The organism is Streptomyces yokosukanensis (genome assembly GCF_001514035.1).
In the GTDB taxonomy this organism is placed as follows: Bacteria; Actinomycetota; Actinomycetes; order Streptomycetales; family Streptomycetaceae; genus Streptomyces; species Streptomyces yokosukanensis.
Window position 1 is genome coordinate 457140 of sequence record NZ_KQ948207.1, and the last position, 55991, is coordinate 513130.

Genomic DNA, 55991 nt, shown 5'->3' on the forward strand with positions numbered 1-55991 from the left:
TGGGGGCCGACCGTCCCCGAACTGGTCGAGGCGCTGCCGGCCGGGCAGAAGATCATCGACCGCAGTACGGTCAACGCCTGGCACGACGACCGGGTCCGTGAGGCCGTCGAGGCCACCGGCCGCCCCAAGCTGATCTTTGCCGGAGTGTCACTGGAGGTGTGCGCGGCCCTGCCCGCGATCTCCGCGACGGCCGCCGGGCACGACGCGTACGTCGCCGTGGACGCGTCCGGCACCTTCAGCCGTGCCAAGCGTGAGGCCGGACTGCTGCGCATGCAGCAGGCGGGCGTCATCGTCAGCGACTACGCCACTCTCATGGTCGAGGCCCTGGCCGACAACGCCGCTGCCGAGTCCGGCGCCCTCTACGCCGCCCTCGACATGCCCTTCGCCGTCCTGGTCGGCCAGATCTCCGCGGCCTACGGCGGCTAGCCAGGACCCGGGCCTGCCCGCGGATCTTGCCGGGCCTCAGGCGGTCGCGGCCGACGGCGCGCCGAGCCCGGTGAGGAGGGCGGTCAGGATGCGGGCGAGGCGGGGTTCCACCTCGACGATGGCGTGGCCGAGCCGCGGGTCGCTCGTGTAGAGCTCGCGCAGGCGCGCACCGGGGGTGGCCATCTGCCACAGCGCCCCGGCCATGCCGGTGGCCGTGGAGATCGTGTCGAGGATCTGCTGCTCGGTCAGGTGGAGCAGCCGGGTCAGCTCCGCGCCGATCAGCTCGACCTCGCCCAGGGTCGTGAGCTTGAAGGAGCGCACCGACTCCATCGACACGTTCCGCTCCAGGTTCAGGGGCGCCTGTGCGAGCAGATCGCAGAACAGGGGACGCGTCGCGAGCGTGCCGGCGAGGACGGCAGCGATCTCGGCGGGGGTGGCCCGCTCTCTGCGGCGCAGATCGCCGCGCAGGTCGGAGGACCACTGCCGCCAGCCCTCCGCCGTCAGTTCGAGGAAGATCTGCTCGCGTGTCTCGAAGTAGCGCAGCAGGGCGGACTTGTGCATGTCCACGGCGGTGGCGATGTCGGTGAGGGTGACGTCGCGAATGCCATGCCGGCGGCCGAGTGTGCGGGCGGCTTCCAGGATCGCGTCTTGGCGTGCCTGTTTGGCCTCGGCGCTGCGCGCACGCCGGAAGGCGGGCTCATTCATGCAGGACATCATAGAAACCCGTAAGGGAACAGTGTTGCGTTATTAAGAGAACGGTGTTGTACTAACGGTATGAGTCGACAGGATTCCAAGGTTTGGTTCATCACCGGTTCGTCGCGCGGCTTCGGCCGTGCTCTGGTCGCCGCCGCCCTTGAGGCGGGGGACCGTGTCGTGGCCACCGCCCGCCGCCCCGAGGCGGTCGCGGAGGCCTTCGGCGAGTACGGGGACCGCGTCCTCCCTCTCGCCCTGGACGTCACGAGTCCGGATGCCGCCCGTACGGCGGTCGAGGCGGCCGTGGCGCACTTCGGGCGCATCGACGTGCTCGTGAACAACGCGGGGTACGCGAATGTCTCGCCCGTCGAGACGGCGGACGACGACGACTTCCGTGCCCAGTTCGAGACGAACTTCTGGGGCGTCTACCACGTCACGAAGGCCGCGCTGCCCGTCCTGCGCGTGCAGGGCGCGGGGACCGTGGTGCAGTTCTCCTCCGTCGGCGGCCGGGTCGGCGGATCGCCGGGCATCGCCTCCTACCAGGCGGCCAAGTTCGCGGTCGACGGGTTCAGCCGCGTCCTGGCGGCGGAGACCGCACCGTTCGGTGTACGGGTCATGGTCGTGGAACCGAGCGGCTTCGCCACGGACTGGGCCGGTGCCTCCATGACGGTCCACGACATCCCGGACGCGTACGACGAGACCGTCGGCGCGATGAACCGGCGCGTGCGGCAGAGCACGGCCGGTGCGGCGGGCGATCCACGCCGGGCGGCCGAGATCATCGTAGGGACCGTGCGACGCGACCAGATCCCCGGCCACCTGCTGCTGGGCGTGAACGCGGTGACCATGGCGCAGGACTACTCCCGTCGCCAGCTCGCGGAGGCGACCGCGTGGGAGAAGGTGAGCCGCTCGGCCGATTTCGACGAGCCCTACCCCGTGCAACTCCCGCCCGAAGAGCGTCCCTGACGTCCGCCCGGCGCTGAGGGCCATGTGAGAGCCGCACAGCGAGGCTCACCCGGATGCCCCTTCGGCACGGGGGTGCTTCGAGCGGCCCCGAGCCGCTTCACGGGTGCGCTCTGGCCTGGACGAGGGCGGGCCTGCTGACGCGCGGTCGTCCCACTGCCCCGTGCTCCGAGGGCACCGCCTGGGGTGCACGTGCGCGGAAGGGGCCATACGGTCGGACGCACGGACCAGCAGGCCCCCCAAGGCCGCCGGGAGGACGACGCAGGCCCGTTCGACGGGGGACGACACTGCGAGGCTGCCGGGCCAGTCAGGGAGACAGGCATGAGTCGAGCCAGGCGCAGGCTTCGCGGTACCGCTCACATACGGGCGACATCGGAGCAGGACAGCGCGTCCCGAAGCTCCCGCAAGAGCAGGTACGTCGCCGGGTTCCCGCGCATCATGCGCCCCGACGAGCCCGAAGGGCCCGGGGCGCCGGCGGAATGTGTGGAGCCGGTGGAGCCCGGGGTACCCGTGGAGCCCATGTACTCCGAGAGGTCGGTGGAGCCCGTGTACTCCGAGGGGCTGACGGCACCCGGGACCCGCTCCGAGGAGTGCACGGCGCCCCCCACTGCACCCGCACCCGGCGCCGTGCGTCGACCGGTGTCGACCGGCGAGCCTGTCGCGCCCGGTCCGTGGACGATGCGGCTGCGCATATCCGGCACCGATCCCTGGTCGGTGATGGTGGCGAGCTTCCTGCTCCTGACCGGGCTCGGCGTGGTCGCGCTGGCCACCGCGGCCGTCGCCTGGCTCATGGTGGAGGGCATAGCGCCGGGGGTGTTGCCGGATCTGACCACCGTCGTGGCCGTCGCCGTCGCCGTCGTCACTCTGGAAGTCGTCCTGGGCACATGCCTGGCAACGCTGAGCACGCTCCTCTACAACATCTCGGCGCAGTACAACGGTGGTGTCGAGGTGGCCGTGACCGACGATCTCGGGCCCACCCCGGCCGCCGTCCAGGCCCTGCTGTTCATGGCCCGTGCCCGTGCCCGCACCCGCCGTTACCTGCGCAGGGGTCGCCGCAACGCCAACAGGCTTTTCTGGCACAGTGGTTGTGCACGAGACGATCAAGTGGAGGAGCGCCCGTGGCGGCCGAGTTGAACGAGCAGGTGCGCAAGCGGCTTCATGACCCGAACTTCTGGTACGTGGCCACGGTGACGCCGGACGGCGCGCCGCATGTCACGCCGATGTGGGTGGGGTTGGAGGACGACCTGATCGTCCTCAACACCTCGGTCGGCCGGATCAAGGAGGAGAACCTCCGCAGCGACGCCCGTGTCCACCTGTCGCACGCCGACGCCGACAACCCCTACGACCGCGTGCAGATCTCCGGCCGGGCGATGCGTTTCGTCAAGGGCGAGGAGGCCGAGCGCGGCATGGACCGGCTGACCCGCAAGTACCTCGGCCTGGACCGGTACCCGTGGCTGATCGAGGGCGAGCAGCGGGTGCACATCTTCATCGAGCCGGAGCGAGTGCGCCACATCGTGGGCGTCGAACCGTTCCGGCCGGGGATCATCCCCTCCTGAGCCAAGGGGGGGGCTCACCTCGGAATCACCGGTGGGAGGACTGTCGTAATGGGCCGATGGCCTGGTCCCATGGCGGAGGGTGGGAACCAGCCGGAAACGGGGCACTGGTACGAGCTGCACGAGGTGGACGACGGAGTCGTACGGATCACCGAGCCGCATGCCGCCAAGCGAACGGGCCGCGCACACGGCTGCCGCCGAAGTCCTGGCGAAGGGCGTTCCGGCGAGTCTGTACGGAGCCGAACTGTACGAGAAGCTCGGCATCGACGCCGCGGGAGAGCCCGTACCGGATCTGCTGATCGATGCGCTGCCGCACCCCGCGTACGACCCGAGGGCCTACCACCTGGCCCCCGTTGCGGTCACCCATCCGCTTCGGGGAGGAGACACCATCACAGCGGGGGGCCGGACGCTGACCGTCCTCCATCTGCCGGGGCACACATCCGTATGCAACTCCTTGCCGACCTCGCCGACCTCGACGTGTCCGTGGTCCACCCGGGCCACGGCCGCAGCTTCGGCCCCGACCGGCTGGGCGAGCTGGCGCAGGGGTACCTGCACGGAACCGAGGCACATGCGCTCGGCGGGAAGTGCGCCCCATGAGCCCGTCCAACACCCCTCACAACCAGCCTGTTTCGTATCACTGAATGGCGGGGGGACTACGTGCCCGCCCAGGGCACTTGGCGGAACACGCGCCGCGGCGGGCCGGGGCCGGGGGGGAGGAGCAGGGGACGGGGTACGTCGTACGCCGTCATCCGCTGTTGTCGCCCGGGACCGCCAGCGTGCGCGTGAGGAGATAGTCGACGATGTCGGCCGGGCGGTGCCGGCGTCGTAGGGCCGCGCGTTGGCGGACCGCTCCGGTGCCCTGGAGGCTGAGCCGGGACAGCAGGGAGTCGACCAGAGCGGCGTCGCCGTGCCGGGTCAGAGCGGGATGGATCCAGGCCAGCAGGCTGTGCATGCGACGCGAAGACGGGGTGAGCCGGCGGGAGACCGGGTCGAGGACCGTGCCCGTGAGTCCCTCGCGGGCCGAATGCCATGACGCCGCGCGCAGCAGATGAGGGTCAGGCTGGGGGGCGGGCCGGCCCTCGCGGACCTCGGTGAGGGCGGTGGCGGCGGCCGCGCGGACCAGGGCGGCGATCAGCAGGGTGTCGTCGACGGTCAGACCCGCGTCGGTGACCCGCACTTCCAGGGTGGGCACGTGGTGGGAGGGCCGGATGTCCCAGTAGATCCCACCGGCATCGAGGACCACGCCGGTGCCGACCAGGGTGGCGACGAGGTCGTCGTAGTGTCCGGCGGACTCGAAGTACGGCGGGGGCCCGGCCGCCGGCCAGCGCGCCCAGCACACGGTGCGCCAGCTGGCGTGGCCGGTGTCGCGCCCGCCCCACAACGGCGAGTTCGCCGCCACGGCTATCAGTACCGCGATCCAGGCCCGTAGATGGTTGCTGACCTGGACGGCCTCCTCGCGGTTGGCCATGCCGACGTGGACGTGACAGGCACAGCACACCTGCTCCTCGTCCAGCGCGCCGAAGGCCCGCGCACTGCGTTCGTACCGCTCGCCGGGCATGAACGGCGGAGCGCCTGTGGGGGTGAGGACGGGGGTGCCGCTGGACACCAGTCCGGCCCCGTGCGCGGCGGCCGATCGGGACAGGAACAGCCGGTTGGCATGGAGCTGTTCGGCGAGCGCGCCGAGATCTCGGTGCGGTGCGGTGCGTGTCTCGACCTGGTAGCAGGTCAGCTCCGGGGCGACGCGGTCGTCGAGCTTGACCTCGGCGCTCGCGATGACCGGCGCGGCCACCGGCATCAGCAGGCGGGTGTGTGGATCGACGAGGAGGAACTCCTCTTCCACTCCCACCGTCAACAACGGCCCGCTCACTCTCGGCACAGGCCCGCTGCCGGCTTTGGGCGCGGGGGTGCTGTCGCTGCGGAACATTCGGCTCTCCACAGACAGGTTTCTTCACCGGCAGACCGCCAGGCTCCCGTCGCCGGGGGGAAACCGCCCCGAACGGACCGGTAGATGGCCGAAGAGCCACGCTCTGTGGCGCGTGGTGCGGCGTAGACGCGTGCCGGCGTCCCGCGCCTGCCGGGTGGAGGCGCCGTCCGGCTCGTCCGGAGGGACTGACTCCCGCGGCGGGATGGGTTCCGTACGGGGCTTGATCACTTGCGAGTAGGGTCGGGCCATGACTGGCGACTGGCGGACGGACCGGATCGGTGCTGCGCGGCGAGGCGAGAATCCGACCGTGCTGCGGCGACTCGAGTCCGGCTTCGCGGTGATCGGTGACGTTCAGTTCCTGCCGGGATACTCGGTTCTCCTCGCGGACGAACCGGGAGTTGAACGGCTGTCGGACCTTCCGAGGGCGAAGCGGCTGGCGTTTCTGTCCGACATGGACCACCTCGGAGAGGCGGTTGAGCGGGCCTGTCGAGACCTGGACGCCGATTTCCGCCGGGTCAACCTGGAGATCCTCGGAAACACGGACCCGTTCCTGCACGCCCATGTGTGGCCGCGGTACGAGTGGGAGCCGGCCGAGTCGGTGGGCAAGCCTGTATGGCTGTATCCGCCAGAGCGGTGGCGTGACGAGCGGTTCAGGCTCGGTCCACAGCATGACGTGCTGCGGGATGCGATCTCCGGGGAACTGGACCGGCTGCGTGCGACGGCCTGATGCGAGGGGCTGTCGTTCGAGGGTCTACCGATTCATCGCCGGGCGCACCGGCGCGCGCCACCCGCCGCACGTCATTTCCGGCGGGTGTCCGCGGCGGCGAACAGCGCGCAGGCCAGGACGATCAGGAGGAAGCTCACGACGGCTGCGTAGCCGTCGAAGAACGACACCCGCTGCACGAGACCCACATGCCAGTGGGTGAACTCCTGCACCAGGCCCAGCACACCTTGCACCAGAGCGACGAACCCGACTGCTTCCAACACCTTCCTCATGCATGCGATCCTCGCTTCCGGCGAGCGCGTGGACCATCGGCCGCTCGGTGAGACCTCACCGCCGAAAGTCCGTGGCTCCGTCGAGGCGGGGCGTCGAAAGTTGATGCCGCCGCAACTTTGGTCGACCGAGTGCCCACAGTCCGGTGAGGGGTGCCCGGCTGGACGGCGGCGTGCTGTACGTCCGTGGGTGAGGGCGCTGACGGCGAGGCCGGCCGCGAAGCCCGTGAGCGGGGCTCTGCCGTGGTCAAGGAGTGGCGCGCAGGAGGACGAGGGATCCGTGGTAGGTCGGTCGGCTGCGGAGGTGGCCGAAGGCCTCGTCCCAGCTGCCCGAGCCCAGGGCGCGGCGCAGGGAGGCGTCGAATGCCTGGCGGGCGCGGTCGTCGATGAAGCTCCACGCCGAGCAGGCCTGGCGGGCCGCGGGGTCGAGGAGGAGTTCGGGGCGGCCGTAGTAGGCCTCGTTGAAGCCGTCGGTGCAGTCCAGGGGGATGGGGACGGGCTGGACGGTGGTGGTGCCGCCGAGCGCGGCGGTGAGCCGGTGCAGGGGCGGGTGGTGGCGGGCCTCGGTGTCGAGGACGTCGGGCGCGTACTCGTAGAGCCAGAAGTCGCGTACGCGCGCGGGATCGCAGGTCAGTACCACGACGGGGCCTCGGGTGACGCGGCGCATCTCGCGCAGTCCTGCTTCGACATCGGACCACTGGTGGACGCTGAAGAGGGTCATCGAGGCGTCGAACTGCCCGTCGGCGAAGGGGAGGTCCTCGGCGACGGCGTCGATGGCGGTGGCGAGCTGGGCCGGGCGCCGGGCGCGCATGGCCAGGGAGGGCTCGACCGCGGTGATCGTGTGCGCCGCGGTCTCGTAGGAGCCGGCGCCCGCGCCCACGTTGAGGACGGTGCGGGCATCGCCGAGGGCTTGGGCGATGACATGGGCGATGCGCACATCGGGGCGTCGGTGCGGGACGTGTCCGGGGCCGCTGGTGGGGTGGTCGACGTCGCCGGCGCTGCCGTCGTAGGTGCGCATGACCATGGGGGACCTCGCCTTGTGGGCCTGGGCCGGGGCGGTGGCATCCGCGTCCGGAACAACGCTTCCATCATGCATCTGCGAGGGAGGATCTGATAGATGGCTGGTGAATGCTTGTCTGATCGGCCAATGTGGGTGGCATGTGCGACATCGTGTGTTTGGAGGTTGTGCTGGTCGGGGCCGGGTCGGCGTGGGCGGGTTGGAGGCGGCCGCGCGAGCGGATTCCAGCTCCGGTTGTCTACGGCGATGGGGCGTCGTGCCTGTGCGAGACCCCTCGGTGTGCTCGTGTGAGCCTCTGTACGCGCCCCCGCTCTGGCGAGAAAACTACCTTCGCGGCGGGAGGTGGCCAAAGCATTACCTACCGCTTTCGCTCCACGTCTTCAGGAAGGCAGGTCGGTTGCCGTGCTGTTGCGTCTGCCCACATCGGTGCCCGAAGCGCAGGAATGCTTGGCGGAGGGGGCGGTCCCCATCGGCGGGGCGACGCTCCTGTGGGCCACATGGCAGCGGGACGGCTTTCCCGAACTGGCGATGTCGCTGCGCGAGTTGCCCGAAGCCAATGTGCTCGGGCGGGAGGCGGTGGGCGGTGCAGTGCTCCTGCACCGCGTCGACGACCGGGTGCCGGACGTGCTGCGCCTGGCTGCCGCCGGGGTGGGTACGGGGGCCGTACGCCGGACCGCCACGGTCGGCGGCAACGTCGTCGGCAGCACGCTGCGCTGCCTGCTGCCCGCGGCGCTCGCCCTGGATGCGCGGGCGACGGTGCTGGAATCCGACGGGGTCCACGAGACGGACCTGGCCGAACTGGTGGCCAAGCGCCCCGTCCTGATCAGTCTGCGCTGGCGTGAACCGATAGCCTGCGCGTACCGCAAACTGCCCGGCGAGGCAGGCGGTCCACCGCCCCTGGTCGTCGCCTCCGCGGTCCACGCCGACGAGGGCGGTCGACGGCTGCGGGTGGCCGTGCGCGACGGGTATGACGTGGTCAGCGCCGACGCCGCGTACGACCCCGGCACCGACGCCCAGGAGACGCTGGACGCGCTGCGTGCCACGGCCGTCGGTGACCTGCCGAGCGCCGCATGGGACGTCGTCCGCTCGCAGACCGCCGCCCTGTCGGCCGATGCCGGGGCGGACTGACGCAGGGGTTCGGCGGCGGTGCGGACCTCGCAGAAGAGCCGCTTCGGACCGGCCGGCCGAGGGTCCGTCAACTGCGAGGGCGTACCGTCGCGGGCCGGTGCGTCAGGGAACGTGCGATGCGGAATCCGACATCGTCGACTCGGAAGGTGGGGTGACTACGGCGCCTCACGGAGGCCCGGCAGCTCCAGTGCTCGTCGAACCAGCCTCCGCCGCGCAGTGCGCGGTAGGTGCCGTAGACCTCGGCGTCGTAGATGTCCCAGCACCACTCCCACACGTTGCCGAGCATGTCGTGAAGACCCCAGGGATTGGGCCGCTTGGCTCCCACCTCACGGATGCTTTCCGCCGAGTTGCCCCGGTACCAGGCGATCTCGTCGAGGGCGCCGTAGCGCGGCCCTGACGTACCGGCTCGGCAGGCGTGCTCCCACTCCGCTTCGGTCGGCAGCCGGTACCCGTCGGCCGTTGCGTCCCATTCGATCCCTCCGCCTCCTTCGCCCCCTCCGATCCCTTCGATGTCGTCGTCGCCGGGCTGCAGGCGATAGGCGGGCGTGTACCCCTCCTGCTGGGACAAGGCGTTGCAGAACCGGACCGCGTCCCACCAGGAGACACCCTCGACGGGCAGCTGGTCCCCCCGGGCGGTGCCGGGATGCTCGCCGGTGACCTGTGCGTACAGCAACTGAGTGACGGGGTGCGTCGCGAGCCGGCAGGGCGCCAGATCGACCACCCAACTCCGCTGTGTCCGTCGGTCCGACAGCGTGACCTGCCCCGCCGGGACTGTGATCATCTCGGTACTCGCACGTGAGTCCATGAGCAGGCGATCTTACCGTCGCTTCGCTCGATGATGTGGGCGGGCTTCATTCCGGCACCTTGCAGGCTGCGACTAGCGGGACCCCCGCTTGATGACGCGACGTGCATCGAGGATGAGACTTCCGGGTGGCACACGTGGCTGTGCCACGGTCGTGCCGCCCGCCGAGCGGCGGCCGAGGACGGGCTCGGCCAGGAGCCTCGCCGTCCCGCAGAGGGTCTGGCCGTGCCGGGCGAAGAGGTCGTCGCGCGACGCGAAGTGTCCGAGGTCCGCCACCACGCTGGCAGAGAGATCGCATGTGGTGCCGGCGGCGGCCGAGCAGACCGTCGCGCCGTCCCAGTCGATCGCCGTCCTGGACAGCGCGTCGAAGAGTGTCTCCGGGCCGGCGTTGGTGAAGCCGCCGCCATGGTCTTCGCCCAACTCGGCCAGAGTGCCGAAGAGTTCCGAGACCGGCAGCCAGGGGGCGGTGGGGTGTCCGGTCTCCGACAGGCCTTCCAGGCGGAACTCCGGCCATGCGAGTACGACGTGGTGCGGGACGATGCGACGCAGCCGGGGGAAGCGTGGGTACCAGAACGCGCCGTCCACCGACAGGCCGCGCACCCGGGTGGCCACGCCGGACGCCCGTGCGACGGACTCCAGCACCGCCAGGCGCTGGCTGCAGGAGCCACGGCCGCGGCGAAGCACCTCTGACACGGGCCGCTCGTCCTGCACCGAGTACACCGGCCGCACCGCCGCGGCGATCCATCGGTGGGCCCGACGCAGCACTGTCAGCCGGTGGGCGGGATCTGAGGTGCCCCTCGGCTCGGCCTCGACGTCGAGCTGTCGGAGCAGTGCGCGAACACGGGGATGCCGCCAGTCGAGGATGCGCGTCGGGTTCGTGCCGCCTGCCGCCGTTTCCCCGCCGGCCGTGCCCGCGCGGCCACGGCCTCGCGGCATCAGGAGCGAGCTCGTCATCGCCGTCGTCCTCTCGTCGGGCGCCGCAGGGCGCAAGACGTATCGTGACAGAGAATTTGAACGCGTTCAATATTGGGGTGCCGGACCGCAGCCGGACCGGCGAGTGGTTCCGGCGGCGCCGCACGATCAACCGGAGCGGCGGAGTTCTCCGTGTACGACACGGTTGGCGGCCGTCTTCTGCAGCAGGCCGTAGGCGAGGACCGGCAGGAGCAGGTGCGGTTTGTCGGGCAGCATGGTGGTGATCAGGACCGCGCTCGCGCTGCTGTTGTTCATGCCGCAGGCCAGGGTGAGGGACGACGCCGCCGGGGCGTCCAGTCTCAGCAGGAGCGTGGCGCAGCGGCCGGCCGCGAAGGACAGCAGGCAGACGAACGCCGCCACGGCCAGCGCGGCCGCGAGCAGCAGGGGATGGGGCCGGGCGAGGAAGGAGCCCAGGGCACCGCTGGCGTTGACGTAGGTCAGGACGAGCGAGCCGGACAGGGCCACCGGTACGACGACCGTGAGCACACGGCTCCGCCACGGCGCCGGCAGTGCCATGTGGCACAGGATGCCGGCGGCGCACGGCAGGACGACCCCGACCAGAGTGAGCCCGCCGTGGACGGTGTGCATGGCCCGGGCGAGCGTGTTCGCGTAGCCGTCGCTGAGGAGTGGTACCAGGGAGTCGACGACGAGCGGAACGGTGAGGGGGCTGAGGAGGGTGGAGGCCAGGACGAGCCCCACCATGGTCGGTTGGTCGCCGCCGCCCTTGCCGGTCCATACGGTGGCTCCGGCGGCGACGGGCATCGCCACGATGAGGATCATCGCGGTGACCAGGCCGCTGCCGCCGTCGCTGTCAGGGGTCCCGTGCAGGATGAACGCGACGGCGGGGATGACCAGGAGCGGGATCGTCAGGTGCAGCACGAGGCCGGCCACGAGCGCGGTCGGCTTTCGCAGCAGGGACCCCAGCGCTCTCAAGGGCACCTGGAGCCCCGCGGAGAAGAGCACCAGTGCGAGCAGGAGGGGCGCGGCGGCCACCTGCACACGGACGGTGTCGCCCATGCGCAGCGCGTGCGGCTGCCGCAGCCACAGTCCGAGGCCCGGCAGCAGCACGGCGGCGGCGTAGGAAAGGCCGACCGCGCGGCCGAGTCGGCGTCGCAGCCAGCCGGCGGGCTGGTCAGTCGGTGGGTGGGCGGCGGTTCGAGTGTTCAAGGCGGCGTTCTTCCGTCACAGGGGCAAGGGCGGGAAGAAGCGCCGGTATGCGCACGAGCATGCAGCTGATCATGCCGCCATGGTGCTTCGGCGGAGGGCGCGGTGCGTGCGATTCCGCGCGGTGGTCAGGATGCGTTCAGGTGGCGGACGAGTCCGCCCCGCGTGTTTCGGCCACGAGGGACGGGCGGACGGTGCGTGCGCGCTCCTTGCTCTTGAAGGCGGAAGCCACGAACACGATCGAGGTGATGTGGTCCGGGATGCGCGCGAACTCGACCGTCACCGTCTCGTCGTCACCGTCCCCGCGGCCGGTCTGGTTGGCCCCGCTGTGCACCAACGAGCCGTTTTCCATGGGGTCCAGAGAGTCCAGGCCGGCCAGACGCACCGGGTCCGAACCCTGCATGGCGATGGCGATCAGGTCCAGGTCGGTGCCGGCCCTGCGGCGCAGCACACCCATGACGCCGCCGCCGGCGCCCCCCGGTGGGGTCCCAGGACACGCCGATCGACAGGTGGGTCACTCCGTCCAGATCCGCCGGCCGTCTTCCTCGGTGGGCGTGATCATGCGTGCATGATCCTCTTGCTGAAACGACTGTGGCAGAGAGAGTGTGCCGGGAGCTTCCACGGCGCGGCCCGGCGGGGCACGGCTCTCTCACTTGCCCCAGATCTTCCGGTACGCCTCCCGGTAGCCCGAGGGGTCCCAGGCCGTGGCCCCTGCGCTGTTCGCCGCCGTGGAGATGTGCACGGGCGCGACATAACCGCTGGCCGGACGGCCGGCGAAGGCGCGGTTGAACTCGTCGAGGATCTGCCAGCCCTGCTGCGACAGCGGTTCGGGGACGGTGGCCGCCTGGTACTGCCCGCTGTTGATGCGCTGGAAGGCGGACGGGTCGCCGTCGCCGGCGCCGATGTTGAAGGGCGGGCCGGAGCCCTTCTGCCCCGCCGCGCGGAAGGCGGGGGCGGCGTCGGCGAAGTACAGGTCGTTGATCGCGACGGAGTACGTCCAACGGCTGCTGAAGCGGGAGAGGAGGGAGGAGACCTCCCTGGGGGTACGGCTGCTCGCGTCCGGGATCGGGATGTTCTCGTAGGCCAGCTGCCGTACGCCCGGACAGGCGGCCAGCCCCTTCCGGATCAGCTCGGACTTGTGCCTGGCGAAGGGGATCGAGGCGTCGGTGAACAGGACGACCCCGGCGTTGCCGTGGGCGTGCGAGACCACCCAGTGCGCGCTGATCGCGGCGACGTCGTCGACATGGGTGGTGATGTTGGTGAACAGCGCGGGTTTCGCGCTGGGACCGGGCGCTGCCACCGCGTGCCAGCCGATGAGCGGGATGCCCGCCGCGGTGGCCCGCGAGACCTGCTGGGAGGTCGCGCCGGGGTCGAAGCCGCCGATGACGATGCCCGAGGGCTTGAGGGCCACCGCCGCGCTCAGCGCCGCCTGGATGCCGGCGGGGGTGCCCTGGCCGTCGATCACCCGCACGTTCCAGCCGATGACCCTCGCGGCCTCCCTCATGCCCTTCGCGACTCCCGCGACTCCGGGGTTGGTCATGGTCTGGGCGACATAGACGATCGTCTTGCCGGAGACCGCTGGGGGGCCGCTGGTCGGACCGTTCCAGGGGACGTCGGTCTTCTCCGCCCGGGTGACGGCGGCCCGGGCCCTGGCCTCGGCCGAGGGGCAGCCGCTCGGGCCCGTGGGGGAGACCGCGGGGCCGTTCGACACTCCGCGCTCGCAGCCTGTGAGGAAGGTGGCCGCGGTCAGCAGGGCTACGGCGACGGATCGCGCCTCGGCCATGCCGGGGACGGCCTTGCGGTTGCGGTGCACGGGAACTCCTCGCGGAGGGATGAGGGGGCGCGGCCGGCGGGGGAGCCAGAGGCTGGTGGCGTGGGTCAGGGAGTGGTGCCCCGGGTGCCGCCGTCCCGTGCCGAGGACGGTGGCTGCGGGGGTGGGCCGGTCTCGTCGGGCGACGCGGTGGCGCCGGTGCGCAGGCGGCGGGCGGAGTATCCGGCCAGGCCGACGGCGAGGACGAGGGTGCCGCCGTAGAAGAGGGGGATCGTCCAGAAGTCGGCTCCCATCTGGCCGATGCCGGTGAGGCCGACGGCGAGCACGGCGACGGCGACGAGTGTGCCGAGGGCGTTGGGGCGGCCGGGTCTGATCGCGGTGGAGCCGAGGAGGGCGCCGACGAAGGCCGGCAGCAGATAGTCGAGCCCGAGGCTGGGATTGCCGATCTGCTGCTGGGCCGCGAGCAGCACACCGGCGAAGCCGACGATCAGTCCCGACGCGGTGAACGCGTAGACGGTGTACTTGCGGGTCGGGATGCCGACCAGTTCGGCGGCGCGCGGGTTCGAGCCGACGACGTAGAGGTACCGGCCGAGCGGCAGCCGCTCCAGCACCAGCCAGAGAACGATGGCGAGAGCGAGTACGTAGAAGGCGGGTACCGGAAGGCCGAGGAACCTGGAGTCGTAGAGATCGGTGAACGCGGCGGGGAGGCCCTGCGGGCCGGGGACGATCCGGCCGCCGCCGGTGACCCAGCCGGTCACGGCGTACAAGATGCTGCCGGTGCCGAGGGTGGCGATGAAGGAGTCGATGTGGCCGAACTCGACGACGACACCGTTGAGGACGCCCACGACCGCCCCTGCGGCGATCACCACGAGGCAGGCCCACGGCCAGGACCACCCCTGGTCGACGATGAGATGGAGCACCATGACGTGTGCCAGGCCGAGGCCGTAGCCGATGGAGAGGTCGAACGCGCCGGTCACGATGGGGACGGTGGCGGCGAGCGCGAGGACGGCGGGGATCGACTGGTTGGAAAGGATCGAGTCGACCGTGTCCCGCGTGGGAAACGTACGCGGCAGGGCGAGGGAGAAGACCAGGAAGAGCAGGGCGGTGAGGGCCAGAAGGCCGTAGGCGCTGATCAGGTGCCCGGCGGGGCTCCGCCGGTGTGGCCGGGAGGGGGACGCGGGGGAGGGCGGGGCGGTCATGAGGCCGTCGCGGTCGCGGAGGGCGGCAGGGCCGAGGCCGCCCGGGTGAGTCCGGCGACCGTGAGGGCCGGACCACTCAGCTCGGCCGTCACGGTTCCGCGGACGAGCACCAGCGCGCGCCGGCAGACGCCCGCCACCTCTTCGAAGTCGGTGGAGACGAGCAGCACCGCGAGGCCGGCGGCCAGCGCCTCGTCGAGCAGGCGGTAGACGGCGGCCTTGGCGCCGACGTCGACGCTCGCGGTCGGCTCCTCCAGGATCAGCAGGCGCAGGCCCGGCCGGAGCCATCGGCCGATCATGACCTTCTGCTGGTTCCCGCCGGACAGCGTGCCGATGGGCGCCTCGGTGTCGCGGGGACGCACCGAGAACCGTTCGATCAGGCCCGCCGCCTCGGCGCGTTCGCGTCGCGGAGCGATCCAGTGCAGCACCGTCAGCCCCGCGGCGCGCGGGTTGGCCAGCAGGTTCTCCCGTACGGTCAGCTCGGCTGCGCACCCCTCCCGCTGTCTGTCGCCGGGCACGAAGCCCACACCGAGGCGGACGGCGTCGGCGACGGTGCGGGGGCGATACGGCAGGCCGCCGAGGAGGACGCGGCCGTCGAGGAGGGGCCGGGTACCGGCGAGGGCCCGGCCCAGGTCCATGTGCCCGGCGCCCGAGAGGCCGACCAGGCCCAGTACCTCCCCGGCCCTGAGTTCCAGGCCGACCGGCCCCGCGCCGGCGGTTCGTACGCCGTCCAGGGTCAGGACGGGCGGACCGTCGGCGGGAACCGTGCCGGGGCGGTAGCGGGCCAGTTCCCTGCCGACGATGTCACGCACCAGACGGGCGGGACTGCGCTCCGCCGGAGTGCCGCGGCTGACGAGACGGCCGTCGCGCAGGACGGCGAAGGCGTCGGCGACCTCGTACACCTCGTCCAGCCGGTGGGTGACGTAGAGGAGGCCGTGCCCCTGGTCGCGCAGGGCGTGCAGGACGTGGAAGAGCCGGGCGCAGTCCGCGGCGGGCAGGCGAGCGGTCGGCTCGTCGAGGACGATGAGCTTCGCCCGAGCGGACAGGGCCCGGGCGATGGCGACCAGCGAGCGCTCGGCGGGGGAGAGGCGGGCGATCGGCGTGGCGGGGTCGAGGTGTCCGGCGACGGTCCGCAGGGCCTCGGTGCAGTGGTCCTGGGTGCGCCGCCAGGAGATCAGTCCGGCGCGGCGGTGGTAACCGGTGCTCAGGGCGATGTTCTCGGCGACCGTCATCCATTCCACGAGACCGAGATCCTGGTGGATGAAGGACATGGCGCGTGAGGCGGCATGACTGCCGAGGGGGTGCCCGTCCACCGTGATCCGTCCGGCGTCGGCGTGGTGGACGCCGGCGAGCACTTTGATGAGGGTGGACTTTCCGGCTCCGTTGGGGCCGAGGAGGGCGAGGACGTTGCCCGCGCGGATGTCGAGGTCGATCCCGTCCAGGGCCAGGGTCCCGCCGAACCGCTTGGCGAGCCCGCGGATGCGGACCAGGGGTTCCGCACAGGTGTCGGGAGCGTCGTGCACGGACATCTCCGAGGGTCGGCCTGGCGAGTTCTTCCCGACTGTCGCCACCGATCCTAGTGCGGCAGTTCATCTCATTTCGGATATTTGCCGCACCCTGTGCCACCAACGGGTCAGCGGCGCCGTCTGTGTCAGATACCGCATTCGGCCCAGATGACCTTGCCCTGAGGCAGGTAGCGGGTGCCCCAGCTCTGTGCCAGCTGGGCGACGAGGAACAGGCCCCTGCCGCCTTCCTCGGTGCTGGCCGCCCGGCGCAGGTGCGGGGCGGTGTTGCTGGTGTCGGAGACCTCGCAGATCAGATTGCGGTCGTGGAGCAGCCGCACGCGGATGGGGCCGGAGCCGTGGCGGATGGCGTTGGTGACCAGTTCGCTGAGCATCAGCTCGGCGGCGAACGCGGCCTCGTCGAGTCCCCAGTCGGCCAGCTGCCGCATGGCGCGGGCGCGTACGTCGCTGACCAGGGCCGGGTCGGGCTGCAGGTCCCAGCTGGCGATGCGGTCGGGATCCAGGGCATGGGTGCGGGCGACGAGCAGGGCGATGTCGTCGCCCGGGTGGGCGGGCGCCACGCTGTTCAGGACCACTTGGCAGGTCTCCTCGGGCGTGCGCTCCGGGTGGGCGAGGGCGCGGCGCAACTGGTCCAGGACCCTGTCGACGTCGCGGTCGCGGTCCTCGATCAGTCCATCGGTGTAGAGGACCAGCTGACTGCCCTCGGGGAGGTCGACCTCGACGGCTTCGAAGGGCAGGCCCCCGAGGCCGAGCGGAGGCCCGGCGGGCAGCTCGGGGAAGGACACCGTGCCGTCGGGGCGGACCAGCGCGGGGGGCGGATGCCCGGCGCGGGCCATGGTGCACCGCTGCGTGGTCGGGTCGTAGACGGCGTACAGGCAGGTCGCGCCGATGATGTCCGCCGCGTCGGTGGTCGGGTCCTCCCGGTCCAGGCGCCCCACCAGGTTGTCGAGGTGGGTGAGGACTTCGTCCGGGGGGAAGTCGAGTTCGGCGAAGCTGCGTGCGGCGGTGCGCAGTCGGCCCATGGTGGCGGCGGAGAGCATGCCGTGGCCGACGACGTCCCCGACCATGAGGCCGATCCGGGTACCGGAGAGCGGGATGACGTCGTACCAGTCCCCGCCCACGTCGGACTCGGCGGGCAGATAGCGATGGGCGACCTCGACGGTGTCCTGGTCGGGCAGGCCGCGCGGGAGCAGGCTGCGCTGCAGGGCGAGGACCATGGAGCGTTCGTGTGTGTAGCGCCGGGCGTTGTCGATGGACAGGGCGGCCCGGCTGGCCAGTTCCTGGGCCAGCGAACGGTCGTCGTCGCCGAAGGGCGCGGGGTCCTGCCCGCGGTAGAAGGCGGCGACGCCCAGGACAACGCCACGGGCCACCAGTGGAACCGCGATGAGGGAGTGGACGTGGGCCAGCAGCTCCCCGGAGTGCTCGGGGTCGTGGGCGAGCCAGCCCGCGGCGATCTTCAGGTCCGGTTCCAGTACCGCCTCCCCACTGGTCAGGGAGCGCAGCTGGGGTGTGGTCGGGCCGTAGTCGACCTGCTTGCCGACCGGATGGAAGGGGCAGTCGTCGCGGATGCCGTGGACCACCGTACGGCGCAGGTCGCCATGCGGGTCGGCGGACTCCTCCCCGCGCAGTACGGCCTCGGGCAGGTCGATCGTGACGTAGTCGGCGAGTTGCGGCACCGCCGTCTGGGCCAGTTCCTGGGCGGTGCGGCGCACGTCCAGGGTGGTGCCTATGCGCGTACTGGCCTCGGACAGCAGCTCCAGGCGGCGCCGCGCGGCGAGGGCGTACTGCCCCACCTGCGGTTCCCCCACGAGCAGCAGCTGTCGCGACGGAGGCACCGGTACCGGGTGATCGTCTTCCGCCCCGACAGCTGTGCCGCCTCGGCCGCCCGTGACGATCAGGCCGGGCGCGGCGACGGCGTCGGCGTCGGCGGGTGGACCCCCGCGAGAGGCGGCGGGCCCGGCGAGCCGGTCCGGCACTTCGTCGATCCGCCGCGAGACGGTGAGGGGATCGCGTGGCGCGGGGCCGGGCAGGACGGCCTCGACGGCCAGGCCCTCCACCCCGGTGGCACTCGTCATCGGGCGGCTGAGCAGGGTGACGCACCGGCCGTCGGACAAGGGGACGTAGACGGCGGCCCGCTGCGCGCAGGAGATCAGCTCGGTGGCCTTCTCCATGAGGATCGCCCGGTCACCGGAATGCGGCCCGAGAGCCAGTTCGTCCAGGCCGATGGTGTGCTCCCGGCCTACGGCGGCCTGGGCCTCGGCCTCCAGATAGACCCGCAGCAGAGCGCGCTCGCGCGCGGAACTGTGCCTCAGCAGCCGCCGCTCGATGGCCCGCGCCGCCTGGCCGATCACGGTGGCCAGCGCGGGGTCGTCGAAGCTGCGGGGATAGCCGAGGCACAGGACTCCCTCGATCCGGCCGCTGAGCGGATCCCGCACCGGAAGCGCACGGCAGGCGCTGCCCTGGGAGCGCTCGGCGAAGTGCTCGGCGCCGTAGACCCGGATGAGCCGGCGCTCCGCCAGCGCGAGCCCGATGCCGTTCGTGCCGGCGAACTGCTCGGCGAACACGAACCCCGGCAGGCGCTGGATCGCCGGGAGGCTGCGGGCCAGGGACGCCTCTCCGAAACGACGCAGAAGGACCGTTCCGCTCGCATCGGCGACGCAGATGTTCATCTGGCTGCCGGCGAACTCGTACTGCAGCCGGTCGAGCACCGGTACGGCCGCGCGGATGATCCGTGCCTCCGTGTCGACGTCGTCCCGGAAGGGGAGGTCGAACCCGTCCGGCGAGAGCCCGAGGGTCCGGCAGCGCTGCCACGACGTCGAGATGGAGGTGCGTACGCCCGCTTCGACCGGCCCGCCCTCCAGGAAACGCTCACGCGAGCGGACGGGCCCTGTGCCGCCTGCCGCAGGCCCCGTCGCCCTCGGCGCCCCGTTGAACCGAACCACGGTTGCTTCGCCTCACCACTCGCGATCGTCTGCCTTCAGAAAAAAGCTGACATAGTCGAGAATACGGACATTGGGGGTTTCGGTCACGGCGCGATGGATTGTGCATGTGCATGACCGGTTGCGGGTGGTGTCGGTCGTGCGCGGCTGTCACAGGACCGCCACCGGATTGACGGGTGAGCCCGTCCCGCCCGGGACCTTCAGCGGCGCCACGACCAGCAGGAACTCAGAACGCCCGGCCTCCGCGGTGGCGGCGGAGAGGGCTTCGAGATCGAGGTTGTCCAGCAGCGGCACCCCCATCGCGGCCACGGCCAGGACATGGACCGGCGAGTGCACGCCCTCCACGGGCGAGGGCCGTACATCGCTGTCGCCGTCACCGCCCAGCAGGACGACGCCACGCTCGGCCAGCAGCGGTACGGCGTCCACATGAAAGCCCGCGCTCGCCGTGTCGGGGTCCCAGGCCCCCAGCTCCGCGCGGCGGCGCACGTGCCCGGACCGCAGCAGCACCGCGTCACCCTCGCCGATCACGACACCGAGCGCCCTCTCGGCGGCGGTGATGTCCGCCGCGCGCACCGCCTGGCCCGGCTCCAGCCAGCTGATCCCGAGGACGGCCGGGAGATCGAGGAGCACACCCCTCGTGACCAGGGGCCCGAGCGCCGACACCGCTCCGAAGCGGGCGCCCGCGGAGCCGACGACGTCGACGGCCGTCCGACCGTCGTAGAGCTGCCCCCGGTAGGCGATGTGACACAGGGCGTCCAGGTGCGTGATGCCCTTGCCGTGGAAGTCGGCGGCGATGAAGTCCTTGTACGTGGAGGGTTCCGGACTCTCCGCGTCACCGAGATCGGTCATGTGGTGCAGAGCGGGCTTGCGGTTGTCCGGGCCGGGCCGGGTGTTCCAGGGCAGCGCCAACGGGACGACCGTCCCGGACCGCACCACGGCCGCGGCCCGCCGCACGTGGTCCGCGGTCACCCGGTTCCAGGCGCCGCGGTCGGCCGGGGTCCAGCGACCCCATGTGCGGACCGCCTCGAAGAGCGCGTCGAACTCCCGCCGGGAGACGGCGGGCCCGTTGCCGGCGACGGCCGATCCGGGGTCGGGGGCATCGGCGGACTTCGAGGTCATCTGCACTCACCGTTCTCCCGGCGTGCGGCGGAGGCGCCCGGCGCTCGTGATCGGTTCCACCTTTGCACAGTGACGGCGCCGGGGAACGGATCAGCTCACTATGCTGCGCAGTGCGCGCCCCGCGCCATGAATGCCTAGGTTCCCGGCGCCTCGGCGGCCGGGTGGTCAGGGAGTTCCATGGACCATACGGACTACTACGATCTCGGCACCCACGGCCGCCCCGTGACGACGTCCTCCCCCGAGGCGCAACTGTGGTTCGACCGCGGACTGAACTGGACGTACGCCTTCAACCACGAAGAAGCCGTCACCTGTTTCGAAGCCGCCGCCGCGGCCGACCCCGACTGCGCCATGGCGCACTGGGGCATCGCCTACGCGCTCGGCCCCAACTACAACAAGCCGTGGGACTTCTTCGACACGCAGGACCTCGCACGCACCGTCGAACGCACCCACGCCGCGGTGGAACTCGCCCACGACAAGGCGGAGGCCGGCGCCACGCCCGTCGAACGAGCCCTCATCGCCGCGCTGCGTGCCCGCTATCCGCAGACGGAGGCGGCCGAGGACTGCTCCGTGTGGAACGCGCCGTACGCCGACAGCATGCGCGCCGTCTACGAACTCGCGTCCGGCGACCCCGACATCGCCACCCTGTACGCCGACGCGCTGATGAACCTCACCCCCTGGCAGCTGTGGAACCTGCGGACCGGCGAGCCCGCCGACGGCGCCCGCACACGCGAGGCCCAGGCCGTCCTCGACCGGGCCGTCGCGACCGATGCCGGGGCGGGCCACCCCGGCATCCTGCACATGTACATCCACCTGATGGAGATGTCCCCGACACCCGAGGCCGCGCTTCCCGCCGCCGACCGGCTGCGCGGCCTGGTGCCCGACGCCGGCCATCTGCAGCACATGCCCTCGCACATCGAGGTGCTCTGCGGCGACTACCGTCGAGTGGTGTCGGACAACAGCGACGCGATCGTCGCCGACGAGAAGTTCCACGCACGGGCCGGGGCGATGAACTTCTACACCCTGTACCGGTCGCACAACCACCATTTCAAGATCTACGGCGCGATGTTCCTCGGCCGGTCCCGGACCGCTCTGCAGGCCGCCGCCCGGTTGGAGGAGTCCATCCCGGAGGAACTGCTGCGCGTTCAGAGCCCGCCCATGGCCGACTGGCTGGAAGGGTTCCTCGCCATGCGGGTCCACGTGCTGATCCGCTTCGGCCGCTGGAGCGACATCCTGCGGCTGCCCATGCCCGCCGACCCGGAGCTGTACAGCGTGACCACGGCGATGCTGCGCTACGCCCGCGGAGTCGCCCTCTCCGCGACCGGCCGGGTCGCCGAGGCCGAGGCCGAACGCCGGCTGTTCCGCGAGGCGTTGGCCCGGGTGCCGCCCACACGCATGCTGTTCAACAACACCTGTGCCGACATCCTGGCGATCGCGTCGGCGATGCTCGACGGCGAACTCGAGTACCGCAAGGGCGCTTACGACGCCGCCTTCGCCGCGCTCGAGCGGTCGATCGACCTGGACGACAACCTCCCCTACGACGAGCCCTGGGGGTGGATGCAGCCCACGCGGCACGCCTACGGTGCCCTGCTCCTGGAGCGCGGACGGGTCGCGGAGGCCGAGGCGGTCTACCGGGCCGACCTCGGACTCGACGACAGCCTTCCGCGCGCCTTGCAGCATCCCGGCAACGTCTGGGCCCTGCACGGCTTCCACGAGTGTCTGGTCCGGCTGGGCAAGGCGGGAGAGGCGCGGATCGTGGCCCAGCAGCTGAGGATCGCCGCCGCGATGGCGGACGTGCCCGTCGAGGCGTCCTGCTTCTGCCGCCTCGACGCCGTCTCGGGCAACGTCGGCACAGGTGGTTGCTGCGGCTCGGAGCGATGAGCCGTCCGCACCCGGCGTCGCGTTGCCCGTGGCCCGGCGCCACGGTGCCCGTGATCGGCGGCCCGGCGGAGGAGGGCACGGCCCGTCCGGCGCGCGCAGCCGTGCCCCGGGTGACAGGATGTGCCGGGTGTCCGTCATTGCCAAGCTGCAGATCAAGCCCGGTCAGAACGTCGCCGTCCTCGGCAAGCCCGACGACGTCCACCTGGAGATCGAGGCCGCGGGCGACGCGGCCTCGGCCGACGCGGTACTCGCCTTCGTGACCACGTCCCACGACCTTCTCGGGGCGGGTGCGCAGGCGGCGCTCGCCGCCGCGCGGCGCGATGCCCTCGCCTGGGTGGCCTACCCGAAAGGCGGAAAGCTCGGCACGGATCTGAACCGCGACACCCTGGCCGCCGCGCTGTCCGAGCGCGGCGTGCGCCCCGTGCGGCAGATCGCCGTCGACGACACCTGGTCGGCGCTCCGGTTCCGCCCCGGCGACTGATCCCCGGCAGCACCACCGGTCTCCTCGTGGTCGAAGCCGGCCGGGCGGCCGTCCACCGCCCGGCCGGGGCACCGCTCCGCTCGGGTTCAGCGCAGGTCGACGACCGTGCGCAGCTTGCCGCTGGTCGGGGTGCGCTCGAAGGTCTCCCTCCGCACGCTCTGCACGGCAAGGGACAGCAAGCCCTCCTCCAGCGCTGAGGCCAGCTCCGGGACCTCGGCGGTGAGCGTGCTGCGGGTGAGGCCGGGGTCGGGGGCGTACTGCTCGTCGAGCCGGACCGTCAGCTCCTCCCGCTCGGGGCCGGACGCCACCGACAGCTGCACCTCGCCGTGATAGGCGAGCCGCTCCGCCAACGCCCGTACGATCCGCCGGTAGTTGAGGAAGTACGTGCCCACGCGCACCACATCGCCGTAGCGCCCGAGCAGCTCCAGCCGAGGCACGGTGCTGCCGCAGGCGCATGTGCCCTCCACGGCACGTCCCAGATCGCCGATCTCGTAGCGCTCCAGGCGCTGACCGGCCCGGGCCCGGGAGGTGAAGACCAGCCGTCCCGGTTCCCCCGGGGCCACCGGCCGGTCCTCGCGCGGGTCCAGGATCTCCAGCGTGTGCAGCTCGGTCAGCACATGGTGGACCGAGCCGTCGCAGGACACGCACTGGTAGCCCAGAGGCCCGAGGTCGGTGCTGCCGTAGGCCGCGGAGCGGATCACCTCCACCCCGAAGTCGTCGGTGAGGACCCTGCGTTGTTCTGCGGTGAAGTGCTCGCCGCCGTAGAACACCTTGCGGATGCCGCCGTAGGCACGCAGCCGGTCGGCCTCGGCGTGGAGCAGCTGCCACAGGTAGGACGGCATGCCGAAGAGCGTGTCGGCTCGGTGGGCGACCAGCGCCTCGGCGACCATGGCGTGGTCGGGGCCCGCGGCGATCGGGAACTGGGTGGCGTTCAGCCGCTCCAGGATGGAGAAGAAGCTGATGAAGCTTCCGTACATGCCGCCGCTGTAGAAGAGATTGGCCGCCCGGTCCCGTGCCGGGTCGAAGCCGGCCGCGAGCAGCCCGTCCGCCGAGGCCCGCATCTGGTTGTCGTAGTCGTCGCAGGTGAACACCGACAGGGCGGGTGTGCCCGTGGAGCCTCCGCTGCGGAAGTGCAGGTGGGCGTGGCGCGGGTCCAGGCCGGCGAGTGCCCGCTGCACGCCCTCCTTGCCGAGCAGCGGCGCGTCGGGCGCGGGCGGCAGCACCGGCGACGCCACCAGGTCGTCCAGACACGGCACCGTACGGAAGTCCGGGTCGGTGGCGCGTACGCTCACCCTGCGGCTGTAGCGCTGCAACGCGTAGACGCCGTCGTGCGGTTCGCCCTCGTAGCTCTCCAGCATGGAGCCGACCGCGGTGACGCGGGTGACGCCCGCGGCGAACATCGCGCGGGAGAGCGCGGCCACGTCCGCGCGGTCGCCGCCGATCGCGGCGGTCTGCAGATAGCGCCGCATGGGGCGCAGGGTCGCGGTGATCGCGTGCCGGGGAAGCGGTTTGACCCAGACGCTGCGGTGCAGCGGCGAGGCGTCCAGCGCGGAGCGTGTGTCGGCCAGGACGCGCCAGGAGCCGTCCTCGGCGGCGAACACGCGGGTGAGGCCCAGGTGCTGTTCGAGCCGGGCGAGCTGCTGCACGGTGGTGATCTCCGCCTGCTCGGCGGGGCTCGGCGCGGGCGGCGTGTGCTCGGCGGACACCTTCGCCAGCCGTTCGGCGAACCGGCCCGCGAACGCGAAGAGTTCCTCGGCGTCGTCGGTGACGTCGGTGTCGAGATACACCACCTGCGGGCTGGAACACGCCTGCTGTTCGAATCGGCAGACGTCTTCGGCGAGCGCGTCGAGCACGCCGTCCTCGGACGCGGCCTGCCCGGTCAGATAGGCGAAGGAGATCCGGTGGCCCCATTCGACCACCCGGCAACCGGGCTGGGCCAGTTCGCCCGCCGCCCGCACCGCGTCCTCACCGCCCCACACGGCGATCGCGTCCGCGGGCGCGCAGACGGCTTGCAGCCATTCACGGCGCGCGGAGGGGAAGCGGAGCGCGACGACGCGCTCGGCGATCAGCCCGGACGGGTCGGCCGCACCGAGCGCGGCGAGCACGTCGAGGGCGAGGGCCGAGTCGGAGCCGCTGGTCTTCAGCACGTTCAGGTTGCCCGCCAGCAGTCCCTCGACGACGCTCAGCGGCGCCACGGTCGCGGCGTTGCCCGGCGCGATGTGCGCCAGCAGGCCGACGGGCGCCCAGGCCTCGTACACCGTCTCGCGGGCATCCGGCCGGGCCAGCCGCTCCGGCCGCAGGCCGCCCAGCTCCCGCCGCACCTTGCGCTCCAGCGCCTCCCGGGTGAGTGCGCTCGCCAGCTCGGCCAGCACGGTCCGGGCCTCGTCCGCGGGCAGTTGCCCGGCCAGCCGGCCGTACAGGGCGCAGGCGGGATCGGCCAGGTCACGGCTGAGCGCGGCACAGGCGCCGAGCACCACATCGGTGGGCAGGGGACGCGTCAGGACCCGCGCGGCCAGCTCGGGCAGACCGGCGAGGCGCCGGCCGGCCTCGGCGTCGTCGACGAACTCGCCCTGCCAGAGGTGGAGTACGGAGGTGATCACGACATTCCCTTCATCAGTTCGGCGGCGGCGACCGCGCAGCTGCGGTTGCGGCTCACCCCGGCACGGCCGTGCACGGTGAACCAGTCGGTGGACAGCGGACAGGGACACTCCTCGCCGGGGTGCAGCGACGCGAGGTCGCCCATCACCACGCTCTGCGCGGGCACCGAGGTGATGTAGGGGCTGACCAGGTGCAGGAAGCCGCGATCGCCGTACGGCAGGGGACGCAGCGTCCCGGTGTCACGGACGGCCGCCCGCGACCACACCGGCACATGCAGCCGGTGATGGGCGCACTCGACGTAGGGCACGCAGTGTTCGACGGAGCCGAACGTGTCGCGGACGCGCTCCGCGGGAATCCCGAGGCGGTCGGTGACCTCGGCGTAGAAGGCGTCCTTGCCGATCTGGCGGTCGGCGTGCCCCTTCCAGCCGCCGCCGAGCACCACCAGCGATCCCTCGGGCAGCCGCAGCGGCGGCAGCCCCATCGCCCGCATCCGCTCCAGGGTGAAGTACAGGAACGCGGGGAAGCCCAGGATGCGGAGCGGCACGTCGTCCTCGGCGTACCGCCGGAGCGCGGCGATGCAGCCGTTCACGTCGAACTCGTGGCCGGTGCCAGTGTGCCGCAGGGCGTGCGTGGTGTGCCGGGCCGGGGCGAAGTCGCACAGGTAGTTGTCGGTGAACGAGGTGCCCAGCTGCAGCGCCGGAGCCGGCTCGTAGCTGTACAGCAGGTAGTTCACCGGCTGCCCGGGGGTGATCCAGCCGTAGTGGTCGAAGATCCGGGCCACCATGCGCTGGGCCGAGCGGATGGTCCACTCGTCGAAGAACATCTGCGACTTCTGGCCCGTGGTGCCCGAGGAGGTCAGATGCAGGGAGACCTCGTCGCGGGGGATCGACAGCACCTCGTGCCGCTTGAAGAAGGCGGCGGGCACCAGTGGGGTGCGCACTCCGTCGCCGACCGTGGGGGCGGGTGCTTCGGCCGGGTCATCGAGCAGGGCGGCGAAGAAGGGGGAGCGCCGGGCGTGCCAGGCGTTGACCTCCGTCATGGCGGCGGCGAACAGCGCGTCGGTGCCGGGGCCGTCGGCGTACGGCTCCGCCAGGTCGCACAGGCGCTGCACATGCCCGAGCGCCGCCGGATCGGGAACCTCGACGGGAGCGAGATGGGGTTTCATCGGGACACCTCGTGAAGGGGCAGATAGGTGGTGGTCCAGGCGCTCAGATAGGCACCGAGGTACGGCTGGAGCAGCGGGCTGACGGCGGTCGCGCGGAAGTCGATCTGACGGCTCGTGCGCGAGAGCACGACGTAGTCGTGGAGCCGATCGCGGATACGGCGCATCGCGGGGTAGACCGCGCTCGGTACGAATCCCGAGGCGAGGAACACCTCCAGTGCCTCGGTGTCGGCCAGCGGCAGCAGCGCCTCGACGTAGTCGGCACCGGCCCGCGCGACCGACGCGATCACCGCCTCCAGGGTTCCGGCCACCGCGGACGGACGGGGGTGGACCGCGACCAGCGCGCAACTGCCCGCCACGGGATCGAGGTCGGCATACGCCTCGAAGCGACCGTCGGCGGCCACCAGGACCGCGTTGGGCGTGTGCAGCGGGAAGAAGCGGTCGTCGGCCGCGGGGAACAGCTCCAGGAAGCGGCGGCGGGTGAAGGCCGGGGCCGCGATCAGCTCGATCGGCGCGTCGCCGGTGACCGCCGCCGCACCGCGGCGGGCAGCGGGCCGGGTTCGGGTGTAGTCGATGCCGACGCCGCAGGAGGCGGCGGACAGCAACGCCGACAGCCGCTCGGGCACGTTCGCCACGGGCTCACGGCACTCCAGCACACCGTCGGCGTAGCGGGCGAACAGCGCGAGCGTCTCGCAGCCCTCGACCTCGACGGCGTTCGGCAGCAGGCCGAGCGGCCGGAATCCATTGCGTACGACGACCTGCTGCGGGCCTTCGGTGACCAGGCGGACGGTGGCGTACACCGAGTCCAGCGGGCCGTCGGCGAAGGCTTCGTCGCAGACCGCCCCGGTCAGCCGGGAGGCCAGACCGCCGCCACGATGGCCGGGGTGCACCGCGAGACCGACCAGTTTGCCGATGCGGCCGCCCGGTTCGGTCTGGACGACCGCGGAACCGACCAGGTCGCCCGTGTGGGTGCGGGCGGTGAGCCAGTGGGCGGTGCCGTCGGTGATCAGCCGGCGCATGACCGCCGGTTCGCTGCCGAGCGGCACCGGATAGCCGTGCCCGTACACCTCGAAGTACAACTGCCGCAGCTCGGCGATGTCCTGGACGGACGCGGGGGACAGGACGGTGTTCACGAGGCTTCTCCCGCGGGTACCGGCGTCGCCGCGTCCGGCCTGCGCCGACCGGCGGTGTGCGAGCGGCTGCCGAGCCACCACAGGGCCAGCGCGACCGGCACGAGTCCCGCGCCCTGCGCCAGACACAGTGTTCCGGCCGGCAGACGGTCGCCCAGTGCGCCGAACACCAGCGAGGAGACGGGGAAGGTGGCGCCCAGCACCGCCTGCATGACCGCGAAGAACGCCGGTTTGTCGTCAGCGGGCACCATGCGCTGGAACAGCGCGACGAACCGGACACCGATCACGCCGACGCACCAGCCGGCCACCGCCATCGAGGCGAGGGCCGCCGCATGTCCGGCGAACAGGCCCGGCAGACCCAGGGCCACGGCCATCATGCCCAGGCATGCGCTGCCGACCGTGACGGGACGGCCGGGCAGGCGCCCGCCCGTGAACGAGCCGAGCAGAGTCCCCGCGCCGAGGGCCGTCTCCAGCGAGGCGACGGTCGAGCCGCTCGCGTGCAGCACCTCCCGGGTGTACAGCGGCATCACGACGTAGACGGCGGTGGTGAAGACGTTGGCGGCGGCGAAACAGACCAGCACACGACGGATGAACGGCAGTCCGGCCAGTACCCGGCGCAGCGTGCGCCGCTCGGGGGCCGGGCCGTCTGCGGCGCCGCGGTGCGGAAAGCGCGTGGAGCCGATCAGCAGGGCGGCGAGCAGATACGCCGCGCCGCTCGCGGCGGTGACGCCGGTCAGCGCGCCCGCGTCGACCACGATCGGGCCGAGCAGTCCGCCGCACAGTCCGGCGACGGACTGGGTGGACAGTTCGAAGCCGGTGGCCGACTCGATGTCGGCGTCCTCGACCAGTTCCGGCACCGAAGTGGTCAGACACGGATCGAAGACCGCCTGACAACCGGCCAGCACCAGCCCCACCCCGTAGGCGGCGGCCAGGGGCAGGGCTCCGGCGCCGGCCAGAACGGCCGCCGTCACGGCGACCGCGCCCGCCACGGTGGCCGCGCTCGCCAGCACCGCGCGGTGTGCGCACCGGGCGACGATACGGGCGATCACCGGGGCGAGCGCCACCGCGGGCAGGGTGCTCACCATGAGGAACAGGCCCGAGTCGAGCCCGCGGTGCTCGCCGCCCGCGAACCCGACGAGCCACCAGACGGCGCCCACCTGGAACATGCGGCTCGCCGCCTGGGTGAGGAGCTGGCCGGCCCAGACCCGGCCGAAGGACGGATTGCGCAGCACGAGCGGCAGGCGCCGACCGCGCGCGGACGCCGCGCTCACGTGTGCGGCCGTTCGTCGACGACCCGGATGAGCTTGCCCGAGCGGGAGTTGACCGCGAGATCCTGGTGCTGCACCCATTCGACGCCGAGCGGGTTCACGTGCCCGGAGGCCGTCGCTCCCGCATAGAAGGGCCGCTCGGCGAGAACCGTCGCTACGACGGACTCCCCCAACGCGGCAGGAGGCTTCCCGGGATCGGCGACCGCGAGCCGCAGCACCAGGCCGTCCCGGCCGTCCCGGCGCCGCACCACGAGCTGCAGTGCCATGACCTCGCCGCGGGTGTCGGCGGCCGTGACGATGCCATGGACGTCCTCGGTGTGCAGCGAGACGGGGCCGACCCGCACGCCTTCCTCGGCGCGCCCGAGGATGCGGAAGACACCTGCCTCCCGGTCTACCCACTCGGCCCGGTCGCCCGCCGGATAGCGCAGCACGGGCATGAGCCGTCTGCGCAGGTCGGTGACGACCAGCCGCCCCGGCACTCCGTTGCCGTCCACAGGCTCGTCGGTCTCGTCGCAGAGGATCTCGACCACTGTGTGCGGGGTGAACGCGCGATGCACACGCGGATCCCCGCCGGGCACGGCCTCGCCGAGGAGCCCCGCGTCGACGCTCGCGTAGCCCAGGGAACGCGGTTCGGCATTCGGGAACGCCTTTTGGAGCAGCGGGAGTTGGTCGCCGAAGAGGCATTCCCCGCCGAAGAGGAGCAGCTCGACGTCGGGCAGGGTCCGGCCCGCGTCGGCCAGGCGCGCGGCGAGCGAGCACAGTGTGGTCGGGGTGCCGGCGACGGCCTGGACCCGGAACTCCTCCAAGGTCGCCGCGGTGGATTCCCAGGGTGTCGCGCCGCCGATGGGCAGGCGGACGTTGGCCACGGGGGAGCGGTGCAAGGAGTCGAGGACGAAGGTGAAGCTCGCGTACAGGTCGCCCGCGTAGAAGAGATCGGCGACCCGGTGGCCGGGCCGCAGCCCGGCGTGGACGAGTCCGGCGCCGAACGCGGTGGTGAATTCGCGCCATTCGGTGCGGGTGTAGTAGGAGAACTTCGGTGACCCCGTGGTTCCGCCGCTGCGGAATACGACCGCTTCGTCGAGCGGGGCGGTCAGCAACCGGTTGTCTCGCGGTGTGTTGGCTCGCCAGAAATCTGTCTGGGGAACCACCGGGAGATCCGTGAGGCACGTCACGTGATCGGCGAGGTCGGCGTAGAGCTCGCGGTAGAAAGGTGAGTTGTGCCGGGCGAAACGTATGAGTTCCGCAATTGGTTGAACGGGCATCAATTCCTGCTCGAAGGCGTGGACCACCGGCATGGGAAAGCCGGTGGAGCGCGACGGCATACGTCCACTGACGTGGGCTTCGGTCGCTGAAGGTATGAGGAAGTGGACGCGCTCGTCACGAGCGGGCGTCCGGAGGCGAGTTTATCTCACCATTCGGAACGGGCTTGCGCCAATTGGCCACCCGTGCAGGGGGCTTGAATGTCTCGCCGACGGATTGCGGGGAACTCGGGTTCCCTGGTGGATCGGAGACGGTGATCACACCCAACGTGTCACCTATAACTGCTCTTTGAGGACGACTCAAGGAACCCTTATGGAAAGTGCGGTCCTCGGCGATGCTTAGATGGCCGGAATACGATTCCGCCCGCTGTGAAGAAGGTGAGAGATCAAGGATCCGCCGTCGTCGACGACCCGTGGGCCGGGCTCGGCCCGGTGGACGCGCAGCAGCGCTCGGCCCTGCGCGCCGCTCGGCCGCGACGGCGCCGTACCTCACCCGAACGGCGGTCCCCGGGGCGACCGGGATTTCCTGTCGAAGAAGTGTTATCCGAGGCGCCTCGAGCGGTCTCCCAGGTATCGGACACAATCGTGCGGTCTCGAGGACAGGAAGCATGGGTATGAGCACGCAGGACGCGACGGAGACGGCGGCACTGGTCACGGCCGCCCGCGAGGGCGACACGCAGGCACAGGACGCCTTGGTCAACGCGTACCTCACCCTGGTCTACAACATCGTGGGCCGGGCTCTGAACGGCTCGGTGGACGTCGACGACGTGGTGCAGGACACCATGTTGCGGGCGCTGGACGGGCTGGAAGGACTGCGCACTCCCGAGCGTTTCCGCTCCTGGCTGGTGGCCATCGCGATGAACCAGGTCCGGGAGCACCGGCAGAATCGTCTCTCCGCCCCTGGTGCGGTGGAGGAGGCCGCGGACCTGGCGGATCCGGGTGCCGACTTCGTCGATCTGACCGTCGTCCAGCTGCAGCTCACGGGGCAGCGCCTGGAGACGGCGCGGGCGACCCGCTGGCTGGAGCCCGACGACCAGGAGTTGCTGTCCCTGTGGTGGCTGGAGTGCGCCGGCGAACTCACGCGGGCCGAGGTCGCCGCGGCGCTGGATCTGTCGACTCAGCACGCGGCGGTCCGGGTCCAGCGGATGAAGGCACAGCTGGAGGCCGCCCGCGTGGTGGTACGAGCGCTCGACGCACGTCCGCTGTGCGAGGAACTCCGGGTCGTGCTGGCCTCCTGGGACGGCAGGCCCTCGGCGCTGTGGCGCAAGCGAATAGCCCGGCACGCCCGCGGCTGCACACGCTGCAGCGGGCTGTGGAGCGGACTGATGCCCGCGGAGGGGCTGCTGGCCGGGCTGGCACTGATCGCGGCGTCGCCCGTACTGCTCGCCGCGATGTCCTCCGGCTCCGGAGGCCTCGCCCCGGCCGGCGCCGTCGCATCGCCGGGCGGCCCGGATGGCGGCGCGGGTCCGGTTTCGGGCCCCGGACGGCGTGGCGCACGGGGCAGGACCGGTTCGCGCAGCCAGTCCCGTCGGCGTCGGCGCACGCGCCGCCGGGCCGTCGGCGGCGCCGTCGTCGCGGCCTGCGTGGCGGGAGGCGGTCTGTGGTACTTCGGTACCGACTCGGGCACCGGCGCCGACCGCCCGAACGCCGAGCGCAGCACGGCCGTCCCCATCCTGGACCTCTCCACCCCCGGCGCCGGGGACGGGACGCCGTCGCCCTCGCACTCTCCTTCGCCGTCCCCGTCCGTGACCAAACGGAAGAGCACGGGCACCGCGAAGAAGGCGAGCCCTGCCCACACGAGCACACCCGCACCTCCGAAACCCGCCCGCCAGGCTCCTCCCGCGGCGAGCACACCGCAGGCTCAGCCGGATTCGGGTGACGTCGCCGGCCAGGTGGTCGCGTTGGTCAACAAGGAGCGGTCAGCCGCCGGCTGCAGTCCGCTGACCGAGGACGCGCAACTCCAGAAGGCGGCCCAGGGCCACTCCGACGACATGGCCGCGCGCCACTTCTTCGACCACACCAACCCGGACGGCGCGGATCCCGGCCAGCGGATCACCGCCGCCGGCTACCGCTGGTCCACCTACGGCGAGAACATAGCCCAGGGCCAGCAGACCGCCGCAGCCGTCATGCAGTCCTGGATGAACAGCTCCGGCCACCGGGCGAACATCCTCAACTGCTCCTTCAAGAACATCGGCGTGGGCGTGCACAAGGGCGCGGGCGGTCCCTGGTGGACGCAGGACTTCGGCGCCAAGATGTGACGCACCCCGGACGGGGCCCTCGCGCCGCCCGAGCCGCCGAGCCGACGCCGCAGGCGCGACCCGGTCGTCGCCGCGCCCGGCCGGGTGCTCGCGCGGGCGATTCGGCCGTCCGTCGCGGGACCACCACGCCCGGGCTCGCGCACCGGAGGTCGTAGCGCGGACGTCCCGGTGTCCTGCTGTGGGCGCCGTGCGGGTCAGTCGGCGCCCAGCGCGGTGAGGAGGCGGGCGCACCGGGCCGTCATCTCGGCCGCGCTCTGGTCCGGGTGCTCGGACCACCACCGCATCACGGCGGTCACGCTGTACTGCCAGACGTGGTTGAGGAGTTGATGGTCGAGCGGGTCGTCGTGTCCGGCGCGGGTGAGCAGGCCGGTGGCGCCCGCGGCCCCCATGGCGGCGAGTCGTCCGCGGTAGTGGTTCACGGCGTCGCGCATCTCACCGGCCGGCGGCAGGGCCGGATCGTAGAGGACGGACCACGCGTGTCGGCAGCCTTCGACCGCGGTGAAGACCGCGGCGAGGGTGTCCAGTGCGTGACCGGTCGTTCCGCTGCGGGACCGGGCCGCGGCCACGGCCTGCACCAGGAGGTCGCCCACCCGGTGCACACAGGCGAGGTAGAGGCCGTCCTTGGAGTCGAAGTAGCTGTAGATCAAGGGCTTGGAGATCCCCGCGCGCCGTGCGACGGCGGCGACGGAGACGCCCGCGTAGCCGCGTTCGCCGAACTCCTCCACGGCTACGTCGACGATCTGCCCCTCCCGGTCGGCGCGAGAGACGCCCTTGGTTCCGGCCTTGCCCATGGGCCGTACTCTAGCCCACCATGTGACCGCGCGGTAATTTACCTATGGGTCAATTCGAGAGGTCGAGGTCGTGACACGGTCGTGGTGGGGATGGGGACATGTCGAGGACGCCGTGCGCGGCGCAGAACTGGAGGCGCTTCTGGCACGGGTGCGGGCGCTGATGCCGGGCGAGCTGACCGCTCACGAACCCCCGGACATCTCCTCGCTCGCCCTGCCCACGCCCCGCGTCACCCCTCCGGCCTCGCTCGCCGGCCTCTGCTCGGTGGACCCGGGTGACCGGGCCGCTCACGCGCACGGCAAGGCGTTCCGGGACGTGGTGCGCAATCTCCACGGGGAACTGCGCCATGTGCCGGATCTGGTCGCCCGGCCCGCCGAGGAGCGTGACGTGATCGATCTCCTCGACTGGTGCACCCGCGAGGGCATCGCCATGGTGCCGTACGGCGGCGGCAGTTCGGTGGTCGGCGGTGTCGAACCGCGGTGCGACGGCCACCCCGCCGCGGTCACCGTGGATCTCGGGCACATGAACCGTGTCCTGGAGATCGACCGGACGAGTCGTGCCGCGCGGATCCAGGCCGGCGCACTCGGCCCGGACCTGGAGAACCAGCTGCGGCCGCACGGGCTGACGCTGCGCCACTTCCCGCAGTCCTTCGAGTTCTCCACGCTGGGCGGCTGGCTCGCCACCCGCGCCGGTGGCCACTACGCGACGCTGTACACACACATCGACGATCTGGTCGAGTCGATGCGGGTGGTGACCGGAGCCGGGGTGAGCGCGTCACTGCGGCTGCCGGGCTCCGGCGCGGGACCCTCTCCGGACCGGCTCTTCCTCGGCAGCGAGGGATCGCTCGGCGTCATCACCGAGGCGTGGATGCGCCTGCAGGAGCGCCCGTGTCATCACGCCAGGGCATCCGTGCGGTTCGGCGACTACACGGCGGCGGTGGCAGCGACCCGGGCGATCGCGCAGAGCGGACTGAACCCGGCGAACTGCCGCCTCCTCGACGCGGCCGAGGCACTGATCAACGCCGGCGTGAGCGTGGCCGGTGGTCTGCTCGTCCTCGCCTTCGAGTCGGCGGACCACCCCGTCCGCCTCGACCTGCAGCGGGCCGTGGAACTGTGCCGCGACCACGGTGGAGAGCCGACCGCCGACACCGCCGAGGAGCCCGGCCGGGGCGCGGCGGCAGCGCCTCGGAAGGCCTCCGCAGGTGACATCGCCGCGGAGACCTGGCGCTCGTCGTTTCTGCGGATGCCCTATCAGCGCGACGCGCTGGCCCGGCACTCGCTGATCGTCGAGACCTTCGAGACGGCGTGCACCTGGGACCGCTTCGAGGCCCTCCACCACGCGGTCACCGAGGCAGCCCGGCAGGCGATCGGCGAGGTCGCCGGAACAGGAGTGGTCACCTGCCGGTTCACCCATGTCTACCCCGACGGGCCGGCACCGTACTTCGGGGTGTACGCGCCGGGCCGCTGGGGCAGCACCGTGGCCCAGTGGGACCACATCAAGGACGCGGTGTCCGAGGCGATCCACACGTGCGGCGGCACGATCACCCACCACCACGCGGTCGGGCGCGACCACCGGCCCTGGTACGACCGCCAGCGTCCCGACCCGTTCGCCGCAGCGCTGACCGCCGCCAAGACAGCCCTGGACCCGGCGGGCGTGCTCAACCCCGGCGTGCTTCTACCTGCGCCCTGACCGCGCGTCGGCGGATCGGGCAGACGGATCAGCCGCTCGCCCTCGCTTCCGCGGGCGCAGCCTCCGCCTCGAAGCCGACAGGCCCGCCGCCCCGCACCGGCCGGGCCGTCGCCGGCAGCACGTGGTCGCCGATCTTGTCGGTGCTCAGGCACAGGGAGCAGACCACGTCGTCATGGGTGGCGCAGGCGGTCAGGTCCGGGCGCTCGTACGACTGGCGGCAGACGTGGCAGTCGAAGGTGACCGCGCTCGGATTGCCGTCCGGGTCCAGCAGGGGCTCGCCGATGCCGTCCTCGGTGCGGCGCAGGTAGTACCTGCCCCTGGTGACGATCGCCGTCAGCGGGGTCAGGACGAAGGCGATGACGGCGGCGGCGACGGGGGAGTACGGCTGGAGGGTGTCGCCCAGCACATGGAAGTACAGGGCGATCGACAGACCGGAGGAGGCTACGAAGGCGACGACTCCGACCGGGTTGACGGCATGGAGCATGCCCCTGCGGAACTCCGGCTGGAGCGGGGACACCTTCAGCACGTACTTGTTGATGCCGATGTCGGTCGCGACGGTGACCACCCAGGCGATCGCGCAGTTCGAGTAGAAGCCCAGGATGGTGTTGAGGAAGCTGAACATGTCGGCTTCCATCAGGGCGAGCGCGAAGCCCAGGTTGACCAGGACGAAGACCATACGGCCGGGGTAGTGCCTGGTGATGCGGGTGAAGGAGTTCGTCCACGCCAGCGAGCCTGAGTACGCGTTCGTCACATTGATCTTGATCTGGCTGATGACCACCAGCGCCACGGCCAGCGGGACGACCATCCAGGCGGGCATCATCGCGCCGAAGGCACCGCGGAACTGCTGGATCGGTTCGGTTGCGGCGGCAGGACCGACTTCGCCGAGGATGTACACGGCGAGGAAGACGCCGATGGCCTGCTTCAGCGCGCCGAGCACCACCCAGCCGGGACCGGCCATGACCACGGCGGTCCACCAGGTGCGCCTGTTGGCCTCGGTCTTCGGCGGCATGAAGCGCAGGTAGTCGATCTGCTCCCCGATCTGCGCGATGAGGGAGAGGCAGACACCGGCGCCGAGCAGGACCGAGGCGGTGTTCACGCCGCCGTCGCCGTCCGTGCCGGAGTAGGAGAGGAAGCGGTCGACCGTGCCGGGGTCGGTGGCGATCAGGTAGACCAGCGGGCCGACCATCAGGAGCAGCCAGATCGGGGTGGTCCACACCTGGAGCTTGCTGAGCGCCTTCATGCCGTAGATCACCAGGGGGATGACCATGAGCGTGGAGATGAGGTATCCCAGCCACAGAGGCAGCCCGAGGCCGAGTTTGAGGCCCTGCGCCATGATCGAGCCTTCGAGGGCGAAGAAGATGAAGGTGAAGCTGGCGAAGATGACACTGGTGAGGACCGAGCCGTAGTAGCCGAAGCCGGAGCCCCGGGTGATCAGGTCGAGGTCGATGTTGTACCGGGCCCCGTAGTAGGCGAGGGGGAAGCCGGTGATGAAGATGACGACGGCGGCCACCGCGATGGCGACGAGCGCGTTGCCGGTGCCGTGGGCCAGGCCGATACCGGCACCGATGGAGAAGTCGGCCATGTAGGCGATGCCGCCGAGCGCGGTGGTCGCCACGACCATGGCGGGCCAGCGGCGGTAACTGCGGGGCGCGAAACGGAGGGTGTAGTCCTCCAGTGTCTCCTTGACCGCCTGGTCGGCAGCGGCCTTCGCGGTGTCTGCCGTCGGCGGCCGGGACTCGGTGGTGCTCATGTCGCGCCTCCCGATGATGCTGGTGCGGGTGCCTCGGTGAAGGGAGAACCCCGCTTGGCATCATCGGCAGGACGGGGGAGCCGACGGTCCGTCATGCTTCGGTACGGCCGTGCACACGACTCTGATCTCACGGCCAGTCACGCTAGAAAGCGGCTGTTACCGTCGATTCCCACCGTTGTGAACGGGACGTTTCCGAGAACTCACCCGCCGCTGCTCGGACTTGGTCCAGCGCCCGGTGGCGAGTGCCACCTGGGAGAGGCGCTCGGCGGGCTCGGCCGGCCTGTCGCCGAGCCGGTCCCCCAGACGCGCCTCAGGCGTCGGCCTCGTACCGGCCGTGCTCCAGGAAGTACCGCAGTGCCTCCGGCGTGTCGACGTCGAGGGCGTGCTCCGCCGCAGCGCGGACGGCCGCGCCGGTGGTCGGATCGGCGAGGATGCGGAAGACGGCGACGCGGTCGTCCTCGGCCTGGGCGAGGCGGTAGCCGGTCTCCAGGAAAGCGCGCAGGGCGGCCGGCGAGCCAACGTCCAGAGCCTTGGTGGCCTCCCGGACCCTGCGGAACCCGGGCGTGACGGCATCGGCCATCGGCGCCCGCACCCCCGCGCAGCCGGCGGACGATCTGGGCGCCCTGGAGGTCGACTTCACCGCCGCCCAACTGACCCGCCTCGACGAGGCCGGTGCGATCGAACTCGCGCCCACCGGGGGACCCGCGTCTCCTGGTGCGGCACAGGCGTTCGGGATCCGCCGGGACACGTGGTCAGCGGCCCGTGAGCGATTCCGTCTCGGCGGCGTAGAGCCGTGCCGGGTCGAATCCCATGCCGGTGAAGTGCCCCGCGAGTTCGAGGGAGAGCGCGCCGTGGAGGCGGGTCCAGAAGAGGAGCGCGCGGTGCAGCGCCGACGGCGGGGCCGGGTGCTGGTCGGCCCAGGCGCGGTGGTCGTCGAGATGCGCCTGGATCGGTGACGGCGGGGTGTCGGGGAGCGGTCCGGCGGCGCAGGCGTCGAGGAGGACGGCCATGATCTGTGAGGCGATGCGGGTGGTGTCCTCGGGGGCTTGGTAGCCGGGCACGGGGGTGCCGTAGAGGAGGAAGTACCGCTGGGGGTCGGCAAGGGCCCACTCGCGCAAGGTGTGTGCCAGGGCGGCGAGGTCGGCGCCGGCGGCGGCGCGGGCGCGGAAGGCGTCGGCCAGGCTTCGGTAGGCGTCCCTGATGAGCTCGGTGATCAGTTCGTCGCGACTGGCGAAGTACCGGTAGAGGGCCGGCCCGCTCATGCCGATCTGTTTGGCGATGGCGTTCAGGGACAGGGCGGAAGCCCCGGCGGCGGCGATCTGCTCCCATGCGTGCTTCTTGATCTCCTCCCGCACCTGGGCGCGGTAGCGCTCCCGAGGAGTCGCGGCATCTGGGTTGCTCACGTCCTGACCTCACTCTCTCAAGCAGTTGGTTAGAAGGTATCACGAAGGCGATTGACCATCACGGCAACGTCGTGTTACAACTTCTAACGAACACAACGACCTCTTCAGGAAGGAGGGTGGTCATGAGCAGCCACCCCCTCGTCCAGGTGGTGCTGCCGGGCATCGTGGCCCCGGAGGACCTGCAGATCCGGCACACGGCCGTGCCGGACCCCGGCCCGGGACAGATCGTGATCGCCATGGAGGCGACCGGCGTCTCCTTCGCCGAACAGCAGATGCGCCGCGGGCGGTACTACGACCAGCCGCCGTTCCCGTTCGTACCCGGCTACGACCTGGTGGGCCGTGTGCTGTCCACCGGCCAGGGAGTCGACCCCGGCCTGTCCGGACGACGTGTGGCCGCGCTGGTCAAGGTCGGCGGCTGGGCCAGCCACGTGGTCGTCGACGCGCAGGACGCGGTGGAGGTCCCCGACGGACTGGCCGCGGCGCAGGCCGAGACCGTCGTGGTCAACGGCATCACCGCCTGGCAGATGCTGCACCGCATCGCCCGTGTGCGCGCCGGGCAGACGGTCCTGGTGCACGGCGCCGGCGGCGGCGTGGGCCTGATCCTGGTCCAGCTCGCCCGCACGGCCGGCGTGAAGGTGATCGGCACCGCCTCCCCCCGGCACCATGACGCTCTGCGGGAACTGGACGTCACCCCGGTCGACTACCGCACCGGAGACGTGCCGGCCCAGGTCCGCGCGCTGTCGCCCGGTGGCGTGGACGCCGTCTTCGACCACGTCGGCGGGCGCAGCGTCATCGACTCCTGGCACCTGCTCGCCCCCGGCGGCACCCTCGTCTCCTACGGCAGCGCCTCCACCCGCGACGACACCGGCTCCAAGCAGTGGCCCGTACTGAAGATCCTCGCCCGCACCCTGCTCTGGAACACCCTGCCCAACGGCCGCCGCGCCCACTTCTACAACATCTGGGCCGGTCAGAAGTTCCACAAGGACGACTTCCGCGCCCGGCTGCACAGCGACCTCACCGAGGTCTTCACGGCGCTGCGGCGCGGCGACATCACCGCCCCCATCGCCGCCCAACTGCCGCTCACCAAGGCCGCCGAGGCCCTGCGTCTGGCCGAGTCCGGGACCGTCACCGGCAAGGTCGTCCTGATTCCCTGACCCGCACACCCCCGGGCCGGCACTTCCCGGCCACGCCCCGCCACCGTCGAGCCCCGCAGCAGGATCACCGCACCCCGAAGACCCGCACCGTCCACCACCCGTGGACCATCACCCCAAGGACCGACGCCATGAAGCCTCACGCGACCCGCACCGGGACCGCTCTGCTCTGCGCCGCGGCCGCCACCACCGCACTCGCCACGACCGCACTCGCCACGACCGCACTCGCCACGACCGCGTCCGCCACGACCGCGTCCGCCACGACGGCGTCCGCCACGACGGCATCCGCCACCACCGCATCCGCCGCGCAGCCCGCCGGCCGACATCTGCCCGCAGTCGTGAGCGACTGGTCCGCCGCCTGGAACGGCACCGACCCCGACCAGCTCGGCACCCTGTTCACCCCCGACGGCACCTACACCGACCAGGCCATAGGCGTCACCTTCCACGGCCGCCAGGAGATCGCCGGGTGGAAGGCCCGCACCGACAGCCTCATCGACAACGTCCACGTCACCGTCCACGCCGCCCACCGCGCCGGCGGCCACATCACCGTCGAGGGCGTCTACGCGGGCCACATCAAGGGCGCGCCCAAGCCCTTCGCCGTGCCGCTGGCCACCCTGCTCACCACCCAAGGCCGCCGGATCACCTCGGACCAGGACTTCTACAGCCTCAACGCCGTCCTCGCCCAGTCAGGCCTCCCCGCGGACTGGTCCCCGCCCACCTCCTGACCCGTTTCGGTGGCGCCCTGCCCGTGCGAGTCCGAGGAGTCCTGACGAGCCATGACGAGCTCATGACGAGACCTGGTGGAGAAACGGACCGGTGCCGGGACAGGTGCCGAAGGTAAGATCGACGGGATCGTTGGCGATCAACGCAGAAGGGGAAGGCGCGTGCTGCCGGAAGCATTGACGGCGCTGGCGACCGCCGGGGAATCCGCGGTGGTCCAAGCCGCCGGTACGGATGCCTGAGAGGGATTCCGCCGACGGTTGGCCGTGTGGTTCGGGCGCGGGGACGCCGAGCGGGAATCGGGCGAGCTGGCACGCCTGGACCGGGCCGCGGCCGACCTGACAGCGCCGGACGCGGACGACAGCGCGTCCACCGAGCGGATCCGCATCCGTCAGGAGGCCCTGTGGCAGGCCCGGTTCGAGGGCCTGCTCGAAAGCCTCGCGCAGGACGAACGCGACCGTGCCGCCGCGGAGTTGCAGTCGCTGCTCGACGCACACCGCGCGGCCGCAACGACGGTCGGGGACGGCGGACTGGCCGTCGGCCGTGACCTGAACGTCAGCGCCGACAACAGCTCGGTGGCCGCCGGGGTGATCAACGGAGGCGTGCATCTGAGCCCCCCTCCACCGCCGGTTTCGTCCCAGGGCTGAACGAACCGGCTGACCACCCCAGCCCGCACCCCTCCTCCGCTCCTTCCTCCCCGTCGGCGCCGCACGTCGTCCAGGCCAGTCACCACGGCGTGGCTGTCGGGCACGCCGACCAGGTCTCGTACTACGGCAACTCCCGTGGCCCCGCGTCGTGGCCGCTGCTCGTGGGAGTCGTCCCGCCGGCGGCGCGCTGTTTTCAGCCGCGCCTCGCACTCGACGAGGGCACCGGACTCACCGGGCCCGAGGGCGTCACGCGCGTGTCGACCGCCGTGCGCTGCACCGTACTTGTCGGCACCGCGGGCGTGGGCAAGACGCAGCAGGCCGCCCGGATCGCCCGCGCTTCCCGGCGGGAGGAGCAGGTCGACCTGCTCCTGTGGGTCACAGCCACCGACCGTGACGCGGTCCTCGCCGCGTACGCCCGGGCCATCACCGAGATCACCGGGACGGACACGGCCACCGGTTCGGGCACGGCCGCGACCGAACACACGGCGCAAGCCTTCCTCGCCTGGCTGCGACCCGAGGCCGAGGGTGTGCGGCGCCGGTGGCTGATCGTCCTCGACGACGTCGCCGCCCCCGAGGATCTGCGGGGCCTGTGGCCGCCCGACCACCCGGAAGGTCGGGTCCTGGTCACCACACGGCGCCGTGACGTCGCCCAGCCCGGACTGAACCGCCTGGTGGTCCCCGTGACGGGCTTCGCTCCCCACGAGGCGACGGCCTACCTCTCCGAGGTGCTGTCGGAGTACGGACGCGCCGCCCCCGAAGAGGATGAACTCGCCTCCGTAGGGCGGACGTTGGGGCACCTGCCGCTGGCCCTGTCGCAGACGGCGGCCCATCTGGCAGGCATAGGACTGGACTTGGGGGAGTACACCCGTCTGCTGGACGAGTACGACGTACTCAGTGGGCCCGGCTCGTGGGACAGCGGCCGGCCGCGCCGCGGGCAACCGCTGGCCGAACTCGTACCCGGCCCCGGGGCGTTGCCCGACGGTCAGAACGTCGCCGTGCCCGAGGCATGGCGGTCGTCGCTGGAACGGGCCGAGCGGATGCCCTCGGGCGACCTGGCACGTCCCCTGCTGGAGCTGGCCTCACTGCTGCCCACCGCCGGTACACCCGAGTCCGTCTTCATCAACTCCGCCGCCATGGAGCACCTCCAGGAGCATCGCGCGACGGCGCCGTCCGACCGGATGCTGCGGACGGAAGAGGTGCACGCCGCCCTCCGCCTGATGAGCAGCCTGGGAATCATCGACCACACACCGGACGCCGGGTACCGCGCGGTGCACGTGCACCCGGTGCTGCAGCGCGCGACGCGCAAGGCACTCTCCGCCGACCGGGTATGGAACCTCGCCCGGAAGGTCGCGTCGGCACTGGCCAGAGCCGCCGACGCACACAAGGAGGACCCCGGTTTCACCCCGGTACTCCTCGACGCCGTCGACGTGCTGCGCGGGCACGCCGATTCGGCTCTCTGGTCCGGCATGCCCTACCCCAGACCTTGGGAGTTCTCCGGCCTCTCGGGAAACGGTCCGAGCCCGACCGACCACGAACTGCTCTACCGCGCCGGTGAGGTGCTCGGCACGAACGGCCAGGCGCAGGCGGCCGCCGCCTACTTCGAGCGGCTCGCCGGAGAGGCGTTCAACCACCAGGGCCCCTACTCCCCGGGCCTGGAATTCGCCCTCCTGCGCCAGGCCCACTGGCAGGGCGAGGCCGGCGACGCACCCGGGGCCGTGGCGGCGTACGAAGCCGTACTCGACCGGCAGAGCCGCTTCTTCGGCCCCCATCACAAGCGCACCCTGGACACCCGGGCCGCCCTGGGACGCTGGCGCGGCGCCGCCGGCGACGCGACCGGTGCGGTAGCCGCTTACACCGAACTCCTCACCCTGCTGCAACAGCACTCGTTCCCGGACTCTACGACCGTGCTGGACGCGCGGGCCGAACTCGCACGCTGGCGCGGCGAGTCAGGGGACCCGTACGGAGCTGCGATGGCGTACGAGGCACTCCTGACCGATCTGATCCGCGTACTGGGGCAGCATGGCGGGCTCCGGCATCCGAACGAGAGCGGCTTGGGAGCTTTGACGGTCGTGCCCAACTGGATGAAGGTGTTCGACACCCACCACAGCTACGCGCACTGGCGCGGCCGCGCCGGAGACGCCGCCGGAGCCGCGACCTCCCTCACCCATCTGCTGAACCAGGAGACACAGATACTGGGCCCCGACCACCCAAGGCTCCGCACCACACGCGAAGAGCTGACCCACTGGCAGGAACGCGCCCGGAACCGGTGATCCCGTCGCGCACATGCACATGTGTGCCCACCGTCGCGCACAAGTCATCGGGTGGTGTAGCCGCCGTTGACGAAGAAGGTCTGGCCGTTGGCCCACCAGCCGTCGGTGAGCAGATGGCGCACCCACGCGACGATGTCCTCGATCTTGGTGAGGTCGCCGTTCATGGCCGAGGACTTGTGGTAGGCGACGGAGTCGTCGTCCTCGGCCGGGTAGAAGAACGAGGTGTCCATCGGCCCGGGAGCGATGTTGTTCACCGAGACGTTCCGGCCGAACAGCTCCTTGGACAGGGCACGGGTGAAGTGCTCCACCGGCGCCTTGCTGCCCGCGTAGGCGGAGTACAGCCCGGTGTAGGCGGCCAGCAACGAGGTGACGATCGTGATGATCTTCCCGCCGTCCTCGATCCTGCGGGCCGCCTCGCGCATCACGAAGAACGCGGCCTTGGAGTTGACCGCGAACATCCGGTCGTACTCCGCCTCGGTGATCTCCGTGAGAGGCTTCTTCAGCACCATCCCGGCGGTGTTGACGCTGTAGTCGAGCTTGCCGAACCGGCCGACGACGTCGGCGAAGACCCGCTCGACCTCCGCCGGTTTCGTCAGGTCGGCCTGGACGGCGAACGCCTCACCGGGGCCCGCGTTGATCAGAGCGACCACGTCCTCGGCCTTGGCGCGGGAGGAGGCACTGTTGTAGTGGACGGCCACCTTCGCGCCCTCGGCGCCCAGCGTGGTGCTGATCAGCCCGCCGAGGTTGCGCGACGCGCCGCCGACGAAGGCAACCTTGCCGCTGAGCGTCTTGTCCGGGGCGTTCACCATGCCAGCCTCCTCGATCATCCATGGGAAAGGAGCACGCACACCGGACCCCAGGCCCGGCATCCGGCCTTCGGGACGCGCCCGTACCAAGGAATCACCGTCCGGGCACCTCGGCATCTCGGACGATCCGATCGGCTGTGCGGCGCCGACAGATCTGGCGTGAACTGGGCAGCGGTCGGTCTGGGAAGTGAGCAGCATGGGCGGTCAAGGTGCTGTCCACTGTGGAACGGGAAAGCCGCATGGTTGCAACGAAGAGCTTTGACTACGTCGTCGTCGGCGCCGGCACGGCCGGATGCGTTCTGGCCACACGCCTGTCGGAGAACCCCGGGGTGAGCGTGGCGTTGCTGGAGGCAGGTGGTGAGAGCGGGCCGGAGAGCATGCACAGCCCCAACGCCATGGAGGCGTTCGGGCTGTGGGGGTCGCCGGTGGACTGGGCCTACGCCACCACACCGCAGGCGGGCACCGGAGGCACGGTCCACGCGTGGCCCCGCGGAAAGGTACTGGGCGGCTCCAGCAGCATCAACGGCATGGTGCACCGGCGGGGGCACCGGTCGAGCTTCGACGCCTGGGAGGCGCAGGGCGCCACCGGATGGAGCTACGACACCCTGCTGCCGTTCCTCAAGCGCAGCGAAAGCACCCAGAGCCGGGACCCCCGATTCCGTGGCACCGACGGGCCGATGCGCATCGAGGCGGGGTCCGACCCCACCCCTTTGGACGAGGCGATGTACCAAGCCGCCCTGGAGAGCGGCCACGCAGCCTCCGCGGACGGTAACGGAGAGCAGGACGAAGGCGTGGCGTGGGGCGAGACGAACGTGGTCGCCGACAGGCGGCAGAGTGCCGCCGACGCCTACCTCCGCCCCGCTCTCGCCCGCCCCAACCTCACGGTGATCACCCACGCGCACGTGCGGCGGCTGCTGCTCGACGGGACGCGCTGCCGGGGTGCCGAGTACGTCGCGGACGGCACCGTGCACACGGTCGCCGCCGACCGTGAAGTGATCCTCAGCGCCGGCGCCGTCGGGTCGCCCCAGCTCCTCCTGCTGTCGGGGATCGGGCCGGCGGCGCATCTTCAGGACGTGGGGATCCCGGTGCGCGCCGACCTCCCCGGTGTCGGCGAGAACCTCCACGACCATCTGCTGAGCTGGGTGTCGTACCGGGCGAAGCAACCGGTCCCGGCAGGCCCTTCCCGCCAGGCGTACGTCCTGGCCCGCAGTGCCGAGGGCGTCGATCCGGACGTGCAGCTCAGCTTCACCCGCGCCGCGCTGGAGCCGCTGTGGGCGGGCGCGGACCCCGACGGGTTCTCGGTGCTGTTCTCGGTCGTGACCCCGGCCAGCCGCGGGTCGCTGCGTCTGCGCAGCGCCGACCCCACCGCCCACCCGCTGATCGATCCCGCCTACCTCACCGACGACGCGGACGTCGACCGCATGGTGACCGCCCTGTCGATGGCCCGCCGCCTCGCGGCTGCGGACGCGCTCGCGCAGTGGCGTGGGGCCGAACTGCTGCCGGGCTCCGACGTGCTCGACGAGGACGCGTGCCGCGCCTATGTCCGGGCCACCGCAGCCACCTATTTCCACCCCGTGGGAACGTGTCGTATCGGTGTCGACGCACTCGCCGTGGTGGACCCGCAGCTGCGCGTCCGTGGCATCGAGGCCCTGCGCGTCGCCGACGCCTCCGTCATGCCGTCCGTCGTGTCGGCGAACACCAACGCGGCCGTACTGGGAATCGCGGAACGGGCCACGCAGTTGGTCGAGGAGCCGGCTTTCGGTACCGCGTCCGACTAGCTGCCGGGAGGGGCACGCCTCCGCTCAGATCAACGGACTGACCTGCTCCTCGATGCCGAGAAGCGCCCGCCCGTACAGTTCCCCGGCGATGCCGGGATTGACCATGGCGTGCCGACTGCTCGTCTCCTGGTCCCGCCAGATGCGCTGCAACGGACTGGCCTCGGCGAAGCCGCCCGCGCCCTGGACGTTCAGCAGGAGATCGAGTGCCTCGCGGGAACGCCGAGCGACATAGCCGGTGTCCATCCGCACGCGCGCCCGTGTCTCGAAGGGCATGTGCTCGCCGCGGGCCGCCCAGGTGTCGATGTCGTCGGCGGCACGCAACAGATGCAGACGGGCCGTGTCGATCAGCTGAGCCGCCTCGGCCAACTGGATCTGGGTCGACGGTGCGTCGCAGGCCCGCTCATAGAAGGTGTACGAGATGCCCCGGCCCTTGGCGAGGGAGGCGGTCACCACGTCCATCCCGGCCTGGGCGAGGCCCACCTGCGGCCCCGCGAGCACCAGCGCGAGCGCGGGGACCAGCGCGGACCGGTACAGCGGCTCGTCCGTGCGCTCGGTCGGACAAGCACCCCGCACACCTCGCGTCACCGACAGGACGCGGTGCGCGGGCACGAAGACCTCCTCGGCGACGAGGGTGTTGCTGCCCGTGCCCCGCATACCGGCCACGTACCAGGTGTCCTCGATGGTCAGCTCGTCCATCGGGATGAGGGCGGCGCCCTGTTCGATGTGCTGTCCGCGGGCGTCCACGACGGGGATGCCGAGCGTCGCCCACTGCGCGTGCAGACAGCCCGAGGCGAAGCCCCACCGGCCGGTGACGACCAGACCGCCGTCGACCGCCCTGCTGGTGGCGCCGGGGGCGAGCACTCCACACACCCGAGCGCCGGGATTCTCCCCCCAGACATCCAGCTGGGCCTGCTCGGGATAGAGACCGACCGTCCAATTGCAGACGTTGATCAGCGTCGTCACCCAGCCCGTGGATCCGCAGCCGCGCGCCAGCTCCGAACTGACCTCCAGGAAGGTCCTGAAGTCCGTCTCGTGACCACCCAGGCGGCGCGGCACCGTCAGCCGGAACAGCCCCGCCTCGGACAGGGCCGTGATGTTCTCCTCCGCCACCCTGCGGTCCTCTTCGGTGCGGGCGGCGTTCTCCCGAAGCAGGGGCACCAGCGCTTTCGCGCTCTGCTTCAGCTCCGTGAAGTCGGTGTTCGGGGCGGCGGCGGTGGACGTGGTCAAGGGATCCCTCCGGCGGGTCGGCAGCGCAAACGGCGCGCCTCGCGTCGGCGCGCCCCTACAGGGGTTCCACGCCGGGCCCTTGTCTCTGTGCCGTCTCCGGGGAACCGCCCGGTCGGCCCGCTGTTGGTGGGCGCGGTGATCGCGGCACCGGCGGTCTCCAGGGTCCTCACGAGAAGCGTCGAGATCCTCTACGACCACGGTGGCGGAGGCGCGCCTGCGCAGACACCTACGGGTGGTAGAGGGCGTGAGCGCGTGTCAGGTCGGCAGGCCCCCCGTCCTGACCGAGAGGGAAGAAGTGGTTCACCTGCCACGCCTGAGTGCTGCGGGCCTGTCGGCTGGTCGTGGTCACCCACGGCGGATAGACACGGAATCCGCGCTTCCCGCCGGATCCGTCGCGGGAGACGACGCCGCGTTCGCACAACACCGCGCACGGGAACACGAACTGTCCGAAGCCGTCGTCGTCCCGGCTGCTGATGACGAAGAGGTCCACCCCGTCTTCGGCGTCGAAGGGGCGAATCGGCCCCTGCTCGGACCGCTGCCACACGGTGACGAACTGACCGACCTTCGTCGGTGTGGTCTTGGCCACGCGGAACCGAACCGAGCGGCCATCGACCGAGAACGCGCAAGCCGCGTACTCGGCACTCTCCGCCTCGGGCACCGGAAGCGAGCAGACGAAGCCGCCCGGGTCGTACACCGACGCCTTCGCCGACAGCAGGTCACCGTGAAGCCCCGCCCACGGTTGATTCGTCACCATCCCATCATCCTGCCATCGAGCCCGCACCGGCTCCCTTGCCCCCCATGCCCTTGCAACAAATAATCGGTTGCCTGTCGGCGATGGTGGTGGATGCAATGTCCGGCATGGTCACCCAGGCGCGCCCGCCACGGCGAGACGAGACGAAGGCGCACCACCGGGCCTTGCCACTCCGCGATCCGGGTGAGCCGCGACCGAATCGTCACACGGGAGACGCCGACGCATGAGTACGCCACCCTCGCTTCTTGGAGCGGAGCGGACCGACGGATCATCCGTCCAGATCGGCGCTCTCGTTCCGCTGACCCGGCCTGGCTGGGTCGGGGCGGGCCGACACCTGCTCGCGGGACTCGAGCTGGCCGTTCGCGATGTCAATGACTCCGGCGGGATCGGCGGAAGGCCACTCGAACTGCTGGTCCGGGACACCGCGGCTGATCCACACAGGGCCGCGGCGGCCGTGGACGAACTGGCTCAGCTGGGCGTGGCGGCCTTGGCGGGGGAGTACCACAGCGTCGTCGCTCGCGCCGCTGCCGCCAGGGCCGACGCCCTCGGTCTGCCGTTCCTCTGCTCGTCAGCGGTTCTCGACGCGCTCACCGAGCACCCGACGCAATGGGTCGCGCGCCTCGCTCCGGCGCAGTCCCACGGCTGGCGGATCTACGCGGACTTCCTCCTCGGCGCGGGTCACAGCCGAATCGCCGTCGCGGCCGAGCCGAGTGTCTACTGGGCATCCGGGGCCCGCATTCTGCGGGACCACCTCGCTCCGCGCGGCGGCACCGTCGTCGAACTCGACGTGCGTGCGCTCACGCCCACGGACGTGTGCGACGAACTCGTCGCCGATCGCGCGACAGCGCTCCTCCTGCTGGTCGGCCACCCGGAGCCGGCGGTGTCGATCGTCAGGTCCGTCCGCCGCGACCAGCGCCTCGCCGAGATCATGATCGGTGCTCCGGCCGGGCAACCGGAGTTCCCCGAATGGGCGTCGTCGCTCGGCGACGACGGCGCCGCGATCCCGTTCCTGCGCTACCTGCCCGAGCGCCTCGGCCCACTTGGTGCACGAGTCGAGGCGGCCCTGCGCGAGCGGCTGCCCGAAGCGCCCTCCTTCGTCGCCTTCGAGGGCTACGACACGGTCACCGTGCTCGCGGATCTGCTGCGTTCCCACGGCGTGGATCGGGCGCGCACTGCCGAACTCTGGCCGCGCGTTGCGGTCGAAGGCACCCGCGGCCAGATCCGGTTCTCGCGCACGCCGGGCATCAGCGTGTGGCAATGGGCATGGCCACCAGTCCAAGTCGTTGATCGGGATCCGGCGGAACCCGGTCGCTTTCGGACACTTCACGCCCGGGGATCTCGGAGTGGGGGTGGGTGACCAGAGATGGGCCCGGTGGTCGTCAGGCGGGTGCCACTTCTGCGATCAAAGCCCGGACGCGTGTCTCGATCGCGTCGCGGATGGGGCGTACGGCCTCGACACCCTGCCCGGCCGGGTCGTCGAGCTGCCAGTCGAGGTACCGCTTGCCGGGGAAGACGGGGCACGCGTCGCCGCAGCCCATGGTGATCACGACGTCGGACGCTTGCACCGCCTCCGGCGTGAGCACCTTGGGGATCTGGCCGGAGAGGTCGATGCCGACCTCCCTCATCGCCTTCACCACCGCCGAGTTGACGGCGTCGGCGGGCGCCGAGCCGGCAGAGCGGACCTCGATGCGATCGCCCGCGAGGTGGGCGAGGAAGGCGGCCGCCATCTGGGAGCGGCCGGCGTTGTGGACGCAGACGAACAGCACCGACGGACGCGGGGCGGAAGTGTTCATGGCAGGTGTCTCTCTCGGGGCATGTCAGGAGGAGGTGGGTGCGGGTTCACTGCTGGAGACACCGATCTCACGGGGTGCCGGGGAGGCGAGCGGGCCGTACACCGCGGCCACGATGCCGAGCCCGAGCGCCGCGCCGAGCAGCTGGGCGGCGATGAACGGGACGACGGAGGCGGGCGCGATCCCGGCGAAGGTGTCGGTGAACGCCCGGCCGATGGTCACCGCCGGGTTCGCGAACGACGTGGACGAGGTGAACCAGTAGGCGGCCCCGATGTACGAGGCCACCGCGGCCGGAGCGAGCGCGGCGCGGCCGACCCGGCTGAGGCCGAAGATCAGCAACATCAGCCCGGCCGTGGCGACCACCTCGCCCAGCCACAGGTTTCCGGCGTTCCGGTCGTGCGCGGAGAACTTCACCAACGGCTGGGCGAACATCGCGTCGGCCAGGACCGCTCCGCCGATCGCGCCCGCGATCTGGGCGGGCACGTACGCGGCGACGTCCCGGAGCGACGGCCCGTCCGGTTTGCGGCGGCCGGTGAACCAGGCGGCGAGGGTGACGGCCGGGTTGAAGTGCGCGCCGGAGACCGGCCCGAGCACGGCGATCAGCACACCCAGGCCGAACACGGTGGCGACGGAGTTGGCGAGCAGCTGCACACCGACGTCGTGCGACAGCTCGGTGGCCTGGATGCCGGAGCCGACCACCACCGCCACCAGCGATCCGGTCCCGACCGCCTCCGCGGCGGCTCGGCGGCCGAGCGGGGCATTCATGCGCCGGCTCCGGCTGTCCGCGGGGTGGTCAAAAGCGCGGTGAGCCGGTCCAGGGCGCCGGGCAGCACCCAGTAGTACACCCAGGTGCCACGCCGCTCGCAGTCGACGAGCCCGGCCTGCCGCAAGAGCTTGAGGTGGTGGGAGATGGTCGGCTGGGACAGGTCGAAGGCCGGGGTCAGCTCGCACACGCACACCCCGCCGCCCTCGCCGTCCGAGGCGATCATCGACAGCAGCCGGAGCCGTACCGGGTCGCCTAGAGCCTTGAAGACCTTCGCCAGATCGGCTGCCTGGCTCTCGTCCAGCGGTGCGGCGGCCAGACCAGGGCAGCAGGCTGCGTCCTGGCCGATCACCTCGAGCTCTTGTTTCGACATGCCTCTATGTTGACGTTTTTCGATTCAAGCCGCAAGGTTGAATCAATGAACATCAATACAGGCCGTTCCGGGTCATGTCATGGCCCGTCACCTGGGAGTGAGTCATGAGCGAGCAGGCCTCCATCGACGTGCGTGAAACCGTCCGTCGACGCTATGCGGCCGCGGCCGTGAAGGTCACTGCGGGCCAGGCCGCCTGCTGCGGCCCCGAGCCGGTCGAGGTCGACGAGAACTTCGGCGCGACCCTGTACGGCGCCGACGAGCGCGGCACCCTGCCCGCCGAGGCCGTCGCGGCCTCCCTCGGCTGTGGCAACCCGACCGCCGTCGCCGAACTCCGCGAGGGCGAACGCGTCCTGGACCTCGGCTCCGGCGGCGGCATCGACGTCCTGCTCTCCGCGCGCCGTGTCGGACCGACGGGCAAGGCGTACGGGCTGGACATGACCGAGGAGATGCTCGCCCTCGCACTGGCCAACGCGGCGACGGCCGGTGTCACGAACGTGGAGTTCCTCAAGGGCACCATCGAGGCGATCCCGCTGCCCGCGCGGACGATCGACGTGGTCGTCTCCAACTGCGTGATCAACCTGTCCGTCGACAAGCCCGCAGTCTTCGCCGAGACCTTCCGCGTGCTCAAGCCCGGCGGCCGTATCGGCGTCTCGGACGTGATCGCCGAGGACACGCTCACCCCCGACCAGCGGGCGCAGCGAGGCGACTACGTCGGCTGCATCGCCGGCGCACTGTCCTTCGCCGAGTACCGGGAGGGGCTGGAGGCGGCGGGGTTCACGGCCATCGAGATCACCCCGACCCACGCGGTCGCCGACGGCATGCATTCCGCCGTCGTCCGCGCGTCCAAGCCCGCCGGCCCCACCGTCGCCGGACGGGGGACCGTCGCGAAGCCCGCGGCGGACGACTCATGCTGCGGCGTCACCGCATGCCGTACTCCGGCCGAGCAGGCGACCGACCCGTCCGTCAGCGTCGTCGAGGCCGAGAACGCCTCCGGATGCGCCTGCCGGAGCTGACCTCTCCGGCCCGGCGGGAGACGAACAGATCACCGCTTCACGAATCTGCGCGAGGTGTCAGACGATGCCGCCATTGACACGGACGACCTGGCCGTTGACCCAGTGCCCTTGCGGGCCGGCCAGGAAAGCGACCGTGTCGGCGAGCGTGTCGAAGTCAGTGCCTCCACCGCGCTCTTGCTCGCGCTGTACGCGCCGTGGGCGGGGAAGGCCAGGCCGACGACGGACGTGGAGAAGGTGATCAACGCGTCACCGGGCCGCAGCCGGCGCGACGCCTGCTGAGGGACCACGAACGTCCCGCGGATGTTGGTGCGATGCAGGTCGTCCGGTACGGCGAGGTCGAGGTCGGCCACAGCGGACACAGCCGCCTTTCCGGCGGCGTGCGCCACTACGTCGACACCGCCGAAGTGGGTTTCCGCCGTGTCGGACAAGGCGGCCACCGCGCCTTCGTCGGCCACGTCGGCCACGTCGGCCTGTACGGCGATGGCCTGCCCGCCCACCGCCTCCACTTCGTGCGCCACTGCGTCGGCGAGGTCCTTTCGGCCCCGCAGCCCACGACGACGGCGTAGCCGTCCCCGGCGAGCCGGGCCACGATCGCACGGCCGATACCGCGCGAACCGCCCGTCACGACGGCGACCGCGTCCCCTGTCTCGCGCGGTAGGCGCGGAGGAGACTGGAGAGGTGAACCTGGCTGAACTCGGCACTTCCTGAAGCCGCGACGGGACCGGATCCGCCCGCCGGACGTGGGCCTGCCGGCCGGTCCGCGGCGGCGGGTGCCGGGGCTGCGGGCGGGCGGCCGTGCCTGCCGCGATGCCGTGATCGACATGGCATGCTGGACACAAGTGTCAGGGGCTGTCTGATCGTTGTGCCTCGAAGACGCGGCGGCTGCCGACCCGGTCGGAGCGCGACCGGGCGCTGCTCGGGCCCGTGCCGACGCAGCTGCCCGCGGTCTGAGACCGGCGGTCCACCCCGCACCGATGCTGTCGCCACCGACTGAGAGACTCTCATCATGGACACCACACCCGAGCACATAAGCTCCCGGACAGCGGCCGGATGGACCGTGGCGCTCGCGGTCCTCGGAGCAGCCACCGGCTACGCCTGGGGCGGGGCGTTCCTCGCCGTCACCTGTGCCCTTTCCCTGGGAGGCGGCGCCGCCCTGGGCTCGATCCTGTCGCGCCGCCGAATGATCGCGACCATTCGGGAAGGCCAGGGCAAAGCCGCCGCGCTCGGCTACGCCGACGGAATCTCAGACATGATGCTGCTGGGGATATCCGCATACAGGGACTCCGTCTTTCCGCTGTCCGGCCCCGGGGCCGTAGATCCCGCCGAGCGCATGGCGCGCCGCAAGGCCGCCTACCACTTCACCGCCGCCGAAGGACTTCCCCACCGCATCCGTGAGGCTGCGGCCGCTGCGCTCGAAGCGATCGACGACGGCCGGGACCGGGACGCCCAGTCCGCCATCGAGGACCTCATGAAGGCCGTCCAGGAGCAGCGCAGCGGCACGTGACCGGAGACCGGCGCGGGACGGTGGCCCCGACCGGCACCCTTCGCCGTCTGAGTCGCGGTCAGGTGTCCTCGGGGTCCAGCTCGAATGTGAAATAGATGCTCAGGCAGTAGGGCTCGTCCTCGTCGTGGAAGAAATCCCAGGACACGTCCGACAGACGGATCTTCTGTTCCCGCACCCACTCATGCGCTTTCCTGAAGGCGTCCGCGGCAGTTGTGGCGAGGAACAGTTTCCTGGCCATGGGATGCACCCCGGTCTCAGCGTCCGAGTCGTCGAAACCCTCCGGAACGTCCAGGCAGAGGTTGGGATCCAGCACCATGGAGTGCGTCCTTTCCAGTCGGTTTGCCCATACGAATCGAGTGGCTGATCCGCTGAGCACGACGACTGGTAAGACCGCCGCGCCCCCGGAAAGGGTTGCTCCTTCCGGCTCCGCGGCGAGATGACGCAGCCACGGAAGTGCACGCTCCTCTGCAATGTGAGCAACCTCGTGCGCCGTCCCATGCGGTGGCGGTCACGGTGTTGGGGCGAGCCGTGATGCGGCGGGGCTCGGCCGACGGGAACCGGGTCCTGGTGATCGCCCCTGACGAAGTACTCCAGCGAGCGAGCGTCGTCAATCAAGCTCTGAGCAAGGTCTACGGGCAGGTGAAACGCCTCGAACGAGGCGATCCCGAGCAGGGTGAGACGATGGAGGCCGCAGCCCAGGCGCAATATGAGGTCTGGAACATGCTCCGAGCCATGAGAACCGCGATGCGTCACGACCTTGGGGTGACGCCCGACGATTGAGCTTTGTACCCGCCAGGCGACAGGGGAGTCGGCCCTGGGGTCGGTGGCGGCCTCGCATCGTCAACTCCGCTCCCACTTGGACGTCGCCGACTTTGTCGCGGTGTCCTTGCCTGGAAGAGCGGCACGAGCGCGGGTCGTTGTGACGGGGCCGGCTCCGGTCGGATGATCGTCGGCCAGGGTCCGCCTGGAGTGCTTCGTGCTTCGGGGCGGACACCGATCGCCCACGGCGTGCGCGCTGCGCCGGTCGCCCGCCGGCCCGCTGCCCCGGCGCCGGGCAGTCCAGGAGAACCGCACCCGCGATCCGGATCCTGGGTGGGGACCACCGGGTGCGTTCACTGCCTCGGGGCTGTGCCTGCCGGAGTGCGCAGGCTGGCGCGATGGGCGCGGGCCGTGGTCATCAGGGTGTCCAGTGCGTCCCGGGTTCGCATGAGTTCGTCGATGTGCTCGGAGAGCCGGTTGCGTTCCTGCGCCATCCGTTCGAGCGCGGCATCGGAGTTGCCCTCGCTGGGTGCGTCGACGCAGGGCAACAACTCGGAGATCGTACGACTGGACAGGCCCGCCGCGTACAGGCGCTGGATGAATCGCACCCGCTCCACCTCGAGTTCCGTGTAGTGCCGCTGCCCACTGGCGCTGCGGCTGCTGGTCAGCAGCCCCTGCTCCTCGTAGTAGCGCAGCGACCGGACGCTGACCCCGGCCTGCGCCGCCAGCTCGCCGATCCGCATGGCCGCCTCCCGTGGTGAGCCCCGTCACAACACTTGCCTCTGACGTCAATGTCAGGTTCTAGCGTATCGCTGTGCCCGGGGTTCGGGTGCGCCGTGAATGGAGGAAACCCGACGTGACGACCTTGTTCAGCAGCTACCGGCTCGGCGACCTGACGATGCCCAACCGGATGGTGATGGCCCCGATGACCCGTGTCAGGGCCGCGGCCGGGGGCCTTGCCACACCGTCCATGGCGACGTACTACGCGCAGCGCGCGACGGCCGGACTGATCGTGTCCGAGGGGGTGCAGCCCAGCCTCGTCGGGCAGTCCAATCCGGGCACGCCCGGACTGCACACCGAGGAGCAGGCCGCCTCATGGCGTGCCGTGACCGACGCCGTGCACATCAATGGCGGGCGGATCTTCGCCCAGCTCATGCACGGCGGCCGGGTCTCGCACCCCGACACGACCGGCCACCAGCCCGTCGGCCCCTCGGCGATCGCCGCAGTGGGCGAGGTCTTCACCCCGACCGGCCCGCAGCCCGCACCCATGCCTCGCGCACTGAACACCTCCGAGGTGCCCGAGCACGCCCTCGCCTACGCCGAGGCGGCCCGACGCGCGATCGACGCGGGCTTCGACGGAGTCGAACTCCACGGCGCCAACGGCTACTTGATCTCCCAGTTCCTCTCTTCCAACGCCAACCAGCGCGCGGACCGCTACGGCGGCACGATCGCGGGCCGGATCCGGTTCGCCGTGGAGGCCGTGGCCGCGACGGTGGACGCGATCGGGGCGCCCAGGACGGGTATCCGCCTCTCCCCGGGCGGTGGCTTCTGGGGTGTCGAGGAGAACGACGCGCTCGCCCTCAACACCGCCCTGCTGGCGGAGCTGTCCCCTCTCGGACTCGCGTACGTCCATCTGGAGGCGACCACGGACGACGAGGTGCTCGTGGGGCTGCGCCACGTCTGGCCCGGGGCCCTGATCGTCAATCCGGTCCTTCCGATGGGCCCCAAGCAGACCGGCCGCGAGGAAGCCGACCACTGGCTGGGCCTGGGCGCCGACCTGATCAGCTTCGGCCGCGGCTTCCTGGCCAACCCCGACCTCGTCGAACGCCTCCGCGTCGGCCTGCCGATCGCTCCCGTCGACGAGGCCACGTACTACCAGGGCGGCGACGCCGGCTACCTCACCTATCCGGCCTACCAGCACGCGGCGTGACGCCCACGGACATCGAGGCATTCGATGCGCTTGCTGTCGGTACCGCCTGAGGACCTTGGTTCGGAGTGCCGGCAGCGGAAGGCCGCCGCCCGAGACCGCTCTCGCGGGGGATGCGGCGGCACGTCAGGCCCTGTCCGACTCGGACAGGGCCGTGGTGATCATGCGGGTGGCGAAGTCATGGTCGTCGGTGAGGCGGTTGATGTGCTCCGCGAGCAGGAATGCGGTGGCCTCCAGGGCGTTCATCTCGTCCGTGGTCCAGTCTCCGTACTGTTTGCGCCACAGGCTGGGGCTCAGATCGGTGCCCGCGGCGATGACCAGGCCGGCCATGGTGGGGATGGCCTCGGGGCGGACACTCTTCGGCATCATGTGCATCGTGGCCACGAGGTTGGGCACCACGTACGCGATGACGTCCTTGTCGTGGTCCTCGTACGCCATCCGCAACCACTTCATGAACATGAAGATGACTGTGCACGCGCCGTCCAGCATGTCCTCGAGCCCCTGGCGACCCAGGGAGGCGGCGAACTGGTCGACCAGCGCCTGTTGTTCGGGGTCGGTCTCGGTGTTGCCGTCGTAGATGGCCTTGAGACGGGAGTCGATCATCATGAGCGCTGAGCCCACATCGCCGGCGGGAGCGTGCCGGGGGTCGCAGGGCGATGACACAGG

The 55991-nt window shown here is 71.2% G+C and carries 50 protein-coding genes and 4 pseudogenes (1 of these 54 only partly in view); 22 read left to right on the plus strand and 32 right to left on the minus strand.

Annotated features, from left to right (window positions below; translation table 11 throughout):
* Positions 1 to 426, plus strand: the 3' portion of a protein-coding gene (locus tag AQI95_RS05180; protein WP_067118751.1) for an isochorismatase family protein. Its footprint begins 201 nt before the window's first position; the window shows 426 of its 627 coding nt (coding positions 202–627); the start codon falls outside the window, past its left edge; it ends in the stop codon at positions 424 to 426.
* A gap of 36 nt (positions 427 to 462) precedes the next feature.
* Here AQI95_RS05180 and AQI95_RS05185 read toward each other — a convergent pair whose 3' ends face one another.
* Positions 463 to 1131, minus strand: coding sequence for a TetR/AcrR family transcriptional regulator (locus AQI95_RS05185; protein ID WP_067118025.1), 669 nt, complete (start codon positions 1129 to 1131; stop codon positions 463 to 465).
* Positions 1132 to 1200: 69 nt separating this feature from the next.
* Here AQI95_RS05185 and AQI95_RS05190 point away from each other — a divergent pair, with 69 nt between their 5' ends.
* From AQI95_RS05190 to AQI95_RS48720, 4 genes are all read left to right on the plus strand, one after another.
* The gene (locus tag AQI95_RS05190; RefSeq protein WP_067118028.1) at positions 1201 to 2082 is read left to right on the plus strand and encodes an SDR family NAD(P)-dependent oxidoreductase; all 882 of its coding nucleotides are present in this window, start codon (positions 1201 to 1203) and stop codon (positions 2080 to 2082) included.
* A 516-nt stretch (positions 2083 to 2598) separates the two neighbouring features.
* Positions 2599 to 3213 carry a DUF3566 domain-containing protein gene (locus AQI95_RS05200; RefSeq protein ID WP_079071055.1) on the plus strand — a complete coding sequence of 205 codons (615 nt, stop codon included), beginning with the start codon at positions 2599 to 2601 and terminating at the stop codon, positions 3211 to 3213.
* Entirely contained in the window at positions 3198 to 3635 is a 438-nt protein-coding gene (locus AQI95_RS05205; protein ID WP_067118036.1) for a TIGR03618 family F420-dependent PPOX class oxidoreductase, read from the plus strand. The genes AQI95_RS05200 and AQI95_RS05205 overlap by 16 nt, the downstream gene beginning before the upstream one ends.
* Before the next feature lie 441 nt (positions 3636 to 4076).
* Entirely contained in the window at positions 4077 to 4229 is a 153-nt protein-coding gene (locus AQI95_RS48720; protein WP_244188628.1) for a hypothetical protein, read from the plus strand.
* 148 nt (positions 4230 to 4377) lie between these two features.
* On the opposite strand, the gene AQI95_RS05215 is transcribed toward AQI95_RS48720, so the two are convergent.
* Positions 4378 to 5478 (minus strand): carboxylate-amine ligase, encoded by a 1101-nt coding sequence (locus AQI95_RS05215; RefSeq protein WP_244188657.1) that lies wholly within the window; start codon positions 5476 to 5478, stop codon positions 4378 to 4380.
* Between the two features lie 325 nt (positions 5479 to 5803).
* Here AQI95_RS05215 and AQI95_RS05220 point away from each other — a divergent pair, with 325 nt between their 5' ends.
* Complete coding sequence (locus AQI95_RS05220) at positions 5804 to 6283, plus strand: HIT family protein (protein WP_067118041.1); 480 nt, start codon at positions 5804 to 5806, stop codon at positions 6281 to 6283.
* 71 nt (positions 6284 to 6354) lie between these two features.
* Here AQI95_RS05220 and AQI95_RS05225 read toward each other — a convergent pair whose 3' ends face one another.
* Complete coding sequence (locus tag AQI95_RS05225; RefSeq protein WP_067118044.1) at positions 6355 to 6552, minus strand: hypothetical protein; 198 nt, start codon at positions 6550 to 6552, stop codon at positions 6355 to 6357.
* 244 nt (positions 6553 to 6796) lie between these two features.
* The gene (locus tag AQI95_RS05230; protein ID WP_067118047.1) at positions 6797 to 7573 is read right to left on the minus strand and encodes a class I SAM-dependent methyltransferase; all 777 of its coding nucleotides are present in this window, start codon (positions 7571 to 7573) and stop codon (positions 6797 to 6799) included.
* 396 nt (positions 7574 to 7969) lie between these two features.
* Here AQI95_RS05230 and AQI95_RS05235 point away from each other — a divergent pair, with 396 nt between their 5' ends.
* Positions 7970 to 8695, plus strand: coding sequence for an FAD binding domain-containing protein (locus AQI95_RS05235; RefSeq protein WP_067118049.1), 726 nt, complete (start codon positions 7970 to 7972; stop codon positions 8693 to 8695).
* 67 nt (positions 8696 to 8762) lie between these two features.
* On the opposite strand, the gene AQI95_RS05240 is transcribed toward AQI95_RS05235, so the two are convergent.
* The 9 genes and pseudogenes from AQI95_RS05240 to AQI95_RS05280 form a co-directional block, all read right to left on the minus strand.
* Entirely contained in the window at positions 8763 to 9500 is a 738-nt protein-coding gene (locus AQI95_RS05240) for a formylglycine-generating enzyme family protein (protein WP_067118051.1), read from the minus strand.
* A gap of 72 nt (positions 9501 to 9572) precedes the next feature.
* Positions 9573 to 10451 (minus strand): transglutaminase domain-containing protein, encoded by an 879-nt coding sequence (locus AQI95_RS05245; RefSeq protein ID WP_079071056.1) that lies wholly within the window; start codon positions 10449 to 10451, stop codon positions 9573 to 9575.
* Between the two features lie 126 nt (positions 10452 to 10577).
* The gene (locus tag AQI95_RS05250) at positions 10578 to 11636 is read right to left on the minus strand and encodes a bile acid:sodium symporter family protein (RefSeq protein WP_067118053.1); all 1059 of its coding nucleotides are present in this window, start codon (positions 11634 to 11636) and stop codon (positions 10578 to 10580) included.
* A 211-nt stretch (positions 11637 to 11847) separates the two neighbouring features.
* A pseudogene (locus tag AQI95_RS05255) lies at positions 11848 to 12195 on the minus strand (TerD family protein); the annotation flags it as partial.
* Between the two features lie 87 nt (positions 12196 to 12282).
* Positions 12283 to 13446 (minus strand): substrate-binding domain-containing protein, encoded by a 1164-nt coding sequence (locus AQI95_RS05260; protein ID WP_208614074.1) that lies wholly within the window; start codon positions 13444 to 13446, stop codon positions 12283 to 12285.
* A 65-nt stretch (positions 13447 to 13511) separates the two neighbouring features.
* Positions 13512 to 14603, minus strand: a complete 1092-nt coding sequence (locus tag AQI95_RS05265) for an ABC transporter permease (RefSeq protein ID WP_067118056.1) — start codon at positions 14601 to 14603, stop codon at positions 13512 to 13514.
* Positions 14600 to 16129 (minus strand): sugar ABC transporter ATP-binding protein, encoded by a 1530-nt coding sequence (locus AQI95_RS05270; RefSeq protein ID WP_107121545.1) that lies wholly within the window; start codon positions 16127 to 16129, stop codon positions 14600 to 14602. Before AQI95_RS05270 ends, AQI95_RS05265 begins: the two co-directional genes overlap by 4 nt.
* A 122-nt stretch (positions 16130 to 16251) precedes the next feature.
* Positions 16252 to 19065, minus strand: coding sequence for a SpoIIE family protein phosphatase (locus tag AQI95_RS05275; protein WP_067118060.1), 2814 nt, complete (start codon positions 19063 to 19065; stop codon positions 16252 to 16254).
* 147 nt (positions 19066 to 19212) lie between these two features.
* The gene (locus AQI95_RS05280) at positions 19213 to 20181 is read right to left on the minus strand and encodes a cyclase family protein (RefSeq protein ID WP_067118763.1); all 969 of its coding nucleotides are present in this window, start codon (positions 20179 to 20181) and stop codon (positions 19213 to 19215) included.
* 177 nt (positions 20182 to 20358) lie between these two features.
* On the opposite strand from AQI95_RS05280, the gene AQI95_RS05285 reads away from it, so the two are divergent.
* Both AQI95_RS05285 and AQI95_RS05290 read left to right on the plus strand, forming a co-directional pair.
* The gene (locus tag AQI95_RS05285; protein WP_067118063.1) at positions 20359 to 22059 is read left to right on the plus strand and encodes a tetratricopeptide repeat protein; all 1701 of its coding nucleotides are present in this window, start codon (positions 20359 to 20361) and stop codon (positions 22057 to 22059) included.
* A 127-nt stretch (positions 22060 to 22186) separates the two neighbouring features.
* Complete coding sequence (locus AQI95_RS05290) at positions 22187 to 22540, plus strand: hypothetical protein (RefSeq protein WP_079071057.1); 354 nt, start codon at positions 22187 to 22189, stop codon at positions 22538 to 22540.
* Between the two features lie 86 nt (positions 22541 to 22626).
* On the opposite strand, the gene AQI95_RS05295 is transcribed toward AQI95_RS05290, so the two are convergent.
* From AQI95_RS05295 to AQI95_RS05315, 5 genes are read right to left on the minus strand one after another with little or no spacing between them, the layout of a single operon-like run.
* Positions 22627 to 25140 carry an acyl-CoA reductase gene (locus AQI95_RS05295; protein WP_244188629.1) on the minus strand — a complete coding sequence of 838 codons (2514 nt, stop codon included), beginning with the start codon at positions 25138 to 25140 and terminating at the stop codon, positions 22627 to 22629.
* Complete coding sequence (locus tag AQI95_RS05300) at positions 25137 to 26303, minus strand: LuxE/PaaK family acyltransferase (RefSeq protein WP_067118068.1); 1167 nt, start codon at positions 26301 to 26303, stop codon at positions 25137 to 25139. Before AQI95_RS05300 ends, AQI95_RS05295 begins: the two co-directional genes overlap by 4 nt.
* On the minus strand, positions 26300 to 27433 hold the full coding sequence (locus AQI95_RS05305) for a GNAT family N-acetyltransferase (protein ID WP_067118770.1): 1134 nt from the start codon (positions 27431 to 27433) through the stop codon (positions 26300 to 26302). Before AQI95_RS05305 ends, AQI95_RS05300 begins: the two co-directional genes overlap by 4 nt.
* Positions 27430 to 28701 (minus strand): MFS transporter, encoded by a 1272-nt coding sequence (locus AQI95_RS05310; protein ID WP_067118071.1) that lies wholly within the window; start codon positions 28699 to 28701, stop codon positions 27430 to 27432. Before AQI95_RS05310 ends, AQI95_RS05305 begins: the two co-directional genes overlap by 4 nt.
* A complete protein-coding gene (locus AQI95_RS05315) occupies positions 28698 to 29960 on the minus strand; it encodes a phenylacetate--CoA ligase family protein (protein WP_067118773.1) in 1263 nt (420 codons plus the stop codon). The genes AQI95_RS05310 and AQI95_RS05315 overlap by 4 nt, the downstream gene beginning before the upstream one ends.
* 611 nt (positions 29961 to 30571) lie before the next feature.
* Here AQI95_RS05315 and AQI95_RS05320 point away from each other — a divergent pair.
* The gene (locus AQI95_RS05320) at positions 30572 to 32215 is read left to right on the plus strand and encodes a sigma-70 family RNA polymerase sigma factor (RefSeq protein WP_067118074.1); all 1644 of its coding nucleotides are present in this window, start codon (positions 30572 to 30574) and stop codon (positions 32213 to 32215) included.
* 194 nt (positions 32216 to 32409) lie between these two features.
* On the opposite strand, the gene AQI95_RS05325 is transcribed toward AQI95_RS05320, so the two are convergent.
* On the minus strand, positions 32410 to 33006 hold the full coding sequence (locus AQI95_RS05325) for a TetR/AcrR family transcriptional regulator (RefSeq protein ID WP_067118077.1): 597 nt from the start codon (positions 33004 to 33006) through the stop codon (positions 32410 to 32412).
* Between the two features lie 70 nt (positions 33007 to 33076).
* On the opposite strand from AQI95_RS05325, the gene AQI95_RS05330 reads away from it, so the two are divergent.
* Positions 33077 to 34693, plus strand: coding sequence for an FAD-binding oxidoreductase (locus AQI95_RS05330; RefSeq protein WP_067118080.1), 1617 nt, complete (start codon positions 33077 to 33079; stop codon positions 34691 to 34693).
* Between the two features lie 28 nt (positions 34694 to 34721).
* On the opposite strand, the gene AQI95_RS05335 is transcribed toward AQI95_RS05330, so the two are convergent.
* From AQI95_RS05335 to AQI95_RS05345, 3 genes and pseudogenes are all read right to left on the minus strand, one after another.
* Positions 34722 to 36443 carry a purine-cytosine permease family protein gene (locus tag AQI95_RS05335; protein ID WP_244188630.1) on the minus strand — a complete coding sequence of 574 codons (1722 nt, stop codon included), beginning with the start codon at positions 36441 to 36443 and terminating at the stop codon, positions 34722 to 34724.
* Positions 36444 to 36753: 310 nt separating this feature from the next.
* Positions 36754 to 36987, minus strand: a pseudogene (locus tag AQI95_RS05340) (ALF repeat-containing protein); the annotation flags it as partial.
* A gap of 208 nt (positions 36988 to 37195) precedes the next feature.
* The gene (locus tag AQI95_RS05345; RefSeq protein WP_067118083.1) at positions 37196 to 37846 is read right to left on the minus strand and encodes a TetR/AcrR family transcriptional regulator; all 651 of its coding nucleotides are present in this window, start codon (positions 37844 to 37846) and stop codon (positions 37196 to 37198) included.
* A 122-nt stretch (positions 37847 to 37968) separates the two neighbouring features.
* On the opposite strand from AQI95_RS05345, the gene AQI95_RS05350 reads away from it, so the two are divergent.
* The 4 genes from AQI95_RS05350 to AQI95_RS05365 all read left to right on the plus strand — a co-directional run bounded on the left by AQI95_RS05350 (position 37969) and on the right by AQI95_RS05365 (position 42634).
* Complete coding sequence (locus tag AQI95_RS05350; RefSeq protein WP_067118086.1) at positions 37969 to 39000, plus strand: medium chain dehydrogenase/reductase family protein; 1032 nt, start codon at positions 37969 to 37971, stop codon at positions 38998 to 39000.
* A gap of 128 nt (positions 39001 to 39128) precedes the next feature.
* Entirely contained in the window at positions 39129 to 39722 is a 594-nt protein-coding gene (locus AQI95_RS05355; RefSeq protein WP_079071060.1) for a nuclear transport factor 2 family protein, read from the plus strand.
* 255 nt (positions 39723 to 39977) lie between these two features.
* Positions 39978 to 40364 (plus strand): hypothetical protein, encoded by a 387-nt coding sequence (locus AQI95_RS05360; RefSeq protein WP_244188631.1) that lies wholly within the window; start codon positions 39978 to 39980, stop codon positions 40362 to 40364.
* An 89-nt stretch (positions 40365 to 40453) separates the two neighbouring features.
* Positions 40454 to 42634 carry a tetratricopeptide repeat protein gene (locus tag AQI95_RS05365; RefSeq protein WP_067118089.1) on the plus strand — a complete coding sequence of 727 codons (2181 nt, stop codon included), beginning with the start codon at positions 40454 to 40456 and terminating at the stop codon, positions 42632 to 42634.
* A gap of 44 nt (positions 42635 to 42678) precedes the next feature.
* Here the strand turns inward: AQI95_RS05365 and AQI95_RS05370 are convergent, their stop codons facing one another.
* Entirely contained in the window at positions 42679 to 43443 is a 765-nt protein-coding gene (locus AQI95_RS05370; RefSeq protein WP_067118091.1) for an SDR family oxidoreductase, read from the minus strand.
* A 236-nt stretch (positions 43444 to 43679) separates the two neighbouring features.
* Between AQI95_RS05370 and AQI95_RS05375 the strand changes: the two genes are divergently transcribed.
* The gene (locus tag AQI95_RS05375; RefSeq protein ID WP_067118094.1) at positions 43680 to 45218 is read left to right on the plus strand and encodes a GMC family oxidoreductase; all 1539 of its coding nucleotides are present in this window, start codon (positions 43680 to 43682) and stop codon (positions 45216 to 45218) included.
* A 24-nt stretch (positions 45219 to 45242) separates the two neighbouring features.
* Here AQI95_RS05375 and AQI95_RS05380 read toward each other — a convergent pair whose 3' ends face one another.
* Complete coding sequence (locus tag AQI95_RS05380; RefSeq protein ID WP_067118097.1) at positions 45243 to 46445, minus strand: acyl-CoA dehydrogenase family protein; 1203 nt, start codon at positions 46443 to 46445, stop codon at positions 45243 to 45245.
* Between the two features lie 226 nt (positions 46446 to 46671).
* On the minus strand, positions 46672 to 47199 hold the full coding sequence (locus AQI95_RS05385) for a MepB family protein (protein WP_067118100.1): 528 nt from the start codon (positions 47197 to 47199) through the stop codon (positions 46672 to 46674).
* A 220-nt stretch (positions 47200 to 47419) separates the two neighbouring features.
* Here AQI95_RS05385 and AQI95_RS05390 point away from each other — a divergent pair, with 220 nt between their 5' ends.
* Positions 47420 to 48553, plus strand: coding sequence for an ABC transporter substrate-binding protein (locus AQI95_RS05390; RefSeq protein ID WP_067118103.1), 1134 nt, complete (start codon positions 47420 to 47422; stop codon positions 48551 to 48553).
* A 22-nt stretch (positions 48554 to 48575) separates the two neighbouring features.
* Here the strand turns inward: AQI95_RS05390 and AQI95_RS48285 are convergent, their stop codons facing one another.
* The 3 genes from AQI95_RS48285 to AQI95_RS05405 are packed head-to-tail and all read right to left on the minus strand — an operon-like array spanning position 48576 to position 50122.
* Positions 48576 to 48989 (minus strand): arsenate reductase ArsC, encoded by a 414-nt coding sequence (locus AQI95_RS48285; RefSeq protein WP_067118106.1) that lies wholly within the window; start codon positions 48987 to 48989, stop codon positions 48576 to 48578.
* A gap of 24 nt (positions 48990 to 49013) precedes the next feature.
* Positions 49014 to 49751, minus strand: coding sequence for an aquaporin (locus AQI95_RS48290; protein WP_067118109.1), 738 nt, complete (start codon positions 49749 to 49751; stop codon positions 49014 to 49016).
* Positions 49748 to 50122 (minus strand): ArsR/SmtB family transcription factor, encoded by a 375-nt coding sequence (locus tag AQI95_RS05405; protein ID WP_067118112.1) that lies wholly within the window; start codon positions 50120 to 50122, stop codon positions 49748 to 49750. The genes AQI95_RS48290 and AQI95_RS05405 overlap by 4 nt, the downstream gene beginning before the upstream one ends.
* Positions 50123 to 50226: 104 nt before the next feature.
* Between AQI95_RS05405 and arsM the strand changes: the two genes are divergently transcribed.
* Positions 50227 to 51135, plus strand: coding sequence for an arsenite methyltransferase (arsM, locus tag AQI95_RS05410; protein WP_067118115.1), 909 nt, complete (start codon positions 50227 to 50229; stop codon positions 51133 to 51135).
* A gap of 29 nt (positions 51136 to 51164) precedes the next feature.
* Here the strand turns inward: arsM and AQI95_RS44480 are convergent.
* Positions 51165 to 51760 (minus strand): annotated as a pseudogene (locus AQI95_RS44480) (SDR family NAD(P)-dependent oxidoreductase).
* 53 nt (positions 51761 to 51813) lie between these two features.
* On the opposite strand from AQI95_RS44480, the pseudogene AQI95_RS50295 reads away from it, so the two are divergent.
* Together AQI95_RS50295 and AQI95_RS05425 are read left to right on the plus strand one after the other, a co-directional pair.
* Positions 51814 to 51920 (plus strand): annotated as a pseudogene (locus AQI95_RS50295) (transcriptional regulator); the annotation flags it as partial.
* A gap of 221 nt (positions 51921 to 52141) precedes the next feature.
* Positions 52142 to 52639, plus strand: a complete 498-nt coding sequence (locus AQI95_RS05425) for a hypothetical protein (RefSeq protein WP_067118124.1) — start codon at positions 52142 to 52144, stop codon at positions 52637 to 52639.
* Between the two features lie 58 nt (positions 52640 to 52697).
* Here the strand turns inward: AQI95_RS05425 and AQI95_RS05430 are convergent, their stop codons facing one another.
* Complete coding sequence (locus tag AQI95_RS05430; protein WP_067118127.1) at positions 52698 to 52955, minus strand: hypothetical protein; 258 nt, start codon at positions 52953 to 52955, stop codon at positions 52698 to 52700.
* A gap of 251 nt (positions 52956 to 53206) precedes the next feature.
* On the opposite strand from AQI95_RS05430, the gene AQI95_RS05435 reads away from it, so the two are divergent.
* On the plus strand, positions 53207 to 53419 hold the full coding sequence (locus AQI95_RS05435; RefSeq protein ID WP_244188632.1) for a hypothetical protein: 213 nt from the start codon (positions 53207 to 53209) through the stop codon (positions 53417 to 53419).
* A gap of 332 nt (positions 53420 to 53751) precedes the next feature.
* Here the strand turns inward: AQI95_RS05435 and AQI95_RS05440 are convergent, their stop codons facing one another.
* Positions 53752 to 54141, minus strand: coding sequence for a MerR family transcriptional regulator (locus AQI95_RS05440; protein ID WP_067118131.1), 390 nt, complete (start codon positions 54139 to 54141; stop codon positions 53752 to 53754).
* 113 nt (positions 54142 to 54254) lie between these two features.
* Between AQI95_RS05440 and AQI95_RS05445 the strand changes: the two genes are divergently transcribed.
* Positions 54255 to 55328 carry an alkene reductase gene (locus tag AQI95_RS05445; RefSeq protein ID WP_067118134.1) on the plus strand — a complete coding sequence of 358 codons (1074 nt, stop codon included), beginning with the start codon at positions 54255 to 54257 and terminating at the stop codon, positions 55326 to 55328.
* A gap of 123 nt (positions 55329 to 55451) precedes the next feature.
* Here the strand turns inward: AQI95_RS05445 and AQI95_RS05450 are convergent, their stop codons facing one another.
* The gene (locus tag AQI95_RS05450) at positions 55452 to 55988 is read right to left on the minus strand and encodes a hypothetical protein (protein WP_067118137.1); all 537 of its coding nucleotides are present in this window, start codon (positions 55986 to 55988) and stop codon (positions 55452 to 55454) included.
* Between the last annotated feature and the right edge of the window lie 3 nt (positions 55989 to 55991).

What these genes read in the sequence shown, in the direction of transcription:
- AQI95_RS05375 (WP_067118094.1), top strand. Translation starts at nt 43,680, where the DNA reads ATGGTTGCAACGAAGAGCTTTGACTACGTCGTCGTCGGCGCCGGCACG.
- AQI95_RS05385 (WP_067118100.1), bottom strand. Translation starts at nt 47,199, where the DNA reads ATGGTGACGAATCAACCGTGGGCGGGGCTTCACGGTGACCTGCTGTCG.
- AQI95_RS05355 (WP_079071060.1), top strand. Translation starts at nt 39,129, where the DNA reads ATGAAGCCTCACGCGACCCGCACCGGGACCGCTCTGCTCTGCGCCGCG.
- AQI95_RS05270 (WP_107121545.1), bottom strand. Translation starts at nt 16,129, where the DNA reads ATGTCCGTGCACGACGCTCCCGACACCTGTGCGGAACCCCTGGTCCGC.
- AQI95_RS05350 (WP_067118086.1), top strand. Translation starts at nt 37,969, where the DNA reads ATGAGCAGCCACCCCCTCGTCCAGGTGGTGCTGCCGGGCATCGTGGCC.
- AQI95_RS48720 (WP_244188628.1), top strand. Translation starts at nt 4,077, where the DNA reads ATGCAACTCCTTGCCGACCTCGCCGACCTCGACGTGTCCGTGGTCCAC.
- AQI95_RS05280 (WP_067118763.1), bottom strand. Translation starts at nt 20,181, where the DNA reads ATGACCTCGAAGTCCGCCGATGCCCCCGACCCCGGATCGGCCGTCGCC.
- AQI95_RS05320 (WP_067118074.1), top strand. Translation starts at nt 30,572, where the DNA reads ATGAGCACGCAGGACGCGACGGAGACGGCGGCACTGGTCACGGCCGCC.
- AQI95_RS05200 (WP_079071055.1), top strand. Translation starts at nt 2,599, where the DNA reads ATGTACTCCGAGAGGTCGGTGGAGCCCGTGTACTCCGAGGGGCTGACG.
- AQI95_RS05265 (WP_067118056.1), bottom strand. Translation starts at nt 14,603, where the DNA reads ATGACCGCCCCGCCCTCCCCCGCGTCCCCCTCCCGGCCACACCGGCGG.
- AQI95_RS05440 (WP_067118131.1), bottom strand. Translation starts at nt 54,141, where the DNA reads ATGCGGATCGGCGAGCTGGCGGCGCAGGCCGGGGTCAGCGTCCGGTCG.
- AQI95_RS05335 (WP_244188630.1), bottom strand. Translation starts at nt 36,443, where the DNA reads ATGAGCACCACCGAGTCCCGGCCGCCGACGGCAGACACCGCGAAGGCC.
- AQI95_RS05405 (WP_067118112.1), bottom strand. Translation starts at nt 50,122, where the DNA reads ATGTCGAAACAAGAGCTCGAGGTGATCGGCCAGGACGCAGCCTGCTGC.
- AQI95_RS05285 (WP_067118063.1), top strand. Translation starts at nt 20,359, where the DNA reads ATGGACCATACGGACTACTACGATCTCGGCACCCACGGCCGCCCCGTG.
- AQI95_RS05370 (WP_067118091.1), bottom strand. Translation starts at nt 43,443, where the DNA reads ATGGTGAACGCCCCGGACAAGACGCTCAGCGGCAAGGTTGCCTTCGTC.
- AQI95_RS05390 (WP_067118103.1), top strand. Translation starts at nt 47,420, where the DNA reads ATGAGTACGCCACCCTCGCTTCTTGGAGCGGAGCGGACCGACGGATCA.
- AQI95_RS05315 (WP_067118773.1), bottom strand. Translation starts at nt 29,960, where the DNA reads ATGCCCGTTCAACCAATTGCGGAACTCATACGTTTCGCCCGGCACAAC.
- AQI95_RS48285 (WP_067118106.1), bottom strand. Translation starts at nt 48,989, where the DNA reads ATGAACACTTCCGCCCCGCGTCCGTCGGTGCTGTTCGTCTGCGTCCAC.
- AQI95_RS05300 (WP_067118068.1), bottom strand. Translation starts at nt 26,303, where the DNA reads ATGAAACCCCATCTCGCTCCCGTCGAGGTTCCCGATCCGGCGGCGCTC.
- AQI95_RS05240 (WP_067118051.1), bottom strand. Translation starts at nt 9,500, where the DNA reads ATGGACTCACGTGCGAGTACCGAGATGATCACAGTCCCGGCGGGGCAG.
- AQI95_RS05185 (WP_067118025.1), bottom strand. Translation starts at nt 1,131, where the DNA reads ATGAATGAGCCCGCCTTCCGGCGTGCGCGCAGCGCCGAGGCCAAACAG.
- AQI95_RS48290 (WP_067118109.1), bottom strand. Translation starts at nt 49,751, where the DNA reads ATGAATGCCCCGCTCGGCCGCCGAGCCGCCGCGGAGGCGGTCGGGACC.
- AQI95_RS05425 (WP_067118124.1), top strand. Translation starts at nt 52,142, where the DNA reads ATGGACACCACACCCGAGCACATAAGCTCCCGGACAGCGGCCGGATGG.
- AQI95_RS05220 (WP_067118041.1), top strand. Translation starts at nt 5,804, where the DNA reads ATGACTGGCGACTGGCGGACGGACCGGATCGGTGCTGCGCGGCGAGGC.
- AQI95_RS05245 (WP_079071056.1), bottom strand. Translation starts at nt 10,451, where the DNA reads ATGACGAGCTCGCTCCTGATGCCGCGAGGCCGTGGCCGCGCGGGCACG.
- AQI95_RS05190 (WP_067118028.1), top strand. Translation starts at nt 1,201, where the DNA reads ATGAGTCGACAGGATTCCAAGGTTTGGTTCATCACCGGTTCGTCGCGC.
- AQI95_RS05325 (WP_067118077.1), bottom strand. Translation starts at nt 33,006, where the DNA reads ATGGGCAAGGCCGGAACCAAGGGCGTCTCTCGCGCCGACCGGGAGGGG.
- AQI95_RS05230 (WP_067118047.1), bottom strand. Translation starts at nt 7,573, where the DNA reads ATGGTCATGCGCACCTACGACGGCAGCGCCGGCGACGTCGACCACCCC.
- AQI95_RS05225 (WP_067118044.1), bottom strand. Translation starts at nt 6,552, where the DNA reads ATGAGGAAGGTGTTGGAAGCAGTCGGGTTCGTCGCTCTGGTGCAAGGT.
- AQI95_RS05430 (WP_067118127.1), bottom strand. Translation starts at nt 52,955, where the DNA reads ATGGTGCTGGATCCCAACCTCTGCCTGGACGTTCCGGAGGGTTTCGAC.
- arsM (WP_067118115.1), top strand. Translation starts at nt 50,227, where the DNA reads ATGAGCGAGCAGGCCTCCATCGACGTGCGTGAAACCGTCCGTCGACGC.